Source organism: Gandjariella thermophila (assembly GCF_005405885.1).
Lineage (GTDB): Bacteria > Actinomycetota > Actinomycetes > Mycobacteriales > Pseudonocardiaceae > Gandjariella > Gandjariella thermophila.
On sequence record NZ_BJFL01000031.1, the window covers coordinates 1 to 56,021 of the forward strand.

General features: G+C 73.2%; 58 protein-coding genes (1 of these 58 running past the window's edge). 27 read left to right on the forward strand and 31 right to left on the reverse strand.

Going from position 1 to position 56,021, the window contains the following annotated elements:
- Positions 1-136: 136 nt before the first annotated feature.
- Entirely contained in the window at positions 137-814 is a 678-nt protein-coding gene (gene cei / locus FFT21_RS22440) for an envelope integrity protein Cei (RefSeq protein ID WP_137815909.1), read from the reverse strand.
- A 447-nt stretch (positions 815-1,261) separates the two neighbouring features.
- On the opposite strand from cei, the gene FFT21_RS22445 reads away from it, so the two are divergent.
- Positions 1,262-1,570: a DUF4193 domain-containing protein gene (locus tag FFT21_RS22445; protein WP_137815910.1), complete on the forward strand. Its 309-nt coding sequence runs from the start codon at positions 1,262-1,264 to the stop codon at positions 1,568-1,570.
- A gap of 246 nt (positions 1,571-1,816) precedes the next feature.
- On the opposite strand, the gene FFT21_RS22450 is transcribed toward FFT21_RS22445, so the two are convergent.
- Positions 1,817-2,320 (reverse strand): DUF3093 domain-containing protein, encoded by a 504-nt coding sequence (locus tag FFT21_RS22450; protein ID WP_137815911.1) that lies wholly within the window; start codon positions 2,318-2,320, stop codon positions 1,817-1,819.
- 24 nt (positions 2,321-2,344) lie between these two features.
- Between FFT21_RS22450 and dut the strand changes: the two genes are divergently transcribed.
- Genes dut through FFT21_RS22465 form a run of 3 tightly spaced genes read left to right on the forward strand, consistent with a single transcriptional unit; the run spans position 2,345 to position 4,044 of the window.
- Positions 2,345-2,809, forward strand: coding sequence for a dUTP diphosphatase (gene dut / locus FFT21_RS22455; protein WP_137815912.1), 465 nt, complete (start codon positions 2,345-2,347; stop codon positions 2,807-2,809).
- Positions 2,810-2,814: 5 nt separating this feature from the next.
- Positions 2,815-3,471 (forward strand): DUF3710 domain-containing protein, encoded by a 657-nt coding sequence (locus FFT21_RS22460; RefSeq protein WP_137815913.1) that lies wholly within the window; start codon positions 2,815-2,817, stop codon positions 3,469-3,471.
- A gap of 57 nt (positions 3,472-3,528) precedes the next feature.
- Positions 3,529-4,044 carry a 2'-5' RNA ligase family protein gene (locus tag FFT21_RS22465; RefSeq protein WP_137815914.1) on the forward strand — a complete coding sequence of 172 codons (516 nt, stop codon included), beginning with the start codon at positions 3,529-3,531 and terminating at the stop codon, positions 4,042-4,044.
- Between the two features lie 8 nt (positions 4,045-4,052).
- Here the strand turns inward: FFT21_RS22465 and FFT21_RS22470 are convergent, their stop codons facing one another.
- Positions 4,053-4,505, reverse strand: coding sequence for a helix-turn-helix domain-containing protein (locus FFT21_RS22470; RefSeq protein WP_225978646.1), 453 nt, complete (start codon positions 4,503-4,505; stop codon positions 4,053-4,055).
- Between the two features lie 506 nt (positions 4,506-5,011).
- Here FFT21_RS22470 and FFT21_RS22475 point away from each other — a divergent pair.
- Positions 5,012-5,386: an OB-fold nucleic acid binding domain-containing protein gene (locus tag FFT21_RS22475; protein WP_137815916.1), complete on the forward strand. Its 375-nt coding sequence runs from the start codon at positions 5,012-5,014 to the stop codon at positions 5,384-5,386.
- Positions 5,386-6,120, forward strand: coding sequence for a DUF3159 domain-containing protein (locus FFT21_RS22480; RefSeq protein ID WP_137815917.1), 735 nt, complete (start codon positions 5,386-5,388; stop codon positions 6,118-6,120). The genes FFT21_RS22475 and FFT21_RS22480 overlap by 1 nt, the downstream gene beginning before the upstream one ends.
- 39 nt (positions 6,121-6,159) lie before the next feature.
- On the opposite strand, the gene FFT21_RS22485 is transcribed toward FFT21_RS22480, so the two are convergent.
- From FFT21_RS22485 to FFT21_RS22500, 4 genes are all read right to left on the reverse strand, one after another.
- A complete protein-coding gene (locus tag FFT21_RS22485) occupies positions 6,160-6,789 on the reverse strand; it encodes a LutC/YkgG family protein (protein WP_225978647.1) in 630 nt (209 codons plus the stop codon).
- A gap of 148 nt (positions 6,790-6,937) precedes the next feature.
- Positions 6,938-8,359, reverse strand: coding sequence for a lactate utilization protein B (locus FFT21_RS22490; RefSeq protein WP_225978648.1), 1,422 nt, complete (start codon positions 8,357-8,359; stop codon positions 6,938-6,940).
- Positions 8,356-9,147 carry a (Fe-S)-binding protein gene (locus FFT21_RS22495; RefSeq protein WP_137815918.1) on the reverse strand — a complete coding sequence of 264 codons (792 nt, stop codon included), beginning with the start codon at positions 9,145-9,147 and terminating at the stop codon, positions 8,356-8,358. The genes FFT21_RS22490 and FFT21_RS22495 overlap by 4 nt, the downstream gene beginning before the upstream one ends.
- A 12-nt stretch (positions 9,148-9,159) precedes the next feature.
- Entirely contained in the window at positions 9,160-10,800 is a 1,641-nt protein-coding gene (locus tag FFT21_RS22500) for an L-lactate permease (RefSeq protein WP_307722955.1), read from the reverse strand.
- 132 nt (positions 10,801-10,932) lie between these two features.
- Between FFT21_RS22500 and FFT21_RS22505 the strand changes: the two genes are divergently transcribed.
- A complete protein-coding gene (locus tag FFT21_RS22505) occupies positions 10,933-11,673 on the forward strand; it encodes a FadR/GntR family transcriptional regulator (RefSeq protein ID WP_137815919.1) in 741 nt (246 codons plus the stop codon).
- 56 nt (positions 11,674-11,729) lie between these two features.
- Here the strand turns inward: FFT21_RS22505 and FFT21_RS22510 are convergent, their stop codons facing one another.
- Positions 11,730-12,383: a potassium channel family protein gene (locus FFT21_RS22510; RefSeq protein ID WP_137815920.1), complete on the reverse strand. Its 654-nt coding sequence runs from the start codon at positions 12,381-12,383 to the stop codon at positions 11,730-11,732.
- Complete coding sequence (locus tag FFT21_RS22515) at positions 12,384-13,049, reverse strand: potassium channel family protein (RefSeq protein ID WP_137815921.1); 666 nt, start codon at positions 13,047-13,049, stop codon at positions 12,384-12,386.
- Positions 13,050-13,243: 194 nt separating this feature from the next.
- On the opposite strand from FFT21_RS22515, the gene FFT21_RS22520 reads away from it, so the two are divergent.
- The 6 genes from FFT21_RS22520 (at position 13,244) to FFT21_RS22545 (ending at position 20,578) form a co-directional block, all read left to right on the forward strand.
- Positions 13,244-14,485, forward strand: coding sequence for a class I SAM-dependent RNA methyltransferase (locus tag FFT21_RS22520; RefSeq protein WP_137815922.1), 1,242 nt, complete (start codon positions 13,244-13,246; stop codon positions 14,483-14,485).
- A 472-nt stretch (positions 14,486-14,957) separates the two neighbouring features.
- Positions 14,958-16,916, forward strand: coding sequence for a 1-deoxy-D-xylulose-5-phosphate synthase (gene dxs, locus FFT21_RS22525; RefSeq protein WP_137815923.1), 1,959 nt, complete (start codon positions 14,958-14,960; stop codon positions 16,914-16,916).
- Positions 16,917-16,982: 66 nt separating this feature from the next.
- Positions 16,983-17,969 carry an NAD-dependent epimerase/dehydratase family protein gene (locus tag FFT21_RS22530; protein ID WP_137815924.1) on the forward strand — a complete coding sequence of 329 codons (987 nt, stop codon included), beginning with the start codon at positions 16,983-16,985 and terminating at the stop codon, positions 17,967-17,969.
- A gap of 65 nt (positions 17,970-18,034) precedes the next feature.
- Entirely contained in the window at positions 18,035-18,619 is a 585-nt protein-coding gene (locus tag FFT21_RS22535; protein WP_137815925.1) for a TIGR03086 family metal-binding protein, read from the forward strand.
- 107 nt (positions 18,620-18,726) lie between these two features.
- Entirely contained in the window at positions 18,727-19,437 is a 711-nt protein-coding gene (locus FFT21_RS22540) for a response regulator transcription factor (RefSeq protein WP_137815926.1), read from the forward strand.
- A 1-nt stretch (position 19,438) separates the two neighbouring features.
- Positions 19,439-20,578, forward strand: a complete 1,140-nt coding sequence (locus tag FFT21_RS22545; protein WP_137815927.1) for a sensor histidine kinase — start codon at positions 19,439-19,441, stop codon at positions 20,576-20,578.
- Between the two features lie 27 nt (positions 20,579-20,605).
- On the opposite strand, the gene FFT21_RS22550 is transcribed toward FFT21_RS22545, so the two are convergent.
- A complete protein-coding gene (locus FFT21_RS22550) occupies positions 20,606-20,860 on the reverse strand; it encodes a hypothetical protein (protein WP_192909692.1) in 255 nt (84 codons plus the stop codon).
- Positions 20,861-21,041: 181 nt separating this feature from the next.
- Here FFT21_RS22550 and FFT21_RS22555 point away from each other — a divergent pair, with 181 nt between their 5' ends.
- Both FFT21_RS22555 and FFT21_RS22560 read left to right on the forward strand, forming a co-directional pair.
- Positions 21,042-23,066: an APC family permease gene (locus FFT21_RS22555; protein ID WP_137815928.1), complete on the forward strand. Its 2,025-nt coding sequence runs from the start codon at positions 21,042-21,044 to the stop codon at positions 23,064-23,066.
- Between the two features lie 56 nt (positions 23,067-23,122).
- Positions 23,123-23,890: an arylamine N-acetyltransferase family protein gene (locus FFT21_RS22560; protein WP_137815929.1), complete on the forward strand. Its 768-nt coding sequence runs from the start codon at positions 23,123-23,125 to the stop codon at positions 23,888-23,890.
- Positions 23,891-24,201: 311 nt separating this feature from the next.
- On the opposite strand, the gene FFT21_RS22565 is transcribed toward FFT21_RS22560, so the two are convergent.
- The 4 genes from FFT21_RS22565 to FFT21_RS22580 all read right to left on the reverse strand — a co-directional run bounded on the left by FFT21_RS22565 (position 24,202) and on the right by FFT21_RS22580 (position 29,769).
- Positions 24,202-26,319 carry a 3-hydroxyacyl-CoA dehydrogenase NAD-binding domain-containing protein gene (locus tag FFT21_RS22565; protein ID WP_225978649.1) on the reverse strand — a complete coding sequence of 706 codons (2,118 nt, stop codon included), beginning with the start codon at positions 26,317-26,319 and terminating at the stop codon, positions 24,202-24,204.
- Complete coding sequence (locus FFT21_RS22570) at positions 26,316-27,560, reverse strand: thiolase family protein (protein ID WP_137815930.1); 1,245 nt, start codon at positions 27,558-27,560, stop codon at positions 26,316-26,318. The genes FFT21_RS22565 and FFT21_RS22570 overlap by 4 nt, the downstream gene beginning before the upstream one ends.
- Positions 27,561-27,734: 174 nt before the next feature.
- Positions 27,735-28,979: a ribonuclease D gene (locus tag FFT21_RS22575; RefSeq protein WP_137815931.1), complete on the reverse strand. Its 1,245-nt coding sequence runs from the start codon at positions 28,977-28,979 to the stop codon at positions 27,735-27,737.
- A 73-nt stretch (positions 28,980-29,052) separates the two neighbouring features.
- A complete protein-coding gene (locus FFT21_RS22580; RefSeq protein ID WP_137815932.1) occupies positions 29,053-29,769 on the reverse strand; it encodes a response regulator in 717 nt (238 codons plus the stop codon).
- Positions 29,770-30,023: 254 nt separating this feature from the next.
- Between FFT21_RS22580 and FFT21_RS22585 the strand changes: the two genes are divergently transcribed.
- Positions 30,024-31,178: a dipeptidase gene (locus tag FFT21_RS22585; protein ID WP_137815933.1), complete on the forward strand. Its 1,155-nt coding sequence runs from the start codon at positions 30,024-30,026 to the stop codon at positions 31,176-31,178.
- Between the two features lie 47 nt (positions 31,179-31,225).
- On the opposite strand, the gene FFT21_RS22590 is transcribed toward FFT21_RS22585, so the two are convergent.
- The gene (locus tag FFT21_RS22590; protein ID WP_137815962.1) at positions 31,226-31,777 is read right to left on the reverse strand and encodes a DUF3000 domain-containing protein; all 552 of its coding nucleotides are present in this window, start codon (positions 31,775-31,777) and stop codon (positions 31,226-31,228) included.
- 123 nt (positions 31,778-31,900) lie between these two features.
- Between FFT21_RS22590 and hemE the strand changes: the two genes are divergently transcribed.
- The 3 genes from hemE to hemQ are packed head-to-tail and all read left to right on the forward strand — an operon-like array spanning position 31,901 to position 35,104.
- Entirely contained in the window at positions 31,901-32,983 is a 1,083-nt protein-coding gene (hemE, locus tag FFT21_RS22595) for a uroporphyrinogen decarboxylase (protein WP_137815934.1), read from the forward strand.
- A 4-nt stretch (positions 32,984-32,987) separates the two neighbouring features.
- Positions 32,988-34,439, forward strand: coding sequence for a protoporphyrinogen oxidase (gene hemG / locus FFT21_RS22600; RefSeq protein WP_137815935.1), 1,452 nt, complete (start codon positions 32,988-32,990; stop codon positions 34,437-34,439).
- Positions 34,412-35,104: a hydrogen peroxide-dependent heme synthase gene (hemQ, locus tag FFT21_RS22605; protein ID WP_137815936.1), complete on the forward strand. Its 693-nt coding sequence runs from the start codon at positions 34,412-34,414 to the stop codon at positions 35,102-35,104. Before hemG ends, hemQ begins: the two co-directional genes overlap by 28 nt.
- Positions 35,105-35,200: 96 nt before the next feature.
- On the opposite strand, the gene FFT21_RS29275 is transcribed toward hemQ, so the two are convergent.
- The 7 genes from FFT21_RS29275 to FFT21_RS22635 form a co-directional block, all read right to left on the reverse strand.
- The gene (locus FFT21_RS29275; RefSeq protein ID WP_192909694.1) at positions 35,201-35,560 is read right to left on the reverse strand and encodes an SCO6045 C-terminal-like domain-containing protein; all 360 of its coding nucleotides are present in this window, start codon (positions 35,558-35,560) and stop codon (positions 35,201-35,203) included.
- Between the two features lie 134 nt (positions 35,561-35,694).
- Positions 35,695-36,528: an MbnB/TglH/ChrH family RiPP precursor modification enzyme gene (locus FFT21_RS29280; RefSeq protein WP_192909695.1), complete on the reverse strand. Its 834-nt coding sequence runs from the start codon at positions 36,526-36,528 to the stop codon at positions 35,695-35,697.
- Positions 36,518-37,426: a TIGR04222 domain-containing membrane protein gene (locus FFT21_RS22615; RefSeq protein ID WP_137815937.1), complete on the reverse strand. Its 909-nt coding sequence runs from the start codon at positions 37,424-37,426 to the stop codon at positions 36,518-36,520. The genes FFT21_RS29280 and FFT21_RS22615 overlap by 11 nt, the downstream gene beginning before the upstream one ends.
- Before the next feature lie 166 nt (positions 37,427-37,592).
- Positions 37,593-38,030: a peptide-methionine (R)-S-oxide reductase MsrB gene (gene msrB / locus FFT21_RS22620; RefSeq protein WP_137815938.1), complete on the reverse strand. Its 438-nt coding sequence runs from the start codon at positions 38,028-38,030 to the stop codon at positions 37,593-37,595.
- Between the two features lie 73 nt (positions 38,031-38,103).
- The gene (locus tag FFT21_RS22625) at positions 38,104-38,358 is read right to left on the reverse strand and encodes a hypothetical protein (RefSeq protein WP_137815964.1); all 255 of its coding nucleotides are present in this window, start codon (positions 38,356-38,358) and stop codon (positions 38,104-38,106) included.
- Positions 38,359-38,518: 160 nt separating this feature from the next.
- The gene (locus tag FFT21_RS22630; protein ID WP_137815939.1) at positions 38,519-39,481 is read right to left on the reverse strand and encodes an asparaginase; all 963 of its coding nucleotides are present in this window, start codon (positions 39,479-39,481) and stop codon (positions 38,519-38,521) included.
- 148 nt (positions 39,482-39,629) lie between these two features.
- Positions 39,630-40,799 carry an acyl-CoA dehydrogenase family protein gene (locus tag FFT21_RS22635; protein ID WP_137815940.1) on the reverse strand — a complete coding sequence of 390 codons (1,170 nt, stop codon included), beginning with the start codon at positions 40,797-40,799 and terminating at the stop codon, positions 39,630-39,632.
- A gap of 198 nt (positions 40,800-40,997) precedes the next feature.
- On the opposite strand from FFT21_RS22635, the gene FFT21_RS22640 reads away from it, so the two are divergent.
- Positions 40,998-41,645: a TetR/AcrR family transcriptional regulator gene (locus FFT21_RS22640; protein ID WP_137815941.1), complete on the forward strand. Its 648-nt coding sequence runs from the start codon at positions 40,998-41,000 to the stop codon at positions 41,643-41,645.
- Between the two features lie 179 nt (positions 41,646-41,824).
- Entirely contained in the window at positions 41,825-42,559 is a 735-nt protein-coding gene (locus tag FFT21_RS22645; protein WP_137815942.1) for a DUF6319 family protein, read from the forward strand.
- Positions 42,560-42,879: 320 nt separating this feature from the next.
- On the opposite strand, the gene FFT21_RS22650 is transcribed toward FFT21_RS22645, so the two are convergent.
- A complete protein-coding gene (locus FFT21_RS22650; protein WP_137815943.1) occupies positions 42,880-44,490 on the reverse strand; it encodes an alpha/beta fold hydrolase in 1,611 nt (536 codons plus the stop codon).
- 161 nt (positions 44,491-44,651) lie between these two features.
- Between FFT21_RS22650 and FFT21_RS22655 the strand changes: the two genes are divergently transcribed.
- Positions 44,652-45,248, forward strand: a complete 597-nt coding sequence (locus FFT21_RS22655; RefSeq protein ID WP_137815944.1) for an XRE family transcriptional regulator — start codon at positions 44,652-44,654, stop codon at positions 45,246-45,248.
- A 46-nt stretch (positions 45,249-45,294) separates the two neighbouring features.
- On the forward strand, positions 45,295-46,215 hold the full coding sequence (locus tag FFT21_RS22660) for an EamA family transporter (protein ID WP_371856851.1): 921 nt from the start codon (positions 45,295-45,297) through the stop codon (positions 46,213-46,215).
- A 65-nt stretch (positions 46,216-46,280) separates the two neighbouring features.
- On the opposite strand, the gene FFT21_RS22665 is transcribed toward FFT21_RS22660, so the two are convergent.
- Positions 46,281-47,072 carry a pyrimidine reductase family protein gene (locus FFT21_RS22665; RefSeq protein ID WP_137815945.1) on the reverse strand — a complete coding sequence of 264 codons (792 nt, stop codon included), beginning with the start codon at positions 47,070-47,072 and terminating at the stop codon, positions 46,281-46,283.
- Between FFT21_RS22665 and zapE the strand changes: the two genes are divergently transcribed.
- The gene (gene zapE / locus FFT21_RS22670; RefSeq protein WP_137815946.1) at positions 47,071-48,114 is read left to right on the forward strand and encodes a cell division protein ZapE; all 1,044 of its coding nucleotides are present in this window, start codon (positions 47,071-47,073) and stop codon (positions 48,112-48,114) included. The genes FFT21_RS22665 and zapE overlap by 2 nt on opposite strands.
- Before the next feature lie 94 nt (positions 48,115-48,208).
- Here zapE and rocD read toward each other — a convergent pair whose 3' ends face one another.
- Complete coding sequence (gene rocD, locus FFT21_RS22675) at positions 48,209-49,447, reverse strand: ornithine--oxo-acid transaminase (RefSeq protein ID WP_137815947.1); 1,239 nt, start codon at positions 49,445-49,447, stop codon at positions 48,209-48,211.
- Positions 49,448-49,737: 290 nt separating this feature from the next.
- On the opposite strand from rocD, the gene FFT21_RS22680 reads away from it, so the two are divergent.
- Together FFT21_RS22680 and FFT21_RS22685 are read left to right on the forward strand one after the other, a co-directional pair.
- Positions 49,738-50,520, forward strand: coding sequence for an SGNH/GDSL hydrolase family protein (locus FFT21_RS22680; protein ID WP_137815948.1), 783 nt, complete (start codon positions 49,738-49,740; stop codon positions 50,518-50,520).
- A 400-nt stretch (positions 50,521-50,920) separates the two neighbouring features.
- Positions 50,921-51,829, forward strand: a complete 909-nt coding sequence (locus FFT21_RS22685) for an LCP family protein (protein ID WP_225978651.1) — start codon at positions 50,921-50,923, stop codon at positions 51,827-51,829.
- 83 nt (positions 51,830-51,912) lie between these two features.
- On the opposite strand, the gene FFT21_RS22690 is transcribed toward FFT21_RS22685, so the two are convergent.
- The 4 genes from FFT21_RS22690 to FFT21_RS28920 form a co-directional block, all read right to left on the reverse strand.
- Positions 51,913-52,248, reverse strand: coding sequence for a hypothetical protein (locus FFT21_RS22690; protein ID WP_137815949.1), 336 nt, complete (start codon positions 52,246-52,248; stop codon positions 51,913-51,915).
- 57 nt (positions 52,249-52,305) lie between these two features.
- A complete protein-coding gene (locus FFT21_RS22695) occupies positions 52,306-53,427 on the reverse strand; it encodes an LLM class flavin-dependent oxidoreductase (protein ID WP_137815950.1) in 1,122 nt (373 codons plus the stop codon).
- Positions 53,428-53,480: 53 nt separating this feature from the next.
- Complete coding sequence (locus FFT21_RS22700; RefSeq protein WP_137815951.1) at positions 53,481-54,305, reverse strand: alpha/beta fold hydrolase; 825 nt, start codon at positions 54,303-54,305, stop codon at positions 53,481-53,483.
- Positions 54,306-54,579: 274 nt separating this feature from the next.
- On the reverse strand, positions 54,580-54,747 hold the full coding sequence (locus FFT21_RS28920) for a hypothetical protein (protein ID WP_153816571.1): 168 nt from the start codon (positions 54,745-54,747) through the stop codon (positions 54,580-54,582).
- A gap of 269 nt (positions 54,748-55,016) precedes the next feature.
- Between FFT21_RS28920 and FFT21_RS22705 the strand changes: the two genes are divergently transcribed.
- The gene (locus FFT21_RS22705; RefSeq protein WP_137815952.1) at positions 55,017-55,388 is read left to right on the forward strand and encodes a hypothetical protein; all 372 of its coding nucleotides are present in this window, start codon (positions 55,017-55,019) and stop codon (positions 55,386-55,388) included.
- A gap of 4 nt (positions 55,389-55,392) precedes the next feature.
- Here FFT21_RS22705 and FFT21_RS22710 read toward each other — a convergent pair whose 3' ends face one another.
- Together FFT21_RS22710 and FFT21_RS22715 are read right to left on the reverse strand one after the other, a co-directional pair.
- The gene (locus FFT21_RS22710; protein ID WP_137815967.1) at positions 55,393-55,839 is read right to left on the reverse strand and encodes a cupin domain-containing protein; all 447 of its coding nucleotides are present in this window, start codon (positions 55,837-55,839) and stop codon (positions 55,393-55,395) included.
- Between the two features lie 46 nt (positions 55,840-55,885).
- Positions 55,886-56,021, reverse strand: the final stretch of a protein-coding gene (locus FFT21_RS22715; protein WP_137815953.1) for an SDR family NAD(P)-dependent oxidoreductase. Its footprint extends 641 nt past the window's final position; only the last 136 of its 777 coding nucleotides appear in the window; its start codon lies beyond the right edge, outside the window; its stop codon occupies positions 55,886-55,888.

The window sequence follows — 56,021 nt, forward strand, 5'->3', positions numbered from 1 at the left end:
CTTCGCCCATTGGGCATGGGTCCGCACCGCCTGGAGAACAGGATGACAAGAGCCGTATGACGGGAGACTGTCACGTACGGATCTGCGAGGGCCGGAGGGTGCGACTCCCTCCGGCTACTCGACCTGAGCGGCCGGATCAGCACTCCGCGTCGCGGGCGGCGGCGAGCAGCGCCGGGTCGATCGCCGGCTGGCCGCCCTGGGCCTGCTGACCGCCGTGCTGGTCGGGCTGCTGGGCATGCCATGCCGCCAACTGGTCCAGCGCCTTGCGGGCGCTGTCGTTCGGCAGCAGCTGGTCGAACTTCTTGCCGACCACCATGTCCACCGTCGCGTCCTGGCGGTTGTCGCGGACCAGTTCGAAGCACGGCGCGAGCAGGCTGAGCGTGCGCGCCGCGCCGGCGCCGTTGGCGCCGAACCGGAGCTGACCGCGGCAGGACAGGTCCCCGTCGGGATACAACGGATCGTTGTCCGGGTCGGCGGCCTGGGGGAAGCCGAACTCCTGCAGGCTCTCCGCCAGCCTGGTCGCCTGCCCCCGCTGCGAGCTGGCGTTGAGCACCCGGACGCGCGCCTGCGCGGCGGGCATCGGCGTGGTGCGGTCCAGCGCGTCATGCGGCAACACCTGGCCCAGCCCAGGGCCGGAGGTGTGCGGAGGATTACACCGGGTCGCCGTGTCCACGTCCGCGACCCCGTGCACCACCTTCGACCAGACCACGATGGTCGTCACGCCGAGGACCAGGAGCACGATCAGTGCGGGATACGGACGACGCCTCCGGTACCGCGACACCCGGCTACCCCCTGTCACGCTCGCGGCAACCACCCGGCCGCCTGTGTGGGCCCTCGGTCTGACGACCTTTGTTTCGCCCTGCTCAGCCTAGGCGTTTCGGCCTCGTCCTGCGGAATGGGACCGCACTACCCTGACTGCCTGCCCGAATGCCGGGACGCATGATCGGCGGGTGCCGGCGGAGTTGGTCTTCGGGCGCGGGGGTGAGTGCGATCGCAGAAGCAGGGTATCCGGCTGCTATGCCCGCGCCGCTGCAGGCCATGCCACACGGATGGGTGACCCGCTACGCGCTACGGGCTGCGATGGGCTACCCTTCCCGCGCTCCACGCGATGAGGTCGCTCTGGGGAATCGATTCCACAGGGGGTTGCGACCGGGCGATGCGGGCGAGACCTCCGTCACGTTGACGGAGGGCACAAACCGAGGCCCTGGAACGTTGACCAGCGGCACGCACACAGTCTCCGTTGACCGCAGGGGTGAAAGAAATGGCGACCGACTACGACGCTCCGCGCCGCAGCGAGGCCGAGGACCTCGCTGAGGACTCCCTGGAGGAGCTGAAGGCGCGGCGGAACGAGACGCAGTCCGGGGTCGTCGACGTCGACACCGACGCGCCGGACGAGAACTTCGAGCTGCCGGGGGCCGACCTGTCGAGCCTTTCCGGCGAGGAGCTCACCGTCAAGGTGCTGCCCAAGCAGGAGGACGAGTTCACCTGTTCCAAGTGCTTCCTGGTGCACCACCGCAGCCGGCTGGCCGAGGAGCACAACGGTCAGCTCATCTGCCGTGACTGTGCCTGAGTCGGGCTGACCGCGCCACGGCCTTCCCGCGGGAGGCGTGGAACGGCCGGCGTGGTCGGCCGGCCGGACGGCATACGTTCCAGGACTGCCGCGGCGACCCGGTACCGGGCGCACCGCGTTCCGGGCGCCGCGGGTGCTGCGGCCTTCGGGCAGGGTCTCTCCGCAGTGGGGTGCCGGCCCCGCGACGTTCGCGGAGCCGAAGTGGGCGGCACGGCCGGGGCGGCGTGCGCGGGTGCCCGGGATGGGTCAGCTCGGGCGGCGCAGCAGCTCCGCCAGCCGGTCCGCGGAGCGCACGCTGAACACCCAGTACGGGGTGGGATCCCGGGGATCGGTCAGCTCGACGCGCAGCGCGGACTTCACCCAGCCGCGGTGCACGACGAACGCCTGGGGATCCAGCTCCGGGCCGAGCGCCTTGCGCTTGGCCGTCCCGGTGAGCACCTCCACCTCGCCGATGTACTCGACGGGCAGGTGTGCGTCACCCACCCACAGTTCGCCGTCCCGCAGCTCGATCCTGACCCGGGACAGCCACGCCATGGCCAGCAGCACGATCGGGATGGTGATCAGGTACGGCAGCCACGCCCGCACCCCCGGGTAACCCATGTGCACTTCCGCGGCCAGCAGCACCGCCGCGGCCAGCGGCAGTGGCCAGCCCCACCACGGGACGTAGAGCCGCTCGCCGAACGTCGGCGTGCCTCGGCTGCTGCCGGGGGCGCCGCGTCCGGTCGCGGCCGCACCTGCGCTGTCGGTCACGGGTTCAGGGTAGTCTCGCCGGCCGTGGCCAGCGTGGAGGTCCTGCTGTCCCGGCTCGATCCGGGAATTCCGCCGCCCAGTTACGCCCGGACCGGTGACGCGGGCGCCGACCTGGTCACCACCGAGGACGTGGTGATCGAGCCGGGGGAGCGGGTGGTCGTCGGCACCGGTATCGCGATCGCGCTGCCGGCGGGCTATGCCGGCTTCGTCCATCCGCGGTCCGGTCTGGCCGCGCGGGTCGGGCTCAGCGTGGTGAACACGCCGGGCACGATCGACGCGGGCTACCGGGGGGAGATCCGGGTCTGCCTGGTCAACCATGACCTGCGCGAACCGGTGGTGCTGCGGCGCGGCGACCGGATCGCGCAACTGGTGGTACAGCGCGTCGAGCACGCGGTGTTCCGTGAGGTGGACGAGTTGCCCGACTCGGCGCGTGGCGCGGGTGGGTACGGCTCGACGGGTGGGCACGAGATGCTCGCGGAGAAGGAGTAACGGGGATGTTCGGAAGGCGCCGCACGCGCGGGCGGCATGAACTGCGCCGGGAGGCCGGCCGCGCCGCGCAGCCGGAGTTCGACCTCGACGAGCCGGACGACGAGGAGTTCGCCGAGGACACCGGCGGAAGCGGGCCGTTCGACGAGCTGGACGCGCCGGAGGACGGCGTGGCCCGGCTCGACCTCGGTTCGGTACGGCTGCCCGTGCCGGACGGTGCCCAGCTGCAGGTGGAGATCGACCCGTCGGGCCCGGTGCGGGCGGTGCACGTGGTCACCCCGGCCGGCCAGCTCACCGTCAGCGCCTACGCCGCGCCGCGCTCCGGCGGGCTGTGGGCGGAGGTCAGCGAGGAACTCGTGGAGCAGTTGCGGCGGGACGGTGCCACGGTGCGCCGGGAGCGCGGCGAGTGGGCCACCGAGCTGACCGCGGTGGCCAACGGGACGGCGCTGCGGTTCATCGGTGTGGACGGGCCACGGTGGATGCTGCGCGGGGTCGCCGCCGGGCCGATGGAGCAGGCTGGACCGCTCACCTACGCGCTGCGCGAGGTGGTCCGCGGCACCGTGGTGAGCCGGGGCGACAACCCGCTGCCGGTCCGCACCCCGTTGCCGCTGGAGCTTCCGGACGCGATCGCCCGGCACATCCAGCAGCAGTCCGCCCAGGCCTGACCGGCGCGGCCCACCCGCGCTTGGCGTCCGCGGCGGGCGATCGAGTAGGAAGGCGGCATGCCGACCCAGCGGCGGACCGGTCTGATCATCCCGGTGCCGGCGGCGGACCGGCTGCTGGACGCGGTGCGTGAGCGGCATCGGGGTGCGGTGCGGGACGTGCCGGCGCACGTGTCCGTGCTTTACCCGTTCCTGCCCGCCGAGGAGTTGGACGATTCGGTGGCCGCGTCCCTGCGGGAGGTGTTCGCGGCGCACCGGCCGACCGAGGTCGAGTTCGCCACCTGCCACCGGCGGCCCGGGTTCGTCGGGCTGCTGCCCGAGCCGCCGGACGTGCTGGACGCGCTGGCCGCCGCCACCCGGCGGCGGTGGCCCAGCATGCTGCCCTACGGCGGGGCGTTCGGCGAGGACCCCGGCGCTCACCTGACCGTGGCGATGGGCACCGGCGAGGCGACGTCGGCCGAGATCGAGGCCGAGGTCGGCGGGTGGCTCCCGCTACGCGCCCGGCTGGAGACCGCGTGGCTGGTGGTCTACGACGGGGCCTGGATGGTACACAGCATCTTCCCGTTCGGCGGCTGAGTACCGGGTCAGGCGGTGTCCGGGTCCGCGTCCCGGCCGCGCCGGCGCGCCGGGCGCTCCGCGCGGCCCTCGAACCGGCCGAGTTCGGTGATGATCGCGGAAACGGACCGCCGGGCCTCCGGGCTGAGCTGCATGGTGCGCAGCGCCACGTCCCTCACCTGGGCATCCCGCATGGCCTGCAGCAGCTCGATCTCCTCGTCCACCCGGCGCGACTGCTCGTCGTCGAAGAAGTAGGCCACCGGCACACCGAAGAACCCGGCCAGTGCCTCCAGATGCTTCATGGTCGGGTTGTCCCGGCGTCCCTGCCGGAGCTGCCAGATGTACGCGGCGGAGATGGTCGGACCGCGCCGCTCGCGGATCGCCTGGGCGACCTCCTCGTAGGTGTACGGCCCGCGGTCGGCGGGATGGACCACTCGGAACAGGTGCTCGAGCTTCTCCGCCAGCGAGCGTTGCTCAGCCATACCGTCCATCCCTTCGTCGGCCTCGCTCGCGGTGCCTGACGCGGAGGCTCGGGTCTGTGCTGCCACCTTCGGCGGACCGGCGTGGCCCTTACCTCACCGCGCGGGCCTGGTGCCCGTGGTCGCGCGGTGAGGCCGAACCCCCACACGGTCAACGCTGGGTAGCGTAGTCGTTTTTCTCAGTTGCGATCTATCCACCAACGGCTTACCGTGAGCCGGCGATCATAAACTGAAGTAAACAGCCGAGGCTGGTGACCCCGGTGTGGAGTGACGAGGGAGCACACCGCCTCGGGGCGCGCTCGTGCGGGGACCGGCCCGTGGGGGTGGGCCGGTCCCCTGGAGAGGGGCCGCCTTCCGCCGGCTCCGGCGCGTGCCACTCGTTCGAAAAAAGGCGTTGGGCTCCCTCGGCGATCCTGCGCACGGGGCCGACGAAACCGTGCCCGGCGCGGTTAGGCTGGCGGTTGGACGGGCACCGGTACGTGGGGCCCCGAGCGCACAGGAGCGCGGAGATGGGTAGCAACGGAGGCGGCTACTGGCGTCGCCTCGTCCGCCGGTTGACCAGCGACGTCGAAGAGCTGGACGCCGACGACCTGTCCCGGAAGGTGATGGCGGTCGGCGCCCAGCGGGCGTGCGACTGCCAGTCGGGTCAGGAGGTCACCGTGCTCGGCCAGTTGCGCAGCGTCGAGCTGTGCCCGCGGGACGCGGCGGCCACGCTGGAGGCCGAACTGTTCGACGGCACCGAGGGCGTCATGCTGGTGTGGTTGGGCAGGCGGCGCATTCCCGGCATCGAGCCCGGACGGACGATCAAGGCGCGCGGCCGGATCGCCGAGCGGGATGGACGCAAGGTTCTCTACAACCCCTACTACGAGTTGCAGACGACTTGATGAATCCCACCGGACGCGGAGCAGCCGCCGACCACCGGGCCGCCCACGCGGCGCCCGACGAACGCACCCAGCGAGCGGAACAGGACCAGGCCGAGCAGGCGGAGAACACCAACCGGCAACTCACCCTGCTGGAACAGATGGGCGGCATCGCGGGGCTCATCTACTCCACGTTGCCGGTCCTGGTGTTCATCGGGGTCAACGCGGTCTGGAGCCTGCAGCCGGCGATCTGGGCGGCGCTGGGCACCGCGATGGCCGTCGCCCTCTGGCGGCTGGTCCGCCGGGAGCCGTTGCAGCCCGCGGTGTCCGGCTTCTTCGGCGTGGCCATCGCCGCGTTCATCGCCTACCGCACCGGCTCCGCCAAGGGCTTCTTCCTCTTCGGCATCTGGACCAGCCTGGTCTACGGCGGGGTGTTCCTCGCCTCGGTGGTGGTGCGCTGGCCGCTGGTCGGGCTGCTCTGGTCGACGCTGAACGGCACCGGGTCCGCCTGGCGGGCGGACCCGCCGTCGCGGCTCGGCTACGACCTGGCCACCCTGGTGTGGGTGCTGGTGTTCGGCGCGCGGTTCGTGGTGCAGCGGTGGCTGTACGAGTCGGATCTGACCGGCTGGCTCGCCTTCGCCCGGATCGCCATGGGCTACCCGCTGACCGCGCTCGCCCTGCTGGTCAGCGTGTGGGCGGTGCGCAGGGCGGACAAGCGCCGCGCGCTGCTGGCCGAGGCGGAGGCCGCCGGCACCTGACCGGCGGCGACCTCGTCCGCGCGGCGGCCGCCGTCCCGGCTAGCCGTGGCTGACCAGCACGATCTCCAGGTCGCGCGGACCGTGCACGCCCTCCACCCGGGTGAGTTCGATGTCGCTGGTCGCCGAGGGGCCGCTGACGAAGGTGAGCGGCCGGCGCGGGTCGAGCCGGGCCAGCGCCTCGGGCACGTCCGCCACCACCTGATCGGCGCAGACCACCACCAGGTGGTGGTCCGGTACCAGGCTGAGCATCCGGCGACCCTGCCCGGGGCCGTGGTCCAGTACCACGGTGCCGGTCTCGGCGATCGCCACCGCGCAACCGGTGACCACCACGGCGTCCACCGCGTCCAGCACTGCCGGGGTCAGGGCGGGTCCGTCCAGCAGCAGCCGGCCGGGCTCGATGCCGCGCAGCCACTTCTCCGGCACACCCGGCGGCACCAGCAGCGTCCGCACCCGTGCGGCGGCGTGGAGCACCGCGGGCAACTCGTCCGGCAGCGTGTGCCGCACCACCGCCCGGTAGTCGGCCGCCCGCTCGGCGAACAGGTCGACCAAGCCGGTGTCGTGGTGCGCCCGCCGATACTTCCTGGGCACCTCGGAATCAGCGCCGTCGGCCGGCAGGTCGGCCAGCGCGGCCCGGATCCGGCCGAGAACCTCGTTGCGTGCCGTGATCATTCTTGTTCACCTGCCTCTCCGCGGGTTTGCGCGCCCACGATCACCTCAGCAGGGCGCATATGGCGTACGGGTCGCGTGCTGCTGGGCGCCCTGCCTCCGTGATCGTGCGGCCTGGCGGCCGGGAGCGCGCTCTGCGGTTGCTTCGTGTTCATTCCGTTCGGCCTCGGGTGCGACGCCACCAGGCGCGGAACGACTCCGGTGCCGGCGTGGGCACGTCCCTGCTCTCCGCCCACCCGGTCAGCGGCCAGCGCAGCCGGCCAACCAGCCGCCGGGCGCGCGCGGCGGCGCGCTGCGCCATGCCCAGGCGGCGCGGACCGCCGAGGGTCCACGCGGCCGCCGCCATCGCGGCCCGCTCGGCGGTGGGCAGCACGCGGCGGCGCTTCGCGTCCACCGCCTTCGCCCGCAGGTGCACCAGCACCTCGGGAATGTCGATGGCCACCGGGCAGACCTCGTAGCAGGCGCCGCACAGCGTGGACGCGTACGGCAGGCTCGCCTCCAGCGGCCCGGCCGTCCCGCGCAGCTGCGGGGTGAGGATCGCGCCGATCGGCCCCGGATACACCGAGCCGTACGCGTGCCCACCGACCCGCTCGTACACGGGGCACACGTTCAGGCACGCCGAGCAGCGGATGCAGCGCAGTGCCTGCCGGCCGACCCGGTCGGCCAGCACCCCGGTGCGGCCGTTGTCGACCAGCACCACGTGCAACGCCTGCGGCCCGTCGCCGGGGTGCACCCCGGTCCATGTCGAGGTGTAGGGGTTCATCCGCTCGGCGGTGGAGGAGCGGGGCAGCAGTTGGAGGAAGACCTCCAGGTCGGCCCAGGTGGGGACGAGCTTCTCGATGCCGACCACGGAGATCAGCGTGTCCGGCATGGTCAGGCACATCCGGCCGTTGCCCTCGGACTCCAGCACCACCAGGGTGCCGGTCTCGGCGACCGCGAAGTTCACCCCGGACACCGCGACCCTGGCGGCGAGAAACTTCCGCCGCAGGTGCCGCCGGGCGGCCTCGGCCAGCGCCGTGGCGTCGTCGGAGAGATCCGCGGGCACGTCCGCCATCGCCCGCCGGAAGATCTCCCGGATCTCCGCGCGGTTGCGGTGGATCGCCGGGACCAGGATGTGCGACGGCCGGTCCCGGTCGAGCTGCACGATCAGTTCGGCGAGGTCGGTCTCCCAGGCCATGATCCCGGCCTCGGCGAGCGCGTCGTTCAGGCCGATCTCCTGGGTGGCCATGGACTTGACCTTGACCACCTCGGTTTCGCCGGTTTCCCGCACCAGGTCGGTGATGATCCGGTTCGCCTCGGCGGCGTCCCGGGCCCAGTGCACCGTGCCGCCCGCCGCGGTGATCGCCTCCTCCAACTGGACGAGGTAGCGGTCGAGGTGACGGAGGGTGTGGTCCTTGATCGCGGCGCCGGCGGCGCGCAGCTCGGCCCAGTCGTCCAACTCGGCGACGACCTCGGCGCGCCGACCCCGGATGGTGCCGGTGGCGTGCTCAAGGTTGCGCCGCAACTGGGTGTCGGCCACCGCCGCCCGCGCCGCGCGCGGAAACGCGGGCATGCCCAGGTACGTTCCGCTCACACGTGCTCCGTCCTTCGTGCCCCGGGGGCGCGGTGGTGAGGTCGGGCGGGGCTCATGGCTTTCTCCTCCGCGGCCAGGATCTCCGCCAGGTGCATCACCCGGGTGCCGGCACGCAGCCGGGACAGCAGCCCGCCGAGGTGCATCAGGCAGGAGTTGTCCGCCGCGCACAGCACCTCGGCGCGGGTGGACAGCACGTGCCGCAGCTTGTCGGTGCCCATGGCGACCGAGACGTCCGGGTTCTTCATCGCGAACGTGCCGCCGAAGCCGCAGCATTCGTCCGCGTGCGGCAGGTCGACGAGCTCGATGCCGCGCACCTCGCGCAGCAGCCGCAGCGGCCGGTCGCCCAGCCGCAGCGCACGCAGCGAGTGGCAGGTCGGGTGGTAGGTCACCCGGTGCGGGAAGGCGGCGCCCACATCCGTCACGCCGAGCACGTCCACCAGGAACTCGGTCAGCTCGTACACCCGCGGCGCGATGTCGGCGACCTCGGTGGCCAGCCGGTCGTCCCCGGCGGACTCGGCGACCCGGGCGTGGTGGTCGCGCACCGTCCCGGCACACGACGCCGACGGGGTGACGATCGCGTCCAGGTCGGCGAAGGCGCGGGCGAACCGGCGTACCAGCGGGATGGCCTCCCGCTGGTAGCCGGTGTTCAGGTGCATCTGCCCGCAGCAGGTCTGCTCCGCCGGGAAGACCACGGTGTGCCCGAGCCGCTCCAGCAGCGCGGTTACCGCCTTGCCGGTCCGCGGGAACAGGGTGTCGTTGAAACAGGTGATGAACAGGCCGATGCGCATCACAGACATTCCTCAGGGCAACATCCAGTCGAGGACGGGCAAGGACTGCAGGGCGACGAGCAGGCACAGCGCGAGCACCAGCGGCACGCTGTAACGGATGGCGGCGCGGAACAGCCGGCCCTCCTCGCCTTCCTTGTTGACCGCGACCGCCGCGATCGCCAGGTTCTGCGGCGAGATCATCTTGCCGAGCACGCCGCCGGAGCTGTTCGCCGCGACCAGCAGCGTGGGGTTGATGCCGGCCTTGGCGCCCGCGGCCACCTGCAGCGAGGCGAACAGCGCGTTGGATGAGGTGTCCGAACCGGTGACCGCGGTGCCGAACCAGCCGAGCAGCGGGGAGAGGAAGGCCAACAGGCCGCCGGTACCGGCCACAAAGGTGCCGATCGTGGTGGTCTCCCCGGACAGGTTCATCACGTAGGCCAGGGCGAGCACGGTGGCCACGGTGAGAATCGCCATCCGCAGCTTGCGCACGGTCAGCCACCACTCGTGCAGGGAGGTGCGCCATCCCACCCGCAGGACCACGGTCGCGACCAGGCCGGAGATCACCAGCAGGGTGCCAGGCGTGGCCAGCCAGTTGAACGTGAACGTGGCCGCGCTGACCGGCTTGCCCGCGCTGCTGACCACGTGCAGTCCCGGCCAGGTGAACTTCTTGGTGACCGCGTCCAGGGCGTGTGCCACCGCCGGCACCTGGGCGGTGGCGAACACCGCGACGATGATCAGGTACGGGGAAATGGCGGTGAGCACCCGACCGGGGGACACCCGGGTGCTCACCGCCGCGCCCGGACCGCCGCCGGCTGCCTCGACCAGCACCGAGGAGCGCGCTTCCTCGGTGCCGCGGGGCTGCCAGGCGCGCAGCAGCGCGGCGACGGCGAGCAGGCTTACCAGGGCCGCCACGATGTCGGTCAGTTCGATGGACAGGAAGTTGGAGCAGGCGAACTGCGCCAGCGCGAAGGTGATCCCGCACACCGCGGCGGCCGGCCAGGTCTGCCGCAGGCCACGCCGCCCGTCCACCAGGGCGACCAGCAGGAACGGCACGACCAGCGCGAGGATCGGGGTTTGCCGGCCGACCATCGCGCCGATCGTGTCGGCCGGAATACCGGTGAGCTTGCCCGCGGTGATGATCGGCACGGCGATCGCCCCAAACGCCACCGGGGCGGTGTTGGCAAGCAGCGCCGCCCCCGCGGTGCGCAGCGGGGAGAGGCCGAGCGCGGTGAGCATCGACGCCGTGATCGCCACCGGCGCGCCGAACCCGGCCAGTGCCTCCAGCAGCGCGCCGAAGCAGAACGCGATGACCAGTACCTGCACCCGCGGGTCGGTGGAGACCAGGCCGAACGCTCGTCTCAGGTCGTGGAAGTGACCACGGGGGAAGGTGAGTTGGTGGATCCAGATCGCGTTGATCACGATCCACATGATCGGGAAGACACCGAACGCGGCGCCCTCCACCGCGGCGAGCGCGGCCTGGTCGTACGGCATCCGGTAGACGAGGGCGGCCACCACCAGCGCCACGGCCAGCCCGGCCAGCCCCGCGACATGCGCACGGGTCCGGAACAGGCCGAGCAGCACGAAGATGGTCAGCAGCGGCACGGCGGCGACCAGGGCGGACAGCCCGAGCGCGCCGAGGGGGTCGAGCACCTGCCGGTACATGTGTTCTCCCACGACGGTGTGGATGACAGGAGATGTGGTCAGACCAAACTTTGGTATATCTGACGGTAAGGTCCGGCTGCGTGCATGGCAAGATGTGGGGGAGCAGATTTTTTGCGTCCGCCTGATCGAATCGAGGTGCCCGCGATGACGACCGAATGGGAGCCGGTGCAGCGGGCCAAGACGTACGAGCTGGTGCTGGACAAGATCGAAGAGCAGATCCTGACCGGCCGGCTGCGGGTGGGCGATCGGCTCCCACCGGAGCGGCAGCTCGCGGCGGCGCTCGGGGTCAGCCGGCCCGCGCTGCGCGAGGCGCTGCGCATTCTGGAGGCCCAGGGCGCGCTGGTCGCCCAGGTGGGCCGCGGCCCGGATGCCGGGGCCACGATCGCCGCGCAGCCCGCCGACGCGCTCGGCCGGCTGCTCCGGCTACACCTCGCACTCAGTCACTACGACCTGGGCGAGGTCGTCGACGCGCGCGTGATGTTCGAGCGCGCCAGCGTCACCGCAGCCGCAGTGGGCGGCTCACCGGAGCGACTGCAGCGAGCCGAGAAGATCCTCGACGAGATGGAGACTCCTGGCCTGCCCCGTGAGGAGTTCAACGACCTGGACACCCGCTACCACGTGGAGCTGGCGCTCGCCTCGGGAAACCAGCTGGTCGGCACCATGACCGCGGCGCTGCGCGAGTCCGTGCGGCACCTGATCCTCCATGCGTTCGCCCAGCTCACCGACTGGGAGGGGACCGCGGGGATGCTGCGCGCGCAGCACCGGGCGATCCTGCGCGCGGTGCGAAGCGGCCGGCCCGAGGAGGCCGCCGTCGCGGTGGAGGCGCACATTCGCGGCTTCCTCGGCAAGCTCGCTGAACAGCGCACGGCCATCACGGAGCGTTAACGGTCCGGTCCGGATCGTGCCCGCACCGGCGGGCCGGACGGGGGCCGGGCCGCGGCTCAGCCCAGTGCGGCGCGGATCTCCTGCTCGACGTCGGTGGCCGCGACGAACAGCAGCTCGTCGCCGGCCTCCAGCGGGTCGTCCGGCTGCGGCACGATCACCCGGCCACCGCGCAGGATGGTCACCAGCGCGGCGTCCCGGGGCAGCTTCAGGTCGCGTACCGGCTGACCGGCCAGCGGGGTGCCCTCGGGCAGGGTCAGCTCCACCAGATTGGCCTGACCCTGCCGCAGGGTGAGCAGCCGCACCAGGTCGCCGACGCTGACCGCCTCCTCCACCATGGCCGCGAGAATGCGCGGGGTGGACACCGCGACGTCCACCCCCCACGCCTCGGTGAACAGCCACTCGTTCGCCGGGTCGTTGACCCTGGCCACCACGCGGCGCACCGCGAACTCGGTCTTGGCCAGCAGCGAGACCACCAGGTTGACCTTGTCGTCACCGGTCGCGGCGATGACCACGTCGCAGAGCTGCATGCCGGCGTCCTCCAGCGAGGACAGCTCGCAGGCGTCGGCCAGCACCCATTCCGCCTGCTCCACGATGTGCGGCTCGAACTGGGTGCGGTCCCGCTCGATGAGCATGACCTGGTGGCCGCCGGCGATGAGTTCCGCCGCGATGGAACGGCCGACGGCGCCGGCCCCAGCGATCGCGATCCGCATCTAGTGCCCCTCCTCGGGTGGCTGCCCCGCGGCCACGGTGACGTCGGTGACGGTGCCGGACAGCGCGGCGACGTAGACCACGTCGTCGGCCTGCACCACGGTGTCCGCCTCGGGCAGCACCCCGGTGCCGAACCGCATGATGAACGCGACCCGGCAGTTGGCGTTCTCCTCCAGCTCGCGGACGGTGTGGCCGACCCATCCCTCGTGCACCGGCAACTGCAGCACGGCCACCGACCCGGACGGCTCCCGCCACGCGGTGGCCACGCCCTCCGGGAGCAGCATGCGCAGGAACCGGTCCGTGGTCCAGGGCACCGTGGCCACCGTGGGGATGCCCAGCCGCTCGTACACGGCGGCGCGCTTGGCGTCGTAGATGCGCGCCACGACGTGCTTTACGCCGAAGGTCTCCCTGGCGACTCTGGCGGAGATGATGTTGGAGTTGTCGCCGCTGGACACCGCGGCGAACGCGCCGGCCCGCTCGATGCCGGCCTCGGCCAACACCTGCCGGTCGAACCCGTTGCCCACCACCTGCTGGCCGTGGAAGTCGCTGCCCAGCCGGCGGAAGGCCTGCTGGTCCTTGTCGATCACGGCGACCTGGTGGTTGAGCCGCTCCAGGGCGTTGGCCAGGGATGCACCCACCCGGCCGCAGCCCATGATCACCACGTGCACGACGTGCCCTCCTCGCTGATGCGGGCAGCACGGTACCTGAGTACCCGCTTCCCCGGTGAGTGCCGTCAGTGGCACTTCGGTGCATCACCGGGCAGCAACCTACCGGCCACTGGTCTGACCCGGTGATATGGGCGCCTACGCTGTGTCGCCATGCCAGGGTATGTGGCCCCGATCGGGCGGCGGGTGACGCGGCGGTGACGGAGCACGCCGAGCCCGCGGACTGGACCGGCCGGCGCTTCGAGGTGACCGCCGGCCCGGTCGCGCACGGCGGGCACTGCGTGGCCAGGGTGTCCGGTCGGGTGGTGTTCGTCCGGCACGCGCTGCCCAGCGAGCGGGTGCTGGCGGAGGTCACCGAGGACCACGGCGGCTCCTACTGCCGGGCGGACGCGGTGCGGGTGCTCGCCGCCGCCCCGGACCGGGTGGATCCACCGTGCCCGGTGGCCCGGCCGGGCGGCTGCGGCGGCTGCGACTGGCAGCACGCGTCCGCCGCGGCACAGCGTGAGCTCAAGGCGGTGGTGGTGGCCGAGCAGCTGCGGCGGCTGGCCGGGCTGGAGTGGCCGGTGCGGGTCGAGCCGCTGCCCGGCGGCGTGCTGGGCTGGCGCACCCGGGTGCGGCTGGTGGTGGACGGGCACGGCCGCCCGGGGTTCCGCGCGCACCGCAGCCACCGCGTCGTGCCGGTGCCCGGCGGCTGCCCGATCACCGTGCCGGGCGCGCTGGACGGCGTGCTCGCCGGTACCTGGCGGCCCGGCGCCGAACTCGAGGTGGTGCGGGACGCCGCCGGCGAGGTGCACGTCACCGAGCTGCCGCCGGCCCGGGATCGCCGGGCCAGGCCGAGGCGGGTGGCCGGCAGCGACGTGGTCACCGAGCGCGCGGCCGGCCGGGAGTGGCGGCTGGCCACCCACGGGTTCTGGCAGGTCCACCCGGCGGCCGCGGACACGCTCGCCGCGGTGGTGGGCGAGTGGGCCGCGGCGCCGGGCGGGGGAGTGGCCTGGGACCTCTACGGCGGCGTCGGGCTGTTCGCGGCGGTCCTTGCCGACCAGGTCGGTGCGGACGGGTCGGTACTGGTCGTGGAGGCGTCCCGGCGCGCGGTCGCGGACGGCGCGGCCAACCTGGCCGACCTGCCGCAGGTCCGGTTCGCCACCGGGCCGGTGGATCGGGTGCTGGCCCGTCCCGACCTGGCCGGCGAGCGCCCGGACGTGGTGGTGCTGGATCCGCCGCGCAAGGGAGCCGGCCGGGCGGTGGTCGGCGCGATCGCGGGGCGGGCGCCCGCACGCGTCGTCTACGTCGCCTGCGATCCAGCCGCGCTGGCCAGAGACGTCGCCCTGTTCGCTGGGCACGGCTACGCGCTCACCGCGGTGCGCGCCTTCGACGCGTTCCCCATGACGCATCACGTGGAGTCCGTCGCGCTGCTCGCTCCGTCACCCGACGTGAACTGAAGCGACGGCCGAGCCGGCGGCCGGCCGAGCCCGGCGCCCGGCCCGCGGGGGCCGAGGCCACGCGTACCGGGTCGCGGCCCGCGATCGACATGTGCTCGAGGGTCGGTTTTGTCGGTGCCGAGTGCCAGGATCGGCGCATGGAACCGGTGGAGAGGTTCGACCGCGCGGCCGCCGCGGTCTCGGCCGTGGTGAGCAATCTCACCGGCGACCGGCTCGACCTGCCCAGGCGGCGGGCCGGACCGCCCGGCCCGGAGGCAACCCCCGGCCCGCCCGGCGCGTCCCCCTGGATGGCCGCGCCGTGGCAGGTGCGTGCCTCGGCCGGCTCGTGCCGGTCCTGGCCGACTCGCCCGGGTGGACCAACCTTGAACAGGCAGACGCGATAGATCTCCGTAGACTGGCCGGAGTTGCCTTCCGGCCGCCCGGTCCGGAGTAACGGCGATCAGACGCCCGGTACCCATGGCGAGGTGAAGCGGTGACCCTGCTGGAGTCCGTGCACGGCCCGGCCGACCTCAAACGGATGGATCACGCCGAGCTGGCCCAGCTCGCCCAGGAGATCCGTACGTTCCTGGTTGACAAGGTTTCCCGTACCGGGGGCCACCTGGGCCCCAACCTCGGCGCCGTGGAGCTCACCCTGGCCGTGCACCGGGTCTTCGACTCCCCGCACGACGCCCTGGTGTTCGACACCGGCCACCAGAGTTATGTGCACAAGATCGTCACCGGGCGCGCCGACGGGTTCGACCGGCTGCGCAAGAAGGACGGGCTCTCCGGCTACCCGTCCCGCAGCGAGAGCCCGCACGACTTGGTGGAGAACAGCCACGCCTCCACCGCACTGTCCTATGCGGACGGTCTCGCCAAGGCGTTCCAGCTGAGCGGCGCGCGCCGGCACGTGGTCGCGGTGGTCGGCGACGGCGCGCTCACCGGCGGCATGTGCTGGGAGGCGTTGAACAACATCGCCGCCGACCAGACCCGTCCGGTGGTGATCGTGGTCAACGACAACGGTCGCTCCTACTCGCCGACCATCGGTGGGCTCGCCGACCACCTGGCCGCGCTGCGGCTGCGCCCCGGTTACGAGCGGGCGCTGGAGAGCGGCAAGCGCGCCCTGCAGCAGACCCCGCTGGTCGGCAAGCCGCTCTACGCCGCGCTGCACGCCGCCAAGCGCGGGCTGAAGGACGCCCTGAGCCCGCAGATCCTGTTCGAGGATCTGGGCCTGAAGTACCTCGGCCCGATCGACGGGCACGACATGCGCGCCCTGGAACAGGCCTTCCACCTGGCCAAGTCGTTCGGCGGGCCGGTGATCGTGCACGCGGTGACCCGCAAGGGCAACGGCTACGCCCCGGCCGAGAACGACGAGGCCGACCAGATGCACCAGGTCAAGGTGATCGACCCGGAGACCGGTCTGCCGATGGCGCCGGCGCCGCCGAGCTGGACCTCGGTGTTCTCCAGGGAGCTGGTGAAGATCGGTGGCGAGCGGGACGACGTGGTGGCGATCACCGCCGCCATGCCCGGCCCGACCGGGCTGGAGGCCTTCGCCAGGGCGTACCCGGGCCGGTGCTTCGACGTCGGCATCGCGGAGCAGCACGCGATGACCTCGGCCGCCGGCCTGGCCATGGGCGGTATGCATCCGGTGGTCGCGGTCTACTCCACCTTCCTCAACCGGGCCTTCGACCAGTTGCTCATGGACGTCGCGCTGCACCGGCAGCCGGTCACCGTGGTGCTGGACCGGGCCGGTATCACCGGCGACGACGGGCCCAGCCACAACGGCATGTGGGACATGTCGATCCTCGGCGTGGTGCCCGGCCTGCGGCTGGCCGCGCCGCGGGACGCGGTGACGCTGCGCGAGGAGCTGCGCGAGGCGGTCGCCATCGACGACGGCCCCTCCGTGGTGCGTATCCCCAAGGGCGCCGTGGTGGACGAGGTGCCCGCGGTGGACCGCGTCGGCACCGTGGACGTGCTGCGCCGCCCCGCCGACGCGGAGGGCGCGGACGTGCTGCTGGTCGCCGTCGGCGCGTTCGGTGAGCTGGGCGTGGCCGCCGCGCAGCGGTTGGCCGACCAGGGCATCGGGGTGACCGTGGTGGACCCGCGCTGGGTCACCCCGGTTCCGCCGGAGCTGGTGGAACTGGCCGCGCGGCACCGGCTGGTGGTCACCGTGGAGGACGGCGGCCGGCACGGCGGGTTCGGCTGGGCGCTGGCCGCCGCGCTGCGGGACGCCGACGTGGACGTGCCGCTGCGCGACCTCGGCGTGCCGCGGCGGTTCCTGGCGCACGCCTCGCGCGGCGAGGTGCTCGCCGACCTCGGCCTCACCGCCCAGGACGTGGCCCGCCGGGTCACCGAGTGGGCCGCGGACCGGCTCGGCGAGTCCGGCCCCACCCCGGCCACACCGTCCGCTGTGGACGGTCATGGCCAGCCGGTGGAGAAGGGCGAGACCACCTGACCGCGCGTCCGCGGAACGCGACCAAATCGCTGGGGTGGTGACCGGCCGGCCGCTATCGTCTCTCCGGTGTCGCGGGAGAAGGTGCTGGTAACCGGCAGTTCCGGGCATCTCGGCGAGGCGCTGGTCCGGGTGCTGCGCGACCGGGGGCACGAGGTCGTCGGCCTTGACGTGCTCGACTCGCCGTACACCACCGTGGTCGGTTCGATCGCCGACCGGTCCGTGGTGCGCCGCTGCCTCGCCGGGGTCGGCACGGTGCTGCACGCCGCGACCCTGCACAAACCGCACGTGGTGTCGCACGACCGGCAGGCGTTTGTGGACACCAACGTCACCGGCACGCTGACCCTGCTGGAGGAGGCCGCTGCCGCCGGCGTCGGCGGTTTCGTGTTCACCAGCACGACCAGCGCCTTCGGGCACGCGCTCAGCCCGCCGCCGGGTGCCCCGGCGGCGTGGATCACCGAGGACGTCGCCGGAGTACCGAAGAACGTCTATGGCGTCACCAAGACCGCGGCCGAGGACCTGTGCCAGCTCGTGCACGCCGACCACGGCCTGCCCGTCGTGGTGCTGCGCACCTCCCGGTTCTTTCCCGAGCCCGACGACTCCGACGACGTGCGGGCCGCCTACGCCGACGCCAACGTCAAGGCCAACGAGTACCTCTACCGCCGCGTCGACATCGCGGACGTGGCCAGCGCCCACCTGCTCGCCATGTCCGCCGCGCCCGCGCTCGGCTTCGCCCGGTACGTCATCAGCGCGACCACCCCGTTCACCCGGGACGACCTCACCGCGCTCGGCGAGGACGCGCCCGCTGTGGTGCGCCGGCTCTTTCCGGCCTACGAGGCCGAGTACGCGCGGCGCGGCTGGCGGATGTTCCCCCGGATCGACCGGGTGTACGTGAACGCGCGCGCCCGGGCCGAACTGGGCTGGGCGCCGCGTTACGACTTCCGCTACGTGCTCGATTGCCTGGCCGCGGACGAGGACCCGCGCAGCCCGCTCGCCCGCGCCGTCGGCACCAAGGGCTACCACCCCGTCACCACCGGCGTCTACACGGTCCGCTGACGGGCCGATGAGTTCCGGTCCCGCGCCCGGTAAGTCCTACCGACGCCGAAGCGAAGGGGAGGACCATGACACGGAACGGCACCATGCTGGATCTCGGGCCCGCGGCGGGGCAGCTCACGACCATGCTGGGCAACGTCACCGATGAGCACCTGCTCGCACCGACACCCTGTGCCGAGTACCGGGTGGCCGACCTGCTCGGCCATCTCATGGGACTGACGATGGCCTTCCGGTGGGCGGCGACCAGGTCGACCCCCACCGAGGAGGAGGGGCAGCCCGGGGTTTCGGCGGCCGGCCTGGACCCGGAGTGGCGTCACCGGCTGCCCGTGCGGCTCGACCTGCTGGTCGCCGCCTGGCGGGATCCGGCGGCCTGGACCGGGGTCACCGAGGTCGGCGGGGTGACGCTGCCGGGCACGACGGCCGGCGGGTTCGCCCTGAACGAGCTGGTGCTGCACGGCTGGGACCTGGCCCGTGCCACGGGCCAGCCGTTCCACTGCGATCCCGAGGTGGCCGAGGCGTCGCTGCGGTTCACCGCCGCCGTCGTCGAGCAGGGATTCCCCGCCTACGGGCCGCCCGTCGACGTGCCGGATGACGCTCCTGTGGTGCACCGCCTGCTCGCCCTCGCCGGCCGCGACCCGGACTGGGCGGCGTAACCGGTACCAGCCCGGACCACGTCCCGGGTCGGTGATCCTTGCCGTGGCTCACGGACGCGCGCGACCTGCACCGTCCACACGGGGCGGTGCTATGGCACGGTGGAGGCGTGCGCATCCTGGTGGTTGAAGACGAACAGCCGCTCGCCGAAGCGATCGCCCGCGGCCTGCGGCGCGAGGGCATGGCCGTGGACATCTCCCTGGACGGGGACTCCGGCCACGAGAAGGCGATGGTCACCCGGTACGACGTGGTGGTGCTCGACCGTGACGTGCCCGGCATGTCCGGGGACGAGCTGTGCCGGGAGATCGTCAGCTCCGGTGCGCTCACCCGAGTGATCATGCTCACGGCCAGCGGCGCGGTCGAGGACCGGGTCGAGGGGCTGTCCCTGGGCGCCGACGACTATCTGGCCAAGCCCTTCGCCTTCCCCGAGCTGGTGGCCCGGGTCCGGGCGCTGGCCCGGCGGGCGACCCCGGCCACGCCGCCCGTGCTGGTCGCCGGTGACGTCGAGCTGGACCCGGCCAAGCGGACGGTGACCAGGGCCGGCCGCCCGATCGAGCTGACCCGCAAGGAGTTCGGCGTGCTGGAGGTGCTGCTGTCCGCCGCCGGCTCCGTGGTCAGCAGCGAGGAGCTGCTGGAGCGGGTGTGGGACGAGAACGCCGACCCGTTCACCACCACGGTCCGAGTGACCGTGATGACGCTGCGCAAGAAGCTCGGCGAGCCCGGCATCATCGAGACGGTGGTCGGCTCCGGCTACCGGGTGCCCAGCGCGGGCGACGGCGCCGCGGCGGCCCGCACCGGGGTTGACGCTGCGGAGGGCTGACATGCGTGCCGGGGTGCGCACGCGGCGCGGCCCCGGGCTGCGTGCTCGGATCACCCTGCTGGCCACCGGGCTGGTCGCCGCGGTCAGCGGCCTGCTGCTCTGGCTGGGCTGGCTGCTGGTGGGCCGGGTGGTCGGCGCGGTCCCGCAGCTTCCGGCCGGCGCCACGGTCCGGGTGCGCGGCGTGGACGTCGACGCCGGCCAACTCGGCGCCGCGCTCCGGGACGGCGCACGGGCCCAGGTGCTCCAGGCCGGGTCGATCGCGTTCCTGTGCGTCGTGGCCGCGGCCGCGATCCTGGCCTGGACCATCACCGGCCGGGTGCTGCGGCCGCTGCACGAGGTCACCGGCACCGCGCGCCAGCTGTCCGCGGAGTCCCTGGACGAGCGGCTCAACCTGGGCGGTCCCCGCGACGAGGTCGCCGAGCTGGCCGACACCTTCGACGGGATGCTGGACCGGTTGCAGGCCGCGTTCGACGCGCAGCGCCGGTTCGTCGCCAACGCCAGCCACGAGCTGCGCACCCCGCTGTCGGTGATCCGCACCGAGCTGGAGGTCACCCTCAGCGATCCCACCGCGGACGTGGCCGAGCTGCGGCGCATGGCCGAGGTGGTGCGCTCGGCGGCGTCCCGGGCCGAGCGGCTGGTCGGCGCGCTGCTGCTGCTCGCCCGCACCGACGGTGCCGGCCTGGGCGTCCGTGAGCCGGTGGACCTCTCCAACGTGGTGACCACCGCCTGGCAGGCGGTCCGGGCCGAGGCGAAGGACCGCAAGGTGCGGGTGTCCCTGCACACCAAACCGGCGCCCGCGGTGGGCGATCCCGCGTTGCTGGAGCGGGTGGCCGGGAATCTGCTGGAGAACGCCGTGCGGCACAACGTGGACGGCGGCTGGATCGAGGTGGACACCGACAGCGGTCCGGAATGGACGGAGCTGCGGGTCAGCTCCTCGGGCACGGAGGTCGGCGCGGAGCGGGTGGCCGACCTGTTTGAACCCTTCCGCCGGGGGGCGGCGGACCGCACCGCCCGCGGCGGCTCCGGTCTGGGCCTGTCCATCGTCCGCGCGGTGGTCGTCGCGCACGGCGGCTGGGTGCACGCCACTCCCGTCCCCGGCGGCGGCCTCACCGTCACCGTCCAACTCCCCGCCGCCCCCTGAACGGCGCCGGGCGGCCGCCACCTCGCCTTACCCGGCGCTCGCCGCGGCGGCCCGGGTACGCGCGGCCACCCATGCGCCCAGCAGTGGACCGGACACCAGCGAAGGGAGCGTGTACGCGGTGACCACGGCGCCGGCCAGCAGGCTGCTGCCGGTGCGGTCCAGGACGAGCAGCACCACGGCACCGCCGACCGTCTCGTCGGCCACCCTGGCCAACGTCGCCGCGGCCAGGTACGCCAGCACCGGGCGCCGCGACACCCGAGCGGCGGCGGGGGCATCGGTCACCGAGAGCGCTCCAATGTCCGGGAGCTAGCCCGCCTCCGGCCGCCACTCAGCCGAATATGCCGGCGCGACGACCGGCCGCCGCCCTCCGCCACGGCCCACCGCCCGGACGGCCGGCCCGAAGCGGCCGGGCTTGCGCGACCCGGGGTGGCGACGCGGACGGCGGCGCATACGCTGTCCTCCCGTGTCGAAGGTCGCTACCGCCGCCAAGCGGCTGTTGGTGGGTAGGCCGTTCCGCAGTGACCGGCTCGGCCACACCCTGCTGCCCAAGGCCATCGCGCTGCCGGTGTTCGCGTCCGATGCGCTGTCCTCCGTCGCGTACGCGCCGGAGGAGGTCTTCCGCACGCTGAGCGTCGCGGGTCTCTCCGCCTACAGCTTCTCCCCGTGGGTCGGTGGCGCGGTTGCCCTGGTGATGCTGGTGGTGGTCGCGTCCTACCGGCAGAACGTGCACGCCTACCCGTCCGGCGGCGGCGACTACGAGGTGGCCACCACCAACCTCGGCCAGTGGTTCGGGCTCACCGTGGGCAGCGCACTGATGGTGGACTACGTGCTCACCGTGGCCGTGTCCACCTCGTCGGGCATCGCCAACATCGGCTCCGCGATCCCGTTCATCGGCCGTAACGAGCTGCTGTTCTGCCTGCTCGTGGTGGGGCTGCTGACCGTGATGAACCTGCGCGGTGTGCGCGAGTCGGGTACCGCGTTCGCGATCCCCACCTACGGCTTCATGGCCGGCGTGTTCGGCATGGTCGCCTGGGGTGTGGTGCGCCTCGGCGCGGGCGCCGACCTGCACGCGGAGAGCGCCGCGTACCAGCTACGTGGTGAAGGCTCCGTGGTCGGGCTGGGCTTCGCCTTCCTACTGCTGCGCACGTTCTCCTCCGGGTGCGCCGCGCTGACCGGGGTGGAGGCGATCAGTAACGGCGTGCCCGCCTTCCGCAAGCCCAAGTCGCGCAACGCCGCGACCACGCTGCTGATGATGGGGTTGATCGCGGTGTCCATGCTGATGGGCATCATCGGCCTGGCCATCGCCACCGACGTGCACTTCGCCGACGACCCGGCCACCCAGCTCGTCGGCGCCCCGGCCGACTACCAGCAGAAGACGATCCTCGCGCAGATCGCGCAGGCGGTGTTCAGCAACTTCCCGCCCGGCTTCTACTACGTCTCCTTCGTCACCGGAATCATCCTGGTACTGGCGGCGAACACCGCGTTCAACGGCTTTCCGGTGCTCGGCTCGATCCTGGCGCAGAACCGCTACCTGCCCCGCCAGCTCTACACCCGTGGCGACCGGCTGGCCTACTCCAACGGCATCCTGTTCCTCGCGGTGTTCGCCACCGTGCTGATCGTCGCCTTCGACGCGGACGCCACCAAGCTGATCCAGCTCTACATCGTCGGCGTGTTCGTCTCCTTCACCTGCAGCCAGGCCGGCATGATCCGGCACTGGAACCGGTTGCTGCGCACCGAGACCGACCGCGCGGCACGCCGGCGGATGCGCCGCTCGCAGACCATCAACGCGATCGGCCTGTCCTGCACCGGTGTGGTGCTGGTGATCGTGGTGGTCACCAAGTTCGCCGCCGGCGCGTGGATCGCGATCGCCGCGATGGCCGCGATCTTCCTGCTGATGAGCGCGATCCGGCGGCACTACGACGGAGTCGCCCTGGAACTGCAGCACGGCGAGCGGGACGCCGTGCTGCCGGCCCGCAACCACGCCATCGTGCTGGTCTCCCAGCTCCACCTGCCCACCGTGCGCGCCCTGGCCTATGCCAAGGCGATCCGGCCGGACCGGCTGGAGGCGGTGACCGTGAACGTGGACGACGCCGGCACCCGGGAGCTGATGCGCCGCTGGGAGGAGGAGAACATCAGCGTCCCGCTGCGGGTGGTCGAGTCGCCCTACCGCGAGATCACCCGGCCGGTGCTGGAGTACGTCCGCCGGGTGCGCACCGACAACCCGCGGGACGTGGTCACCGTGTTCATCCCGGAGTACGTGGTGGGCCACTGGTGGGAGCACCTGCTGCACAACCAGAGCGCGCTACGGTTGAAGACCCGGCTGCTGTTCCAGCCGGGCGTGATGGTGACCAGCGTGCCGTGGCAGCTCACCTCGTCCCGGCGGGCCTGGGAGCGGGCGAAGCGCCGGCAGCTCGCCACCGCGCCCGGCTCGGTCCGGCGTGGCCTGTCCGAGGGCCCCGCCAGGACCGGTCCCGCCGCCGGCTCCTGAGGGCATCTCCCCGAGCCGGTTGACCTCCAGCGCGGTGCAGGCCGCACGCTGCCCGGGTGGATCCCGAGATGGTGAACGCGTACCTGGCCCGGATCGGCGCCCGGCGGCCGGCCGCACCGACCCCCGAGGCGCTCGCCGACCTGCACGAGCGCCATCTGCTGGCGGTGCCGTTCGAGAACCTGAGCGTGCACCTTGGCGAGCGGGTGGTGCTGTCCGAGGACGCGCTGGTCGACAAGATCGTGCGGCGGCGCCGCGGCGGCTTCTGCTACGAGCTCAACGGTGCGTTCGCCGCGCTGCTGCGGGCGCTCGGCTACCGTGTCACCCTGCTGGCCGGCCGGGTGTTCGACGAGCACGGCCGGCTCGGCCCGCCGTACGACCACCTGGCGCTGCGGGTGGACGCGGGCGAGCCGCTGCTGGTGGATGTCGGTTTCGGCCAGCACACCCGGCGACCGCTGCGCCTGGACGAGCCCGTCGACCAGCGTGACCCGGACGGCGTGTTCCGCATCGTGCCGGCCGCGGAGGGCGATGTCGACGTGCTGCGCGCCGGAGAGCCGCAGTACCGGCTGGAGACCCGGGCCCGGACGCTCGCCGACTTCACGGCCACGTGCTGGTGGCACCAGACCTCGCCGCACTCTTACTTCACCCGCTCGCTGGTCTGCTCGATGCCCACCGCGACCGGGCGGATCACGCTCAGCGGCAACCGGCTGATCCGCACCCGCGACGGCCGCAGGGCGGAGCAGGTGCTGGATACCGACGCCGCCGTGCTCGCCGCTTACCGCCGCCACTTCGGCCTGCACCTCGACCGCGTGCCGGCCGTCTCCTGACCGGGCGGCCAACCGCGCCGGTTTGCCCGCCGGCACGTCGTCGGGAAGCAGCCGGAACGCGTCGTGCCGGGTAAGCGGGCGGATCATGCGGAAGTGCTTCGGGTCCAGGGTGGCGATGTCCGGAACTCGCGAGCGAGAACCGGGTTCATCGCGTCGGCGAGCCCGACAGCCGGATACTCGTCGAGCAGCGCTCGGGCGGTCGGCAGGTGCGGCGCCCGGCTCGAACAGCGCATGCGAGACGAGGGCCGGATCCCCGGGGAACGGGGGGACCCGGCCCTCGCCCTACCTGCCGCGGGAGGGCGGCAAGACACTCACGCGGCTGGCACGGAAGCCACGCCGCGCTCCAGGAACGGCTTGCCGTTGACCTTCTCCGACACGCCGGTGCGGTCCAGGTACGGGGTGATACCGCCAAGCCAGAACGGCCAGCCGGCGCCGAGGATCATGCACAGGTCGATGTCCTGCGCCTCGGCCACCACGCCGTCGTCGAGCATCAGCCGGATCTCCTCGGCCAGCGCGGCCAGCGCACGTTCCCGCACCTGCTCCTCGGTCAGCGGGTTGTCGCCGGGCTGCCACAGCTCGGCGACCTCCGGGTCGACCTGCTGGTTGCCCTGCTCGTCGGTGATCCACACCGCGGTCTTGCCGGCCTCGACGAAGCGCTTCATGTTCTCGCTGACGCCGAAGCGGTCCGGGAACGCGTGGTGCATGGTCTCCGACACGTGCAGCGCCACCGCCGGCCCGACCAACTGCAGCAGCACCATCGGGCTCATCGGCAGGCCCAGCGGCTCCAGCGCCCGGTCGGCCACCTCGAACGGGGTGCCCTCGTCGACCGCGCGGATCACCTCGCCCAGGAAGCGGGTGAGCAGCCGGTTCACCACGAATGCCGGCGCGTCCTTGACCAGCACGCTGTTCTTCTTCAACTGCTTGCTGACCGCGAACGCGGTGGCCAGCGACGCATCGTCGGTCCGCTCGCCGCGGACGATCTCCAGCAGCGGCAGCACCGCGACCGGGTTGAAGAAGTGGAAGCCAACCACCCGCTCCGGGTGGGACAGCTTCGACGCCATCTCGGTGATCGACAGCGACGAGGTGTTCGTGGCCAGTACGCACTCCGGCGACACGTACTGCTCCAGCTCGCCGAATACCTGCTGCTTGACCGACATCTCCTCGAAGACGGCCTCGATCACGAAGTCCGCGTCCGAGAACACCGCCTTGTCCAGCGAGCCGGACACCAGCGCCTTGAGCCGGTTCGCCTCATCCGGCGAGATCCGCTTCTTGGCCAGCAGCTTGTCGATCTCGTTGTGCACGTAGCCGACGCCCTTGTCGATGCGGGCCTGGTCGATGTCGGTGAGCACCACCGGCACCTTCAGCCGCCGCACGAACAGCAGGGCGAGCTGGCTGGCCATCAGGCCAGCGCCGACCACGCCGACCTTGGTGACCGGGCGGGCCAGCGACGCCTCCGGCGCGCCGGCCGGCTTCTTGGCCCGCTTCTGCACCAGGTTGAACGCGTACAGGCCGGCGCGCAGCTCGTCGGTCATCAGCACGTCGGCCAGCGCCTCGGTCTCCGCGGCGTACCCGCGGTCCAGGTCGTTCTCCCTGGCCAGCTCGAGCAGCTCGACCGCCCTGGTCACTCCGGGGGAGGCGCCGTGCGTCTTGCTGTCCGCAATGGATCGCGCGCGGGCCAGGGCGGCGTTCCATTCGGCAGCCCGGTCGATCTCCCTGCGTGGCACGGTGGTCTCCCCGCGCACCACCCTTGCCAGCCAGGAAAGCGACTGCTCCAGGTAGTCCGCGGAATCCAGCACCACGTCCACGATGCCCAGCTCGGCGGCCTGCGCCGGCTTGAGCGTCTTGTTCTGGTTCAGGGCGTTCTCGATGATCACCGTCACGGCGGCGTCCGGGCCGATCAGGTTGGGCAGCAGCTGCGTGCCGCCCCAGCCCGGGAACAGCCCAAGGAAGCACTCCGGGAAGGACAGCGCGGCCGCGTTCGCCGCCACCGTGCGGTAGTGGCAGGACAGCGCCAGCTCCAGGCCGCCACCCATGGCCGCGCCGTTGACGAACGCGAAGGTGGGGATGGTCGACTCGGTGAGCCGGCGGAACACGTCGTGCCCGAGCTGGCCGATCTGCTGCGCCAGGTCACGCGAGGCCAACTTCTCCACGCCGGAGAGGTCCGCGCCCACCGCGAAGATGAACGGCTTGCCGGTCACCGCGATCGCCTTCGGCTCCGCCGCGAACGCCTCGTCCAGCGCGGCGTTCAGGCTGAGTAGTCCCTGCGGGCCGAAGGTGGACGGGCGGGTGTGGTCGTGCCCGTTGTCCAGGGTGATCAGGGCCACCGGGCCGTCCAGCCCCGGCACGTTGACCAGCCGGGTGACCGCCCTGGTGACGACCTCGTCGGGGAACGCGGCCTGGACGTCGGCCGCGGACAGCGTGCTGGTCACTTCTCGCCCCCGTTCCAGTGCGGGTTCTCCCAGATCACGGTGCCGCCCATGCCGATGCCGATGCACATCGTGGTGATCCCGTAGCGGACGTCGGGCCGCTCGGCGAACTGGCGGGACAGCTGCGTCATCAGCCGCACGCCGGAGGACGCCAGGGGGTGACCGGTGGCGATGGCGCCGCCCCACTGGTTCACCCGCGGGTCGTCGTCGGCGATGCCGAAGTGGTCCAGGAAGGCGAGCACCTGCACGGCGAACGCCTCGTTGATCTCGAACAGCCCGATGTCGTCGATCTTCAGCCCGGCCCGGGACAGCGCCTTCTCGGTGGCCGGCACCGGGCCGACGCCCATCACCTCCGGGTCCACCCCGGCGAAGGCGTAGCCGACCATGCGCATGCCGATCGGCAGGCCCAGCTCCTTCGCGGTCTCCTCCTCGGCCAGGATGCAGCCCGTGGCACCGTCGTTCAGGCCGGCGGCGTTTCCGGCGGTGACCCGGCCGTGCGGGCGGAACGGGGTCTTCAGCTCGGCCAGGCCCTCGACCGTCGTGCCGGGGCGGGGCGGCTCGTCGGTGGTGGCCAGACCCCAGCCCTGCTCCGCGGACCGGGTGGCCACCGGTACGAACTCCGGACCGATCTTGCCGGCCTTGACCGCGGCGTCGTACTTGGCCTGCGACGCGGCGGCGAACGCGTCCGCGCGCTCCTTGGTCAGGTGCGGGAACCGGTCGTGCAGGTTCTCCGCGGTCTGGCCCATCACCAGGGCCGACTCGTCCACCAGCCGGTCGGACAGGAACCGGGGGTTGGGGTCCACGCCCTCGCCCATCGGGTGCCGGCCCATGTGCTCGACACCGCCGGCGATGGCGATGTCGTACGCGCCGAACGCGATGCCGCTCGCCGTGGTGGTCACGGCGGTCATCGCGCCCGCGCACATCCGGTCGATCGCGTAGCCCGGCACCGACCGGGGCAGCCCGGCCAGCAGGGACGCGGTCCGGCCGATGGTGAGGCCCTGGTCGCCGATCTGCGTGGTGGCGGCGATCGCGACCTCGTCGACACGATCCGCCGGCAGTTCCGGATGCCGGCGCAGCAGTTCCCGGATCACCTTCACGACCAGGTCGTCGGCGCGGGTCTCGGCGTACATGCCCTTCGGACCGGCCTTGCCGAACGGCGTCCGCACGCCGTCGACGAAGACCACGTTCCGAACGGCGCGCGCTGCTGCACTTCCGGTCGGCGCCGGCGCAGCGGGTGCGGCCACGGCGTGCTCCTCACTTGGTACGACCAACAGGTGCGGCGGGGTGACGACCCGGCGTGGGAACGTCACTACCAGCCGGTAACAAGGACTCTAGACCAGGTTACTCGCTGGTAACCAGCGGGCGCCCCCTGTCGGGTCGGTCACACCATGACACGCCGGCGGGCGGTTCGCGCGGGCTCAGGTAGCGGTGGCCCGCAGCGCGTTGGCGAGCGCCTCCGCGGCGAGCGCGACCTGCCAGGACCGCGCACCGCCGGCGCGCAGCACGTCCGCCACGGTGGCCGGGTCGGTGTCGGCCGGCGGTTGCCAGCAGGTCCGCCGCACCAGGTCGGGCAGCAGCAGGTTCTCCACCGGCAGCCGGTTGGTCTCGGCGATCGTGGTGAGCGCCGCGCGCGCGGCGGACAGCCTGGCCGCGGCGTCCGGGTCCCGGTCGGCCCAGCGGTTCGGCGGCGGGGGACCGTCCTGGGGCGGGGTCGCCTCCGGCAGTTCGGTCCTCCGCAGCGCCTTGGCCTCCTTGATGGCGGCCAGCCAGGTCCCGCTCATCCGGCGCTGCGCCCGGCCGCGAAAGGTGGGCAGTGCGGTCAACTCCGCCTCGCTGTCCGGGCTGGCCAGGGCCGCGTCCACGATCGCGGTGTCCGGCAGCACCCGGCCGGGCGCGATGTCGCGTTGCCGGGCGACGGCGTCCCTGGCCTCCCACAGCGACCGCACGACGGCGAGCTGGCGGGGGGTGCGCACCCGGTGGATGCCGGAGGTGCGCCGCCACGGCTCGGCCCGCGGCCGCGGGGAGCCGGCGGTGCGGACCGCCTCGAACTCCTCCAGCGCCCACTCCAGCTTGCCCTGCGCGGCCAGCTCGCGTTCCAGCGCGTCCTTCAGCGGCAGCAGGAGTTCGACGTCCAGGGCGGCGTAGGCGAGCCACTCCGGGGGCAGCGGACGGCGGGACCAGTCGGCCGCGCCGTGCCCCTTCTCCAGCCGGTAGCCCAGCATCCGCTCGACCAGGGTGCCCAGGGCGACCCGGTCGAACCCGGCCAGCCGTCCGGCCAGCTCGGTGTCGAACAGCGCGGCCGGCCGCAGATCCAGCTCCGCCAGGCAGGGCAGGTCCTGCGAGGCGGCGTGCAGCACCCACTCGGTGTCGGCGAGCGCCGTCACCAGCGGGCCCAGGTGGCCGTCCAGGGCGATCGGGTCGACCAGCACGGTGCCCGCGCCCTCGCGGCGGAGCTGCACCAGGTAGGCCCGCTGCGAGTAGCGGTAGCCCGAGGCCCGCTCGGTGTCCACCGCGATCGGGCCGTCCGCGCCCGCGAGCGCCGCGGCAGCCTGCCGCAGCGCTCGCGGGTCCGCGACCACCGGCGGAACCCCTTCGGCGGGTTCCGTCAGCGGCACCGGATCGCGTCCGGTGGGACCGGCCGGGTCAGCGCAGGGTGCGTCCACGGCGGATGACCCTACGTCCTCGACCCGCCGGCGCGGGCGAACCTGGGCCGTTCGGATACTCCGACACGGCCCCCTAGCGAATCACGCCGGCGCGCATCGCCAGCGCCACCATCTGCGCCCGATCCCCGGTACCCAGCTTCCGCCCGATCCGCGACAGATGGCTCTTCACGGTGAGTGCGGACAGGTTCAGCGCCTCGCCGATCTCCTTGTTGGACTGGCCATCGGCGACGAGTTGGAGCACCTCGACCTCACGCGCGGAAAGCTCCCGCGGCGTGTTGTCGGTGCCGGGTACCCGGGTGCCCGCGGCGAGTACCGGAGCCACGCTGGGATCCGCGTACACGCCGCCGTCGAGAACGCGCCGCACCCCGTCGGTGACCACCATCGGCGAGGCCGACTTCAGCAGGTACGCCTGGGCGCCTGCCTGGAAGGCGGACCGAACCGCGTAGGGGTCGTCGGAGGATGCGAGCACCACGACGCGCGGCCAGCCCTGGGCACGGAGCTCCGTGACCAGGTCGATACCGCTTCCGTCGGGCAACCCGAGATCGAGAATCGCGAGGTCGCAAGGACCGGTAGCCAGGGCCCGCGCCCGAGCCTCCGCTACCGATGCGGCCTCATGGACCGTGCCGGCGCCCATCTGTGTCAGACGGGCGGCTATCGCCTCCCTCAGCAACGGGTGGTCATCGACCACCAGAACCGAGAACAGCTCCTCCCGCGGGTGCGGGACCATGTTCGCCGGCAGCGAGCCGGCGGGCGTGGTACGAACGGCCTGACCTAAGCCGACGGCAGCCACGTCACTACCTCCCTGGAGTCGGTCGTGCCCCCCGACCGGCACCGGGACTCTCGACCGAACAGCCGCGCCACTGCTCGACCGAAAGTGGTGTCGACGGCTGCAGCGTAGCCGCCCAGGCGGTCGAGCGGGACGATCAATTGGGTATCTGTCGGGGACGACTTGTCACCAAGTAACCCTGATGTCGCACGATCGGATGACATCTGGTCGGCTGAGCTAACACGAGAGAGCTTCATAACGACTTCAAGGAGTTAACCGTGACGAAAAGCGGCGCCCTCGATCGCGCGCGGTCACTGCTGCGCCGCGTGCCGCTGGCGGACGGTCACAACGACCTGCCGTGGGCGCTGCGCCGGCTCGCCGGGCCCGACGTGCTCCGCGACTGGACCCGCATCGACCTCGCCGAGGAGCGGTCCGACCTGCACACCGACCTGCCCCGGCTGGCCCGCGGCGGGGTCGGGCTGCAGTTCTGGTCGGTGTACGTGCCGTGCCGGATCGCCGGGCACGAGGCGGTGACTACCGTGCTCGAGCAGATCGAACTGGTCCACGCGCTCGCCGACCGGTACCCCGAGCGGCTCACCGCCGCGCACACCGCGGTCGAGGCCGAAGCCGCGTTCGCGGCCGGGCGTGTCGCGTCCCTGCTCGGCGCCGAGGGCGGCCACTGCATCGCCGGTTCGCTGGGCGTGCTCCGCGCCCTGCACCGGCTGGGGGTCCGGTACCTCACGCTCACCCACAACGAGAACGTGCCGTGGGCGGATTCGGCCACCGACGTGCCGGCCGCCGGGGGGCTCACCGAGTTCGGCCGCGAGGTGGTCCGGGAGATGAACCGGTTGGGCATGCTGGTCGACCTGTCCCACGTCGCGGCGTCGACCATGCACCACGCGCTGGACGAAAGCACCGCCCCGGTGATCTTCAGCCACTCGTCCTGCCGCGCGGTGGCCGACCACCCCCGCAACGTGCCGGACGACGTGCTGCGCCGGCTGCCCGGCAACGGCGGCGTGATCATGATCACCTTCGTGCCCCGGTTCGTGTCGCCCGCCTACGCGGCGTGGGACGACGCGCTGCGCGAGGCGATGACCGACGTCGGCGAGGACCACCGCGACCTCGCCGCCCGTGCCCGGTTCGCCGAGACGTGGCGCGGCGCCGGGCCCAAGCCGCACGTCACCCTGGCCGACGTGGTGGCCCACCTGGAGCACGCCAGGGAGGTGGTCGGCGTCGACCACATCGGCCTCGGCGGCGACTACGACGGTGTCGACGTCCAGCCGGAGGGGCTGGCCGACGTGTCCTGCTACCCGAACCTGTTCGCCGCGCTGCTGGAGCGCGGCTGGAGCGAGCAGGACTGCGCCAAGCTCGCCGGGCGGAACACGCTGCGGGTACTGTGCGACGCCGAGTCTGTCGCCGCCGCCCGGCGCTGACCGGAACCCGATCGCCGACCCGGTTCCGTACCGTCCGGCGCCGGTGGCTAGCCCTGGCGCTGGCCGAAGGCGGTCACGCCGACCGGGGGCAACCCGGCCGCGCTGGCCAGCAACGTGCAGAACGCCTCGCCGTGCGGGGCCAGGTTGGCGTCCTCCGCCGTCCAGGACGCGCGCAGCTCCAGATCGTCGGTGCGGGGCGGTCCGGAGATGTCGCCGAAGCGCGCGGACGAGGTCTGGGTGACCGTGCCGCCCAGTGCCCGGAAGCCGGCCGAGGAACTCTCCAGCGCTTCGGTCAGCCACGACCAGCCGACCGCCGGCAGCAGCGGGTCGCTGGCCAGCTCCGGGTCCAGCTCCACCCGGAGGTACGCCACCAGCCGCAGCACGCCGTCCCAGGCCTGCTCGCCCTCGGGGTCGTGCAGTAGCACCAGACGGCCCATCGCCACTTCACCGGCAGGCCCGTCCACCTCGGCGGACAACGCGAACGACCACGGTGCCAGCCGTTGTGGCGGCCGTACCTCGGCGATCTCGACCTCCGGTCGAGGACGTACCGATCGCAGCGCCGCCACTGCCTGCCGGAACAGCTCGGGGGCTCCCGACATCCCGGTCACGGTTGGTGACTGTATGCCCAGGCTGGACGTTTGGTTGCGGCGGCACGCCGAGTGCGCCGGCCACACGACCACCTCACTGGGCGCGCTCCCGGTTCGTGGGACGATGTGCTCCTGATGACGAACACCGCACCCGTCTCGGCACGCCGGGACCTTTCCGAAGCGCCCCTGCTGGCGGCCGCGCGCGGGGACGTCCCGGCCCGCATCCCGGTCTGGTTCATGCGCCAGGCCGGCCGTTCCCTGCCGGAGTACCGCCGGGTCCGGGAGGGCGTGCCGATGCTGCAGGCGTGCCTGACCCCGGACCTGGCCTGCGAGATCACCCTGCAGCCGGTGCGCAGGTACGGGGTGGACGCGGCGATTTTGTTCAGCGACATCGTGGTGCCGCTTTCCGCCGCGGGTGTCGATCTGGACATCGTGCCCGGCACCGGGCCGGTGGTGGCGTGCCCGGTCCGCACGGCCGCGGACGTGGCGGCGCTGCCCACGCTGGCGCCGGACCGGGTCGAGCCGGTGGCGCAGGCGGTGCGGCTGCTCGTCCGCGAACTGGGCGACACGCCGCTGATCGGATTCGCCGGCGCCCCGTTCACCCTGGCCTCCTATCTGGTCGAGGGCGGCCCGAGCCGGCACCACGAGCGGACCAAGGCGCTTATGCATGCCGACCCGAAGACCTGGCACGCGCTGCTCGACCACCTGGCCGACCTGACGCTGGCGTTCCTGCGGATGCAGGTGGCCGCCGGGGTGGACGCGGTGCAGCTGTTCGACTCCTGGGCTGGGGCGCTGTCCGAGCGGGACTACCGCGAGTTCGTGCTGCCGCACTCGGCGAAGGTGCTCGGCGGCCTGGCCGGCACCGGGGTGCCGCGGATCCACTTCGGCGTGGGCACCGGCGAGCTGCTGGTCGCGATGCGCGAGGCCGGCGCCGACGTGGTCGGCGTGGACTGGCGGGTGCCGCTGGACGAGGCCGCCCGCCGGCTGCGCGCGGCCGCCCCGGACGGGCCGGTCCCGGTGGTGCAGGGCAACCTCGACCCGGCGCTGCTGCTGGCCGACTGGCCGGTGGTGGAGCGCGAGGTGCGGCGGATCGTCGCCGAGGGCCGGGCGGCCGGCGGGCACGTGTTCAACCTGGGCCACGGCGTGCTGCCGGAGACCGACCCGGACATGCTGGCCCGGGTCACCGAGCTGGTGCACGACCTCGCCCCGGGGGAGTAGCGCCGTGCGCGTCGCGGTCGTCGGTGGCGGGCTGTCCGGGTTGGCGGCCGCGCACCGGCTGCGCGCGCTGCTCGGCGAGGCCGTCACGATCACCGTGCTGGAGCAGGGCGACCGCCTGGGCGGCAAGCTGCGCACCGTGGAGCTGGCCGGCCTGCGCTACGACGTGGGCGCCGAGGCGTACCTGCACCGCCGGCCCGAGGTCACCGAGCTGATCGGCGAGCTGGGGTTGGCCGGCGAAGTGGTGCACCCCTCCGGCGCGCCGTCCACCGTCGCGGCCGGCGGCCACCGAAGCCGCATCCCGGCGCGCACCATGATGGGCGTGCCGGCCTCGGCCGACGCCGTGCGTGAGGTGCTGTCCGCCGACGGGCTGGCGAGTGTCGCCGCCGAGCCGTCGCTGCCGCCGGTGACCCTGGACGGCGCGGACGTCGCGGTGGGCGCGCTGGTGCGGGACCGGCTCGGCGACGAGGTGGCCGACCGGCTGGTCGACCCGCTGCTCGGCGGGGTATACGCGGGCCGGGCCGATGCGCTGGGCCTGCGCGCCACCATGCCGGCGCTCGCCGCGGCCCTGGACGCCGGCGCGGGCTCGCTGCTCGCCGCGGCGTCGGCGTCGCTGCCCGACCCGGATCCGGGCGCACCCCGCACCCCGGTGTTCGCCACCCTGCGGGGCGGGCTCGGCATGCTGGTCGGCGCGCTCGCCGCCGGGCTCTCCGTGCGACTGTCCACCACGGTGCGCGGGCTGCGCCGTACCGGCAGCGGCTGGCGGCTGGAACTCGGCTCCGCGGCGAATCCCGAGGCGCTGGACGCGGACGCGGTGGTGCTCGCGGTGCCCGCACCGGCCGTCCGCAAGCTGCTCGGCGACGTCGCCCCGGCCGCCTCCGCCGCGTTCGGCCGGATCGAGCTGGCGTCCATGGCGGTGGTGGCGCTCGCGCTGCCGGCCGGCGCGGTGCTGCCGCCCGCTTCCGGGGTGCTCATCGCGGCGGGGGAGCGGCACGCCGACGGCACCCCGTTCACCGCCAAGGCGTTCACCTTCTCCAGCCGCAAGTGGAGCCACCTCGCCGGCGCGGGCGTGGTCGTGGTGCGCGGCTCGGTCGGCCGGTTCGGCGAGGTCGGCGTGCTGCGCCGGGAGGACGCCGACCTGGTCGGCACCGTGCGCGCGGACCTGGCCGAGCTGACCGGGATCACCGCGGCACCGGTGGACGCGGTGGTGACCCGGTGGGGCGGCGGGCTGCCGCAGTACGGGGTGGGGCACACCGACACCGTGGCCACCATCGAGCGCGCCGTCGGAGAGCTACCGGGCCTCGCGGTGGCCGGGGCGGCGCTGCACGGCGTCGGCCTGCCCGCATGCGTGGCCACCGGACGCGCGGCCGCCGACCGTGTCGCCGCCCACCTCCTGCGCAACCGGGGTTCCCGCGGTGGGACGATAAGCGCATGGCCCGCCTCAACTACACCGAGCTGAACAACACGATCCGCTACACCATGTGGTCGGTCTTCCGGGTGGAGCCGGGCCACCTGCCCGGCGACCGCGGCCCGGTGGCCACCGAGGCGCAGGAGTACCTGGACGCCCTGGACGCGAAGGGCGTCACCGTGCGCGGCGTGTACGACGTCGCCGGGCTGCGCGCGGACGCCGACTACATGATCTGGTGGCACTCCGAGGAGATCGAGCAGGTGCAGGCCGCGTACACCGGCTTCCGCCGCACCGCGCTCGGCCGGGCGTCCACCCCGGTGTGGAGCAACGCGGCGCTGCACCGGCCGGCGGAGTTCAACAAGAGCCACATCCCCGCCTTCCTGGCCGGCGAGGAGCCCCGCAAGTACCTGTGCGTCTACCCGTTCGTGCGGTCCTACGACTGGTACCTGCTTCCTGACGAGGACCGCCGCCGGATGCTCGCCGAGCACGGCAGGCAGGCCCGGGACTACCCGGACGTCCGAGCGAACACGGTGGCCTCGTTCGCACTCGGCGACTACGAGTGGATCCTCGCCTTCGAGGCTGACGAGCTGCACCGGATCGTCGACCTGATGCGCCACCTGCGGGCCAGCGAGGCACGCAGGCACGTGCGCCTCGAGGTGCCCTTCTACACCGGCACCCGGGTCGCCCCCGCCGAGCTGGTCACCAGCCTCCCATAGGTAGCCGAGCACGCGGAGCCGGCGACCCCGGGCCGTTGGCCCCTTGGCGGGCCGGCGGGAAACCGGTGTGCTGGTGGGCCGAGGGGGCCGAAGGAATCACCGTATGTCGGCCCGCCGGCGCCACCACCGGCGCCGGCGGGCGTGACGGGCGGCGAGCAGGCCGCGTGCCGCCAGCCACGCGGCGAACGCGGCGGCGTCGTCCGCGGCACCGGTGCCGGTGCGCCGCGGGTTGGCACGCGCGTACTCGTCGAACCGCGCCGGGAACTCCTCGCCGAGCAGGTGCGGCAGGTCCGGGCGGAGCGCTGCGACGACCCGGCGCCGCTTGGCGCGCAGCGCGTCGGCCTGGGCCCGCAGCCGGGCCGGGTCGAACCCGGCCGGGACCGGGCCGCCGGCCAGCAGCGCGGTGAGCAGCGCCTGCTGCCGGGCCGCGAGGTCGGCGTGGGCCCGCTCGGTCACCGCGGCTCCCTCTCCGCCGCTTCGCGCACCACCGACGACCGGGTCGGCAGGGCTCTGCCCTGCCACCCCGGTCGCGGGCCTTACGGCAGGGCGCGCGCTGTGGTCACCTCGGGTATCGCGGCTTGATACGCGCATCAGGGAGTCCCCTCCCAGGCCGCGCGGATCGCGGTGAGTTCGGCGGCCAGTTCCGCGTCGGCGGGATAGTCGTCGTCCCGTTCCAGCAGGACGCCCGGCGGCCGGGCACGGTCGCACAGCGCGGCGAGCAGGTCGAGCACCTCGCCGGGCACCGGGTGGGCGTGGCTGTCGTGGTACAGGCCCTCCCGCCACACCCCACCGGCGACGTGCACGTACGCCACCCGCTCCAGCGGCACGGTGTCCAGGAAGGCGGCCGGATCGGTGCCGATGTTGTGCGCGTTGGCGTACAGGTTGGCCACGTCGACCAGCAGCCGGCAGCCGGTGCGCTCGACCAGTTCGGCGAGGAACGCGCCCTCGGTGAGCTCGGCCTCCGGCCAGTCCAGCAGCGCGGCCACGTTCTCCACGGCCAGCGGCACCGGCAGTTCCGCCTGCGCGGCCCGCACGTTGGCCACCAGCACGTCCAGCGCGTCCCGGGTGCGCGGCACGGGCAGCAGGTGCCCGGCTTCCAGGCCGGCGGCGCGGACGAAGCACGCGTGGTCGCTGACCAGCGGGGCGTCCAGCACCTCGGCGAGGCGCGCCAGGTGTTCGACCCGGTGGCGGTCCACCGGCTCGGCGCCGCCCAGGGACAGCGTCACCGCGTGCGGCAGCACCGGCAGGCCCCGGTCGCGCAGCAGCTGCACCGACTCGGGCAGCGCGTCCGCTCGCAGGTTCTCCGCCACGACCTCGACGAAGTCCACCCCGGGCAGCCGCTCCACGGTCAGGTCGATCTCCGGCCGCCAACCGATGCCGACGCCCAGGCTCGGTAGCCCGGCGCCGCCCCGATCAGCCGCCACAGCCACCACCACCGCCACCGCAGCCACCGCCACCGCCGCACGAGGACCCACCGCCGCACGACGCGCCCCCGCCGCCACCCGAGGACTGGCCGCTGCGCAGCGCGGCCCGCACGTCGTCGTCCGGGAACGCCGCCAGCCCGCTGAGGGCGACCAGGCCGGCGGCCATCGGGGCGCCGCCCGGCACGAACGACGTGTCGCCCGCCCGGCGCCGGCGGCGGGCGTCGTTCAGCGCCTGCTGCCCGCGGACGGTGATCAGCGGGTCGGGGCGGCGCAGGAAGGCCACCACCAACCAGGCCGTCAGCGCCAGGTACGCCACCAGCCAGCCGACCGGGCGGTGCAGCACGATCCCGTTGACACAGCGGGTCACGCCCACCACGAGCAGCACCACCAGCGGGGCCACCGCCAGCCGCAGCCGCGCCCTGGCCACCGAGGGCTCCACCAGCAGCCCGCCAGCGACGAGAGTCGAGCGGATCGGATCCAGTGCGGCGTGCCGCCGCAGCGCGGTGACCAGGTGACCGACCGTGGTGCTGTGGTGCTCTGCGGCCTCGGCGAGTACCGCGGCCTGCACCGGGTCGGTCACCGTCCGCGCCGCGTGCACCGGCCGTAAGGTGCCCCGCCGTGAGGCGCGCAGCGCACCGGCGTCGACCAGGGCGGCGATCGCGGTCTCGATCACCCGGCGCGAGCCGCCCGCCAGGTACGCCACCTCGTGCACGCCGAGCGGAACGTGGTCGGCCGCGCCCGAGGCGAATCCGTTGCGGCGGATGAACCAGCGGGACAGCACCGCATACCCGACCGCCACGATCAGCAGCAGCGTGTAGACGGCGAGGAACTGCGGGCCGGAGATCCCCCACGGCTCGCTCGCCAGGGCGGGGCCGGCCAACACCGTCGGGCCGGTCATGGTGCCGGCTCCCCGAGCGCCATCACACAGCGGTCGCCGCCGACATCGCGGCCTAATGTGGTGCGGCACATGGCGGTCTCCTTCCCCCGGGGAAGCCTATGGTGTGGGCGACCTCACGCCGGAACAAGGAGACTTGATCGAGAATTTGGGTTGATCTGGCGGAGACTTAGGGTTCGGCGTCCTCGCCGGCCGGCACCAACCGCAGCGCCACCGAGTTGATGCAGTAACGCTGGTCGGTCGGCGTCGGGTAACCCTCGCCGGAGAACACGTGGCCGAGATGGCTGTGGCAGTTCGCGCACAGCACCTCGGTGCGCACCATGCCGAGGCCGCGGTCCTCGCGCAGGATCACCGCGTCGGTGTCCGCGGGGTCGTGGAACGACGGCCACCCGCAGTGCGATTCGAACTTCGTCTCGCTGCGGAACAGCTCCGCGCCGCACGCCCGGCACTCGTACACACCGACGGTCTTCTCGTCGACGTACTCCCCGGACCATGGGGGCTCGGTACCCGCCTGGCGCAGCACGGCGTACTCCGCCGGAGTCAACCGCTCGCGCCACTCCTCCTCGGAGCGCGCCACCCGAGGTGTCGCACCGACAACCGGTTCCATGCCTTCCACCGTAGCCCGGCCAGCCACACCGGTCCCGGAGTATGGGACGCGCACGGGCCCGCTGCGGCGGGCGTCAGCCGGAGCCGAAGAAGGTGGACAGCACCAGGCCGAGGGTGTCCCACACGGCGACCGCGACGCCCAGCAGGATCAGCCCGATCAGCACGATCGCGGTCATCCTGCGGTGCCCGCCGAGCCGGTTGGCGGCGTCGGCGAAGTCCTGCACGCCGCCCAGGTAACCCTCCACGGTGAAGCCGGGCCGGTTGCGCTCCATCCGGTCCAGGTGCTCGGCGAAGGCGCGCGCCTCGGGATCGTTCGGGTCCAGGCCCACGAGGTCCTCGGTGAACCGCCGCTCCGGCCCCTCCGGCCGGCGCGTGTTCGGCCCGTGACGGTCGTCCCGGGGCCCGAACCGGTCCGTGCTGCCCACGCCTCCACGGTAACCGCGGGTGGCGCGACGGTCCCGCCGCTCGGCGGCGGCCCGCGGCGCGAGGTCAGCCTCGGCCGGCGGGCAGCGGACCCAGCGCCGGGCGGACCGCGCCAACCGGCCGGCCATGGCCGAGCACCGGTTCCTCGGCCAGCCCGGCGAGCGGGGCCACGTCCACGCCGAGCCGGGCCAGCGCGGCCACCGCGACCACGGCGCGGGCCCGGGCGGCGCCGTCGGCGATCTTCACCGCCACCGCGGAACCGTCCGGCAGCCCCACCGCGTAGACGCCCTCGGCGCCGTCCTTGGCCACCGCACCGGGCAGCCGCCGCATCAGCGTGGTGACGTCCCGGCCGGTGCCGCCGACCCACTCCGGGTGGGCGCGCATCGCGTCGGCCACCCGGCGCTCGGCGGTGCCCTCGCCCGCGCCGGCCAGCCGCCCGAACGCGGTGGCCAGGCCGCGCAGCGAGACACCGAACAGCGGGGCGCCGCAACCGTCCACCGACACCGCGCCCACCGGCTCGCCGGCCAGGTCGGCGAGGGTGTCCGCGATGGCCCGCTGCAGCGGATGCTCGGGGTCGAGGTAGCTCTCCGTCGGCCAGCCGCGAGCCACGCAGGTGGCCAGCATGGCGGCGTGCTTGCCGGAGCAGTTCATGAAGATCGGCGCGGCGTCCCGGCCGGCGGCCAGGTGGGCGCGCCGTGCCGCCTCGCCGAGCGGCAGGTCCGGCGTGCAGCGCAGGGCGTCCTCGGCGAGCCCGGCGGAGGCGAGGACGCGCCGCGCCCCCTCGACGTGGAAGTCCTCCCCGGAGTGGCTGGCGCAGGCCAGCGCGAGCAGTTCGGGCGGCAGGTCGAGCCCGCAGCGCAGCATGGCCAGCGCCTGCACCGGCTTGTTCGAGGAGCGGGGGAACATGACGTCCTTGGGCGCGCCGGCGGTGAGCGCGGTGCGGCCGTCGGCGTCCAGGGCGACCACCGAGCCGTGGTGTACCGACTCCACCAAGTCACCGCGCCAGACCTCGGCCACCACCTCGTGCACACCCGCTCCCTTCCCGCTGCCCGGACACTGGCCAGCCAGAATGGCATCCGAGGTGGCCGGTGCCAAATCGCCGGCGGCCGGGTGCGGGCCACATCACGAACCTGCGGTGTCCCGGCGCGGGTGCCGCACCGGGACACCGCACGCCGGGTCAGCCCAGGACGCCGCGCACGCTGGCGTGCCCCTTGATCAGGTTGCGGGCGATGGTGCGGCGCTGGATCTCGTCGGTGCCCTCGTAGATGCGCAGCAGGCGCAGCTCGCGGTACCACCGCTCGACCGGCAGCTCACGCGTGTAGCCCATGCCGCCGTGGATCTGCAGCACCCGGTCGACGATCTCGTTGGCCTTCACCCCGCCGTAGAGCTTGGCCATGGACTGCGCCTGCCGGGAGTCCATGCCCTGGTCCACCTGCCACGCGGCGTGCAGCACCAGCCAGCGCAACGCCTCGATCTCCACCGCCGAGTCGGCGATCATCCACTGGATGGCCTGCCGGTTGGCGATCGGCTCGCCGAAGGTGACCCGGGTCTTCGACTGCTCGATGGCCATCTCGACCAGCCGCTCGCAGGCACCCAGCGCGCGGGCGGGCAGCAGGTAGCGGCCCTGGCCGATCCACTGCATGGCGAGCTGGAAGCCCCTGCCCACCTCGCCGAGCACGTTCTCCTCGGGCACCCGCACGTTGTCGAAGATCAGCGACGCCGGGCCCCACTCGCCCATGGTGTCGATCGGCTCGGACTTCCAGCCCATGTCCCGGTCCACCAGGAAGCAGGTGACCCCGCCGGCGGCGCCCTTGTCCTTGTCGGTGACCGCGAACACCATGGCGAAGTCGGCCTCGTTGCCGCCGGTGATGAACGTCTTCTCGCCGTTGATCACCCAGTCCGCGCCGTCCTTGCGGGCGGAGGTGCGGATGTTCTTGGCGTCCGAGCCGGCGCCGGGTTCGGTGATCGCGAAGCAGGAGATCCGCTCGCCCGCGATGGTGGGCAGCAGGTAGCGCTGCTTCTGCTCCTCGTTGGCGTGGAACAGGATGTTGTCCGCGTAGCCACCGAACCGGAACGGCACGAACGAGCGGCCCAGCTCCGCCTCGATCAGCGCGGCCATCACCGCGGGCAGGCCCATACCGCCGTACTCCTGCGGGGTCAGCACCCCCCAGAAACCCGCCTGCTTGGCCTTCTGCCGCAGTTCGCGGTGCTCCTCGTGGGTCAGCCCCGGCTCGCCGCGCCGCTCCCGGCGCAGCACCTCGGGTTCCAGCGGCATGATCTCGCGCCGCACGAAGGTCCGCACCCAGTCGCGGATCTCCCGCTGCTCGTCGCTCAGCGAGAAGTCCATCGCTGCCGTCCTTTCCGCCACCGTCCCCGGAATCGCGCCGCCGCCCACCCGCCGGACGAGTGTCCCGAGGATTAACCGAACGTCGTTAGGTTGTACTGTACGTGTACCAGGCGCGGTGGGGACACACGACCCGGTGCGGCATGCGCCACGGCGACGTGACCGCGGTCGGTCGCCGACCCGCGGAGGAGGAGGCAGGCGGTGGGACGGCCGAGCGTTCCGATCCTGAGCAAGCAGCGCATCCGGGACACCGCGCTGGAGATCATCGACCGGGACGGGCTGTCCGGGCTGTCCATGCGCAAGCTCGCGGTGGCGCTCGGCGTGCAGGCGGCGTCCCTGTACAGCCACGTGGCCACCAAGGAGGAACTGCTGCACGCGGTGGCCAACGACCTCGCCGAGCAGGTCGACGTGTCCGGCTTCGCCGGCGACGACTGGCGCGCGGCCCTGGCCACCTGGGCCCGGTCCTACCGCGCCGTGCTGGCCGCGCACCCGAACTTCGTGCCGTTCCTGGCCTACGGCCCGTCCCGGCGGGAGGCGTCGCTGCGGATGGCCGACGCGGTGCACGGTGGCCTGGTCCGCGCCGGCTGGCCGCCCCGGTACGCCACCATGATCGGCGCGTCCACCAAGTACCTGGTGGTCGGCGCGGCGATCAGTTCGTTCTCCCGCGGCTTCGAGGACGACGTGCGGGTCTACTGGGACCGCTATCCCAACCTCAGCCAGGCGCACAAGCTGCGCCAGTACGCCGACGAGATCGACAGGGACAGCTTCGAGCTGGCCCTGTCCACCTTCCTCGACGGCCTGGTCGAGTTGCACGCCGCGGTGGCGGTCAGCGCCGCCGGCGCCCCGTAGCCGCTGCTCCTCCACAGTGGACGGTGGCGCGGCTGGCCGGGGGATGACGCGGGCGCCGCTCGGGCCGTATCGTCCACTGTGGAGTAGTGCGGCGGCGCGAGCGGCGTTCGATTCTTGTCGGTGCCATGCGGCAGGCTGCATCCCGACAACGCAACGGTCCTGATCGAGGTGAGGCCACAATGGCCAAGGTGCGCTCGCTGTCCGAGGAGGATCTCCAGTTCCTGCGGGCCGAACTCGCCGCAGGGCGGACGCCCACCGTGTGGTTCACGCCGAACGCGGTGGGCATGACGGCCGGGCGCTCGGCGAAGGTGACGGCGTTCACCGCACCCGAGGAGGGCGACTTCATCCAGGTGCGGCCGACCGGCTCGCGCGACGTGCTGTCGTTCTCCCCCGCGGAGATGACGCTGACCAAGCCGCCCCGGAAGAAGCCGGCCACATCCGCCGCGAGCGCCGTCTCCGGTTCGGGCACGTCGGCCGCGAGCCCGTCGCCGGGTGGCCCGGCGGCGGACCCGGTGGGGAGCCGCCGCGCGCAGCCGGCCGACGACCCGGGCGGCCGACCGGCCAGCGTCCGACGAACATCCGGCGGCGGTGCTTCGGCCGTGGTCGGTGCGGAGCAGCCGGCCCGGCGGGGCGGTGCGCGGAAGTCGCGGCCGGCCGAGGTGACCGTCACGCTGAGCTCGACGGCCGAGGGCGAGTGGACGGTCGACGTGGTGGCCGGGAAGAAGCGCACCGTCCGGGCCGTGCCGGTGCCGGCGTCCGCGGTCGCCAAGGCGGCCAAGGAACTGCATCCGGACGTCTCCGAGGCGATCGAGGCCGTACTGGAGGCGGCCAGGGCGCAGCAGCGGGCCCGCATCGAGCAACTGCAGGCGGAACTGGACGCGGCGCAACGCGCGCTGTCCGAACTCTCCGGCTGACCGGGGCCGGACGTTCCGCCTTCCCTCGCGCGGCGGTATCACCCCGTGCCGCACGGAAATACCGTCGTGGGGGACATATGCACCCCGACTCATGGGAGGGCGTCATGGCGGCACCTGTGGAGCGCACGGCGGCGGAGAGCCCGCACCTGGGTGGCTGCAGCTGTTGCTCGAGCTGCACCGGGCCGGGTTGCGGCTGCTGCTCCGGCTGCCGCTGACCGCTGATCATCCCCGCGGCGAGCGCCTCGCGGACGCGCGGCCCGTTCCGCCGCACGATGGCCGCCCGGGGATACCGCATCGCCGAGGCCGGGCGGCGGGCGACATCACGGCGGGCAGACGGTGCCGTCCGTGGGCGCCCGGCCGTCGACCAGGAAGTGCTGCGCCGCCGTGGTCGCGCACGGCGACGTGGCGAGCGCGCCGTGCCCGCCGCCCTGCCAGGCCACCGAGATGCCGGTGGTGAGCTGCTGGGCGGTGCGCTCGGTGCCGGGTGCCGGCGTGATCGGGTCGCTGGCGGTGCTGAGCACCAGTACCGGGGGAGCGCCCGGCACGGCCAGTGTGGTCGGCGGGGTCTGCTGCGGCACCGGCCACGGGCTGCACCACAGCAACCGGTCCGCGAACAACCCGCCGAACAGCGGGTACTTGCCTCGCCAGTCGGCGGCGGTGCGAGCCACCCGGTCCGGAGACAGCCGGGTGCCGGTGTCGTTGCATCCGGTGACCAGTTGCGGGTCGAGCCGGGCCGGGTTGCGGTCCGGGCCGCCGAGCAGCGGTGCGACCAGCGCGGCGAGCCCGCCGACGTCGCCGATACGCGCCCTGGCCAGCGCGCCGGCCAGATCCGACCAGTGCGGCCGGTCGGCCAGACCCAGCAGCATCGCGGTCAGCGCGGTCCCGGCGGTGACCTGGGTGCCGTCCGGCGCGGTCACCGGGCGCTGGCGCAGCCCGTCCAGCAGGCCCCGCACGGCCTGCCGAGGGTCTCCGCCCAGCGGGCAGCCGTGCGCCACGCAGTCCGTGACAAACGCGCCGAAGGTCTGCTCCGCGCCGGCCGCCCTGGCCTCCGCCTGCCCGGTGCCGTCGAGCGCCGGGTCGGGCGAGCCGTCCAGCACGATCCGCCCGATCCGGTCCGGATAGCGGCTCATGTAGGTGGTGAGCACCCGGGAACCCTCGCCGTGGCCGACCGCGTTCAGCCGCGGCACGTCCAGTTCCTGCCGCAGCCGCTCCAGGTCGGCGGCCGCCCGCCAGGTGTCCAGCGCGGCGAGCCGCTGGTCGAGGTCGAGCACGCACTCCTGGCTGGCCCGCCGGGCGGCGTCCAGCAGGTCGTCCAGCCGCGCCGAGGACGGGTCGTAGCCGACCACCCTGCCGCGCACGTCCGGTGGCACGCACTCGGCCGCGTCGGACGCGCCCGTGCCCCTGCGGTCCACGCCGATCAGCGAGAACGTGCTCAGCATGGCGCGGGGTAGCTGGCTGGCCAGCCGGGCCGCGTAGAGGGTGCCCGGTTCGCCGCCGACGTCGTTGACCACCACCAGCGGCACCGGTCCGTCTCCGGCCTTGAGCACGCTGATCCGCGCGGTGCCGCTGCCCGGCTGCCCCGGGGCGTCCAGCACGTTGACCACCCGGCCGCACTGGTACGGCACGCCCGCGGCGTTGCCCAGCCCGGCAAGCTGGTCCCTGGTCGGCTGGTCGCAGTCCGACCAGGTGATCCCGGGCGAGCCCGGCCGCTCCAGCGGCGGCACCGGTTTCGGGCCGATGGTGCTGATCGGCGGGCTGCCGGAGGAACCGCCGTCCTGGCGCACCGCGATCACCGGCCGGTTGGACGGCCCCGCCGCGCACCCGGCCAGCGTGCCCAGCAGAGCGGCCGCGAACAGCGCGGGAAGCGCCGCCGACCGCACCGGACCACGCCGGGCCGGGCGGGATTCGCGGGCCACCTGGCGGCGCGGCACGGCTGCTCCTCGCTGGCGTGACTGATCGGACGTCGTGGACTTTCCCGAAACGAGGCTGGCACGCGGGGAGTGAGAACCCGGTGAGAGGGCAGCCCGGCTGGTTTGCCGGCATGGTGCAGCAGACAGTACCGTGTGGTACAGCAGAACGACCGGAGGTGCCCGTGGCCGACCAGGACGCGCTGGCCAGGGCGATCGCCGCGAACGTGCGGGCGGCCAGGGCGGCCCGCCGCTGGAGCCTGGACCGGTTGGCCGCGCTGTCCGGGCTGAGCAAGGGCGTGCTGGTGGCCATCGAGCAGGGCCGGGGCAATCCCAGCATCGGCACGCTGTGGCGGATCGCCGAGGCGTTCGGCACCGGCCTTGCCCAGCTCGTCGAGGTGGAGCGGGAGCCGCCGCTGCGGGTGGCCGAGCCGGGTACCGGCGCGGTGCTGTGGCGCGGCACCGCCGGGGGCGCCGGCACCCTCCTGCTCGGCGGCGATCGGCCGGTGGTCGAGCTGTGGCACTGGACGATGCGGCCGGGGGAGGAGCACCACAGCGATCCGCACGCGCCGGGCGTCCGGGAACTGCTGCTCGTGGTCGAGGGGGAAATTGAGCTGCGGGTGGCCGGGCAGCGGGCGAGGATCGCGGCCGGTGGCGCGGCGTCCTTCGCCGGCGACCGGCCGCACGGCTACCTCGCGGTGGGCGAGGTGCCTTGCCGGTTCGCCATGACCGTGCTGGCACCCGAGCCGGCCGGTGCGGCGGCCCAGGACACGCCGGGCTGAGCGCTGCCGTCGTTCGCGACGGTGCGGAAGAGGAGGGCGGACAACCGTGGTGGCGGTACAGGTGCAGCGGTCCAGGACGACCTGGCGTCCGATGCTGGGGTTGGCCACGCTGGCCGGCCGCGCGGTGAGTGCCACGCCTCCGCCGGCCCTGGTGCTGCTCGGCATCGTCAGCGTGCAGCTCGGCGCGTCCGTGGCCAAGCAGATGTTCGCGGTCGCCGGATCGCTCGGCGTGGTCGCCATGCGGCTGGTGTTCGCTGCCGTGGTGCTGCTGGTCGTGTGGCGGCCGTCGGTGCGCACCCTGCGCACGCTGCGGGCCGACCGCCGGTTGCTCACCGTCGTGCTTGGCTACGGCGCGGTGCTCGCCGGCATGAACATGGCCTTCTACCAGGCGCTCGCCCGGATCCCGCAGGGCGTCGCGGTGACCGTCGAGTTCCTCGGACCGCTGTCGGTCGCGCTGCTCGGCTCCCGTCGCTGGCTGGACGCGCTGTGGGCGGCGCTTGCCGCGGCCGGGGTACTGCTGCTCACCGAGGACGGCGGCGCCGTGCGGTGGACCGGCGTCGCTTTCGCTCTGCTCGCCGCCGCCTGCTGGGCGAGCTACATCCTGCTGGGTGCGGCGCTGGGCAGGCGCACCACCGACGGACAGGGGCTGGCCGTGGCGATGGCCTTCGGTGGTCTCTTCGCCGCGCCGCTGGGTGTCGCGCAGGCCGGTGCCACGCTGCTGCGCCCGGAGGTGCTGGCGGCCGGGCTCGCCGTGGCGCTGCTGTCCTCGGTGGTGCCGTACTCGCTGGAGCTGGAGGCGCTGCGACGGATCCCGCCCCGGGTGTTCGGCGTGCTGATGAGCCTGGAACCGGCGGTGGCCGCGCTGGCCGGGCTGGTGGTGCTCGGCGAGGCGCTGGCCCCTACGCAGTGGCTGGCGATCTGCTGCGTGGTGGTCGCCTCGATCGGTGCCACCCGCGGCGCCCGGTAACGCGCCGACCCGACCCGCGGGGCCCGGTATCGCGCCGGCGCCGGCTCGCGGCGCGGGTGACGCGGCTACCGGGGCCTGCGGTAGCGCAGCAGCAGCGTGTCGTCCTCGCAGAGCACCGTGTCCAGCCGCATGCGCGCCGGCGCCGGGGGCAGCGCGCCGCTGGCGATGCGGCCGGCATCGCCTCCGGTGAGCAGCGGCGACACGGTCAGGCACAGCTCGTCCACCAGGTCCTCGGCGATCAGCGCGGCGAACAGGGTCGGGCCGCCCTCGCAGGACACCCGGCGCAGCCCCCGCTCGTCCAGCGCGGCCAGCGCCCGGTGCGGGTCGACGGCGTCCTCGCCGGCCACCACCACCTCGGCGCCGGCGTCGCCCAGCGCCTTGCGCCGCTGCGCCGGCGCCGCCTCGCAGGTGACCACGATGGTCGCCACGGAGACGTCGGTGACCAGCGGCGCGTCCGGCTCGATCGAGCAGCGCCGGGTGACCACGGCCAGCGGAGGCACCGGGGAGAGCCCCAGCCGCTTCCGCCGCTCCACCCGGACCTCGCGCGGTTTGACCCCGTGGTAGCCCTCGATCAGCGCGGTGCCCGCGCCGACCAGCACCACGTCGGCCAGATCCCGGCTCAGCGCGAACACCCGCTTGTCCGCCGGGCTGGACAGCCCCCCGGAGCGGCCGGCCACCGTCACCGCACCGTCCACACTGGACACGAAATGGGCCTGCACCCAGGGCCGGTCCAGGTTGGCCGGGTAGGCGTAGAGCCGCTCCAGGTCACGGTCGTCGACCTGCGCTGTCTGGTCCGTCACAGGGGGCCATAGTTGGTGCACGGTGCCATCCCAACACGCGGTTAGGCTGCCCGTCATGCCCGCCCAGCGCCTGTCCGATCGTCATCCCGAGATCGCGGCGGACGAGCTGGTGGCGTCCATGGTGCCGCCGCCGCGGTTCGACCACGTGCGCTTCGAGAACTACCTGCCCAACCCGGACGAGCCCAGCCAGATGGCCGCGCTCGCCGCCTGCCGGGAGTTCGCCGAGCGGGTCGCCGCCGGCCGCCCGACCCGCGGCTGGCTGGGCGGCTGGCTGGGCGGCGGGCAGAAGTCCCGGCAGCAACCCGGGCTGTACCTGGACGGCGGCTTCGGTGTGGGCAAGACCCATCTGCTCGCCTCTGCCTGGCACGCGGCGCCCGGGCCGAAGGCGTACGGGACCTTCGTCGAGCTGACCCACCTGGTCGGCGCGCTCGGCTTCGCCGAGGCGGTGCGCCGGCTCGCCGACCACCGGCTGCTCGCCATCGACGAGTTCGAGCTGGACGACCCGGGTGACACCATGCTGATCACCCGGCTGCTGGCCGCACTCACCGACGCCGGCGTGTTCGTCGCCGCCACCTCCAACACGCTGCCCGACAGGCTGGGCGAGGGCCGGTTCGCCGCGGACGACTTCCTGCGCGAGATCCACAGCATGGCCGCGCGGTTCGGGGTGGTCCGGGTGGAGGGGCCGGACTACCGGCACCGCGGGCTGCCCGACCCGCCGGAGCCGATGTCCGACGACGACCTGGCGGCCAGCGCCGAGGCACTGCCCGGCGCCACCCTGGACGACTTCGACGAGCTGTGCGCGCACCTGGCCCGGCTGCACCCCTCCCGGTACGGGCCGCTGGTCGACGGGGTGGCCGCGGTGCACCTGCGGGGTGTGCACGCCGCGCCGGACCAGGACGTGGCGCTGCGCCTGGTCAGCCTCGCGGACCGGCTCTACGACCGCGCCATCCCGGTCGCGGTGTCCGGGCAGCCGCTGTCCGCGCTGTTCACCGAGGAGATGCTGGGCGGCGGCTACCGGAAGAAGTACCTGCGCGCGCTGTCCCGGCTGGTCGCGCTGTCCCGTGAGGTGGCGTCCCCGGTGCCGCGTTCGGCGGGCTGAGACGGGGCGCCCGCCGAACGCGGTGGCGACGTCTGCCGGGTGTGGGGTCGTCGGCGACGTCTCGCGGCCGGGTTCGGGGTAACGTGCGGACGCCTCAGCGGGTGAGCACCTCGGCGATGGTGTCGATGCCGCGGTCCAGCTCGTCGCGGCTGATCACTAGCGGCGGTGCCACCCGCAGCGTGGTGTCCTGGGTCTCCTTGCACAGCACGCCGCGCGCGGCCAGCGCCTCGCTGGCCTGCCTGCCGGTGGGGCCGCCGGGAGAGATCTCCACGCCGGCCCACAGGCCCCGGCCGCGCACCTCGGCCACCCCGGCGCCGACCAGCTCGCCGAGCCGCGCGTGCAGGTGGGCGCCCAGCTCGCGGGAGCGCCGCTGGAACTCCCCGGTGGCCAGCAGCCTGATCACCGCCCGGCCGACCGCGCAGGCCAGCGGGTTGCCGCCGAAGGTGGAGCCATGCTGGCCGGGGCGCAGGACGCCGAGCACGTCCCGCCGGCCGATCACCGCGGATACCGGCACGATGCCACCGCCGAGCGCCTTGCCCAGCGTGTAGAGGTCCGCGCGGACGCCGTCGTGGTCGCAGGCGAGCAGGTCACCGGTGCGGGCCAGGCCGGACTGGATCTCGTCGGCGATCATGAGCACGCCGTGCTCGTCGCAGATCCGGCGTACCTCGCGCAGGTAGCCCGCGGGCGGCACGATCACGCCGGCCTCGCCCTGGATCGGCTCGACCAGCACCGCGGCGGTCCGCTCGGTGATCGCGGCGGCCATCGCCGCCGCGTCGCCGTACTTGACCACGGTGAACCCCGGCGTGAACGGGCCGAACCCGGCGCGCGCCACCGGGTCGGTGGAGAAGGAGACCACGGTGGTGGTGCGGCCGTGGAAGTTCGAGGCGGCCACCACGATCTCCGCGGTGCCGTCCGGCACGCCCCTGACCTCGTGGGCCCACTTCCGGGCGACCTTGAGCGCGGACTCCACCGCCTCCGCGCCGGAGTTCATCGGCAGCACCATCTCGGTGCCGGTCAACTCGGCCAGCTCCCGGCAGAACAGGCCGAACTGGTCGTGGTGGAACGCACGGGAGGTCAGCGTGACCCGGCCGAGCTGCTCCGTCGCGGCGGCGACCAGGGCCGGGTGGCGGTGGCCGAAGTTGAGCGCCGAGTAGCCGGCGAGGAAGTCGAGGTACCGGCGGCCGGTCACGTCGGTCACCCAGGCACCCTCGGCGTGGCTGATCACCACGGGCAGCGGGTGATAGTTGTGCGTGCTCCAGTGCTCGTCGAGCGCGATGTAGTCGGCGGCGCCGCCCGGCGTGCCGGTGGCGGGGTGATCGGCGGTCAGGGTCATGCTGACAAGGCTAAGGCGGCCGTCACGTTCGTTTCATCGGCAAGCTGTTGCGTGGAGCCGGACAACGTTGCGTGATATGGCGCCATATCACCCGTTCGTTGCGTCACCGCGCGCCGGCCGGTTCGCCGGCAGCCCGATCGTCGGCCCCCGGCCCCGGCGGGTTCCGATTGGTGACCGTCTTACGTGACACGACGGTAGTTCGTTCGGGGTTAACTCTTCACAACGCGAGGTCAGTCGGCCACTTGGCGTGTAGGTAGGTCATGTTCCTCACATTTCGGGCGGAGGCCGCCATGCGTCGTGTCCGTGTTCTCGCCACCCTCCTCACCGCTGTCGCTGCCGCACTGCTGCTCGCCGTCCCGGCCAGCGCCGCCGGCGCGATCCGCTACGCCGCGCTCGGCGACTCCTACGCGTCGGGTACCGGCACCGGCCAGTACGACCCCGCCAGCGGAAGCTGTAACCGCAGCGCGCTGGCCTATCCCTCGCTGTGGAGTTCCGCGCACCAGGTCGCGTCGTTCTCCTTCGTGGCCTGCTCCGGAGCCACCACGGACGACCTGCTGGCCAACCAGGCGTCCGCGCTCCGCACGACCACCACGCTGGTCACCGTGTCCATCGGCGGCAACGACGTTGGCTTCGGTGACGTGGTGACCACCTGCACCATCGGCAGCGACCAGGACTGCGCGAACGCGGTGCAGCGGGCGGAGACCGAGGTGCGGAACACCCTGCCCGGCAAGCTGGACCGGACCTACGCGGCGATCCACGGCGCGGCGCCCTCGGCCAGGGTCGTGGTGATGGGCTACCCGCGGCTGTTCGCGACCGGCGCCTGCTGGTTGAGCGCGAGCAAGCGGACCACCCTGAACGACGCCGCCGACCTGCTGGCCACCACGATCGCCGGCCGAGCGGCCGCGGCCCACTTCACCTTCGTCGACGGCCGGTCGGCCTTCGCCGGGCACGGCATCTGCGCCGCCAGTCCGTGGATCAACGGGGTCACCTGGCCGGTGAGTGACTCGTACCACCCGAACCGGGCCGGGCACGCCAATGGCTACCTGCCCGCGCTGGACGCGGTCACCGGCTGACCCCGGAACGCGGCATCCGCCGGGCCGTGCCCCCAGCGCGGCCCGGCGGCCCGCGTCCCCCCCGCCCGCACCCCGAGCACGAGCACCCGTGGGATGACCGGAATTGACCACGGATTTGATCGCGGGGACTTGTGCCGGCGGCGTCGTCTCGCGTTAGCTACGCGGCGACGCGCGGACGGCGAGCGGGTGAATCGGACAACCGGCCGGCCTGCCGTGCGTCCACATCGACAGGGGGGTGATGAACTCACCATCCGGGGACGCGAAAACGGGAGGTCGGGGAATGGCGCAGCGCGGGACCATGCCGCTCAACTACCAGCGACCGGGTCCACCGAGGGAGTGGTCACAGCAGGTGCGGAGGCGACGGGGGCGACCAGGCCGGGTCTTTCTGAGCATCCTGCTCGTGATCGTGCTGTTCCTCATCGGCTTCGCCATCTACCTGGACTTCTCGCTGAAGCGCACCAACGCGTTCAGCGACTACGCGGGCCGCCCCGCCGCGGGCGCGGGCACCAACTGGCTGCTCGTCGGCTCGGACAGCCGGCAGGGCCTGAGCGCCAGCCAGGAGGCCCAGTTGTCCACTGGCGACGCGGACGGCGGCCGCACCGACACGATGATGCTGATGCACATCCCCAGCGGCTCCGGCAAGCCCACCCTGGTCAGCCTGCCGCGCGACTCCTACGTGCCGATTCCCGGGCACGGCAGGAACAAGCTGAACGCCGCCTTCGCCTTCGGCGGTCCGCAGTTGCTCACCCGCACCGTGGAAGAGGCCACCGGGCTGCGCATCGACCACTACGCGGAGATCGGCTTCGAGGGCTTCGTCGGCGTGGTCGACGCGGTCGGCGGGGTGAACATCTGCGTCGACCAGCCGCTGAAGGACCCGGCCGCGGGCCTCAACCTCAGCCCGGGATGCCAGGACCTCAACGGCACCCAGGCACTCGGCTACGTGCGCACCCGGCACCTCTACGCCCGCCAGGACCTGGACCGCATCCAGCACCAGCGCGAGTTCCTCTCCGCGCTGCTGTCCAAGGCCACCAGCGTCGGCGTGCTGGCCAACCCGTTCCGGCTGTTCCCGCTGGCCACCAACTCGGTGGACACGCTGACCGTGGACAACGGTGACCACATCTGGAACCTGGCCGGCCTGGCGTTCGCGCTGGGCGGCAACGGCTCCACCACCGGCACCGTGCCGATCGGCAGCACGCAGACGATCTCGGGGGTCGGTTCCGTGGTGCTGTGGGACAAGACGAAGTCGAAGCAGCTCTTCGACGACTTCCGGCAGGACTCGACGGTGCCGGACGGCCTGCTGTCCAAGTAGCCGTTCCGCCCCGCGCCGCGGCCCCGCCCGATCCGGCGGGGCCGCGGCCGTTCACGGTGACGGTGGCCGCGGGGCGGGGTGGCTCACCACATCCGCCACAGCGAAACGTCCACCCGGTTCCTGCCCCGGCGTTCCCCGCCGACCAGCCGGGATAACGATGTGCGTGCGGTGAGCAGCGCGCTGCGGGCCTCGTCGTACTCGCCCGCCTGCAGGTGCCCCATCGCCTGGGCGAGTTCCCCGGTGACCTCGGGAGCCCGGTCCTCCAGCGCGCTGTGGGCCGGCTCGGTCACCGCGCGCAGCCGGTGCAGCACCTCGGTGAGCGCGTGATCGTCACCGCCGACGATCATGTGCTCAATGGCTGAGGTGACCTCGCGGTGCAGTTGGTCAAGCAGCGTCTGTGACTCACTCGGGTCTGGCACGCGGAACACCGTACGGCCGGGTCGGTCCGGAGTGGACGGGACTCACCCGTACGTGGGTCAGCGCTCCACTCGTGCCGGCACGGTCGCAGGATGCCCGTCACCGGCGGCCGGGTCCGCCGGCCGCCCGGCAGGTTCTGCGGGTTCCCCGGCCGGCGCCTCGACCGGCTCCAGGCCGGCCAGTTCGGCGAACAGGTCGTAGCTCCGCACCCGGTCGGCGTGGTCGTGCACCATCGTGGTCAGCATCAGCTCGTCCGCCTCGGTGGCCGCGAGCAGCTCGTCCGCCTGCCGCCGGACGGTGTCCGGGCCGCCGATGAGCTGCCCGGCCAGCCGGGACCGGACGATCTCCTCGTCCAGCGGGGTGTACGGGTAGCTGGCGGCCTCCTCCGGGGTGGGCAGTGGACCGGGCCGCCCGTGCCGCAGGTGGACGAACGCCAGCGCGGCCGGGGCGGCGATCCACCGCGCGTGCTCGTCGGTGTTCGCCGCGTACAGCGCCGCCGCGACCATCGCGTACGGCCGGTCCAGGTGTGGCGACGGCCGGAACGACTCCCGGTACAGGGCGAGCGCGGGCAGCGTGTTGTCCGCGCTGAAGTGGTGGGCGAACGCGAACGGCAACCCGAGCAGCCCGGCGAGCTGGGCGCTGTAGCCGCTGGACCCGAGCAGCCACACCGGCGGCCGGTTACCCGCCGCCGGCACAGCCCGCACCCGTGGCGCCGAACCGTCCTCCGCCGCCTCGGCGAAGTAGTCGACCAGCTCGGCGAGCTGCTGGGGGAAGTCGTCCGCGGACAGCGGGCCGGCGCTGCGGCGCAGCGCCCGGGCGGTCGCCTGGTCCGTGCCCGGAGCGCGGCCGATGCCCAGGTCGATCCGCCCCGGGGGCAGCGCCTCGAGCATGCCGAACTGCTCGGCCACCACCAGCGGTGGGTGGTTCGGCAGCATGACGCCACCGGAGCCGACCCGCAGTGTCGAGGTGGCCGCGGCGAGCTGGCCGATCAGCACCGCCGGCGAGGAACTGGCGATGCCGGGCATGTTGTGGTGCTCGGCGACCCAGTACCGGGTGTAGCCCAACCGCTCCACCCGCCGGGCCAGGTCGAGGCTGTTGCGCAGTGCCCGTGCGGTGGTCGACCCGCTGGGTACGGGGGCGAGGTCGAGCACGGACAGCGGCACACGGCGACGAAGGCTCATGGTTCGAACAACGCCGAACGAGTGTTGATGTTCCCGGAGCCGTCGGTGAATGGTCACGGCTCGGTCAGGAACTCGAGCACCCGCTCGGCGAACAGCGCCGGCGCGTCCACCATGGCCAGGTGCCCCTGGTCGGGCAGCGACACCAGCCGTGCGTCCGGCAGGGTGGCGGCAAGCTCGCGCAGCCCCTGGGCCATCCACTCGCTGCTCGCCGTGCCGAGCAGCAGGAGCACCGGGACACCCAGCCCGGCGAAGCCGTCCCTGGCCCGCCGGGACTCCTCCTGGATGCGCATGTCGTAGGGCACGGTGTGGGCCAGCGCGACCGACGCCGGCCAGGTCGGTGCCCGGCGCACCAGGTCGACCTGATCGGCGGGCAGACCAACCCCTTCTCGGAGGAAGGTGAGCACCGCGGTCTCCCGGTCGCCGGCGGCGACATGGGCGGCGAGCCGGGCGGACAGGGGCGGGTCCAGGGCACCGGTGTCGCGGCCGATCGGCGGCTCGTAGCCGACCACCCGGCGGACCCGGGCGGCGGCACGGGCCGCGCCGAGGACGAGAAGGGCGCCGGAGGAGTGACCGAGCACGTTGACGGGCCGACCGGTCTCCTCGGCGACGGCGTCCAGCACCGCGACTACGTCGTCGATTTCCAGCCGCGGGTGGTAGCCGTCCGTGGCGTGGCCCGTGCGGTCGCCGGAACCTCCGCGACCGCGCCGGTCCACCGCGTACACCGCGTGCCGCTCGGCGAGCAGCGGCAACACCCTGCGCCACTGCGTTCGGTCGGTCAACGCGCCGCTCACCAGTACCAGGGGGGATCCGGTTCCGGTTCGTTCGACGGCGATCGTCGTACCGTCCGGCGACCGTATCGTGCGCACCGCAGTGTCCATCGCGTTCCTCCGCCGCTCACCTGCCAGGAACAGCGCCACACCGGCGGGGATCGCCCGCTGGTGGCGCGGTGGGGGTGGTACCCCTGACAAAGATCCTGGCCCGGCGGAACCGCAAACGCGTTACGCCATCCTGGTCTGGGCCAACAGGGCGGCCAGCCGCGGGATGAGGATTCTCCCGATCGAGGCGGCCACCCAGGATGCCTGCCCCCTCACCGACGTGAGCGGGCGGGGATGTGCTGGGACGTCGTCCGACGCCCCGACGGCGTACGGCAACCTAGTCGATGCCGCGGACGATGTGGTCCTCGGCGTCGATGTCGGACGCCTCGTGCTGCCCGCCGTCCAGCGCCGTCCTGGCCGGCGGCACCAGCGCCGTACGGCTACCGTGCCGCTCGGCGTCGGTCTCGGCTTCCCGTGGTTCGCTCGGCGCCTCGGTTCTGCCCATGATCTCCTCCGTTCTCCCTCGCCAGCCTCCGGGTTCCCCATGGGGCATTCGGTGGAACCTGAGAGTGTGTTCTATTTCACCTTATCCTGCCCGTGTTACGCCTGCGAATTCGCGTACCTTGGTCGGTTCTCGTGTCCGACCTTGGTCCCGCGTCCGGCATGTGGGTGGCCGTCCGGTCACGGGGCGATATCCAGGTTGCCCGTTGTGGCGGCGCGCATGATTACGCTCACGCTGAGTCGCGGTAACGGGACGCGGACGGGAGGCCCGATATGACGAGCACCTTGTGGGTCCAGGACAGCGCGGCCCGCCGGCTGATCCGCGCCGACCAGATCGTGGAGATCGGCACCGTCGAGGTGCACCTGGCCACCGCGCCGAGCCGGGAAGCCCGGTGGCGGCTCGAGGTGGAGACCCGGAACACCTATGGCGGCGTGGACGTCGCCTCCGAGCGCGGGGACTGGGAGATCGAACCCAGGCAGTTCACCCTCGCCTACGGCCACAGCGACGACTTTCGGCAGCACGCACATGTCCGGCTGGCGGAGACGATCGCCACGTACCTAACCTCCGGCGGCGTTGTCAGGGTGTCCGACGAGACCGCGTCGCACCCGGCGCGGTTCGCCTTCGCCCCGTTCGCCGGCGAATAGCGGGTCAGCGCGGGCAGAGCCGGCGGATGTCGCCGGCGTGGTCCGGATAGCGGCTGGCGAGTTCCCCGGCGCGGCCGAACTCGACGGCGTCGTCGGTGTAGGGCGGGGCCATGAAGGTGCCGAGCAGGCTCCACGCGCCGAGCGTCTCGGTGGCCTGCCAGGTACCGGCCGGCACCGCCACCTGCGGCCGCTGCCCCGCGACCAGGTCCGGGCCGAGCACCGGCCGGCTCACGCTGCCGTCGGCGTGGGCCAGCAGCATGCGGGCCGGCGCGCCGGCGTGGTAGGCGAACACCTCGGGGTGGGCCAACCGGTGCAGGGCGGAGAACTCCGGGGCCACCAGCAGGTAGTAGATCGCCGACCCGTGCGCGTCCCGCCAGGTCTGCGCCCACCGGCCCCCCTCGGTGGGCAGCGGCGCCAGGCCCAGCGCCTCGATGATCTCCGCCGGTTCCATCGCGCTCACTCCCCGTTTCCCGACGCGCGCCGCGCTCCCGGGCCCGTCACCAGGTCGGATGGGCGGACACGCCGCCGTCGACGACGAGGTTCTGCCCGGTGATCCAGGAGGCCAGCGGCGAGGCGAGGAACACGCAGGCGTTGCCCACGTCCTCGGGCGTGCCCAGGCGGGTGAGCGGCGCG

Excerpts from the sequence above, each read along its gene's own strand:
- FFT21_RS22445 (WP_137815910.1), top strand. The coding sequence starts at position 1,262 with ATGGCGACCGACTACGACGCTCCGCGCCGCAGCGAGGCCGAGGACCTC.
- FFT21_RS22460 (WP_137815913.1), top strand. The coding sequence starts at position 2,815 with ATGTTCGGAAGGCGCCGCACGCGCGGGCGGCATGAACTGCGCCGGGAG.
- FFT21_RS22465 (WP_137815914.1), top strand. The coding sequence starts at position 3,529 with ATGCCGACCCAGCGGCGGACCGGTCTGATCATCCCGGTGCCGGCGGCG.
- FFT21_RS22470 (WP_225978646.1), bottom strand. The coding sequence starts at position 4,505 with ATGGCTGAGCAACGCTCGCTGGCGGAGAAGCTCGAGCACCTGTTCCGA.
- FFT21_RS22475 (WP_137815916.1), top strand. The coding sequence starts at position 5,012 with ATGGGTAGCAACGGAGGCGGCTACTGGCGTCGCCTCGTCCGCCGGTTG.
- FFT21_RS22480 (WP_137815917.1), top strand. The coding sequence starts at position 5,386 with ATGAATCCCACCGGACGCGGAGCAGCCGCCGACCACCGGGCCGCCCAC.
- FFT21_RS22485 (WP_225978647.1), bottom strand. The coding sequence starts at position 6,789 with ATGATCACGGCACGCAACGAGGTTCTCGGCCGGATCCGGGCCGCGCTG.
- FFT21_RS22495 (WP_137815918.1), bottom strand. The coding sequence starts at position 9,147 with ATGCGCATCGGCCTGTTCATCACCTGTTTCAACGACACCCTGTTCCCG.
- FFT21_RS22505 (WP_137815919.1), top strand. The coding sequence starts at position 10,933 with ATGACGACCGAATGGGAGCCGGTGCAGCGGGCCAAGACGTACGAGCTG.
- FFT21_RS22510 (WP_137815920.1), bottom strand. The coding sequence starts at position 12,383 with ATGCGGATCGCGATCGCTGGGGCCGGCGCCGTCGGCCGTTCCATCGCG.
- FFT21_RS22535 (WP_137815925.1), top strand. The coding sequence starts at position 18,035 with ATGACACGGAACGGCACCATGCTGGATCTCGGGCCCGCGGCGGGGCAG.
- FFT21_RS22545 (WP_137815927.1), top strand. The coding sequence starts at position 19,439 with ATGCGTGCCGGGGTGCGCACGCGGCGCGGCCCCGGGCTGCGTGCTCGG.
- FFT21_RS22590 (WP_137815962.1), bottom strand. The coding sequence starts at position 31,777 with ATGTCGGGAGCCCCCGAGCTGTTCCGGCAGGCAGTGGCGGCGCTGCGA.
- hemE (WP_137815934.1), top strand. The coding sequence starts at position 31,901 with ATGACGAACACCGCACCCGTCTCGGCACGCCGGGACCTTTCCGAAGCG.
- hemQ (WP_137815936.1), top strand. The coding sequence starts at position 34,412 with ATGGCCCGCCTCAACTACACCGAGCTGAACAACACGATCCGCTACACC.
- FFT21_RS22615 (WP_137815937.1), bottom strand. The coding sequence starts at position 37,426 with ATGACCGGCCCGACGGTGTTGGCCGGCCCCGCCCTGGCGAGCGAGCCG.
- msrB (WP_137815938.1), bottom strand. The coding sequence starts at position 38,030 with ATGGAACCGGTTGTCGGTGCGACACCTCGGGTGGCGCGCTCCGAGGAG.
- FFT21_RS22635 (WP_137815940.1), bottom strand. The coding sequence starts at position 40,799 with ATGGACTTCTCGCTGAGCGACGAGCAGCGGGAGATCCGCGACTGGGTG.
- FFT21_RS22645 (WP_137815942.1), top strand. The coding sequence starts at position 41,825 with ATGGCCAAGGTGCGCTCGCTGTCCGAGGAGGATCTCCAGTTCCTGCGG.
- zapE (WP_137815946.1), top strand. The coding sequence starts at position 47,071 with ATGCCCGCCCAGCGCCTGTCCGATCGTCATCCCGAGATCGCGGCGGAC.
- FFT21_RS22665 (WP_137815945.1), bottom strand. The coding sequence starts at position 47,072 with ATGACGGGCAGCCTAACCGCGTGTTGGGATGGCACCGTGCACCAACTA.
- rocD (WP_137815947.1), bottom strand. The coding sequence starts at position 49,447 with ATGACCCTGACCGCCGATCACCCCGCCACCGGCACGCCGGGCGGCGCC.
- FFT21_RS22680 (WP_137815948.1), top strand. The coding sequence starts at position 49,738 with ATGCGTCGTGTCCGTGTTCTCGCCACCCTCCTCACCGCTGTCGCTGCC.
- FFT21_RS22695 (WP_137815950.1), bottom strand. The coding sequence starts at position 53,427 with ATGAGCCTTCGTCGCCGTGTGCCGCTGTCCGTGCTCGACCTCGCCCCC.
- FFT21_RS22700 (WP_137815951.1), bottom strand. The coding sequence starts at position 54,305 with ATGGACACTGCGGTGCGCACGATACGGTCGCCGGACGGTACGACGATC.
- FFT21_RS28920 (WP_153816571.1), bottom strand. The coding sequence starts at position 54,747 with ATGGGCAGAACCGAGGCGCCGAGCGAACCACGGGAAGCCGAGACCGAC.
- FFT21_RS22705 (WP_137815952.1), top strand. The coding sequence starts at position 55,017 with ATGACGAGCACCTTGTGGGTCCAGGACAGCGCGGCCCGCCGGCTGATC.
- FFT21_RS22710 (WP_137815967.1), bottom strand. The coding sequence starts at position 55,839 with ATGGAACCGGCGGAGATCATCGAGGCGCTGGGCCTGGCGCCGCTGCCC.